Source organism: Streptomyces sp. NBC_00663, assembly GCF_036226885.1.
Lineage (GTDB): Bacteria > Actinomycetota > Actinomycetes > Streptomycetales > Streptomycetaceae > Streptomyces.
On sequence record NZ_CP109027.1, the window covers coordinates 8329030 to 8386240 of the forward strand.

The following is a 57211-nucleotide window of genomic DNA, read 5'->3' on the forward strand; positions in this document are numbered from 1 at the left end:
GCGTCGGACAGGCCTGCCGCGCGCAGCGCGCCCAGCGGATCGTCCGTGCCCATGTCGAAGGGGAAGTCGGAGCCGAGCAGGACGCGGTCGGCGCCCGCGGCGGCGACGAGGGCGCGCAGCACGGCCGGGTCGTGGACGAGGGAGTCGAAGTACAGCTGCCGCAGATAGCTGCTGGGTTCCCGGGCGCAGCCCCGGGCGTCGGGGCGGACCCGCCAGGCGTGGTCGGAGCGGCCGATGTGGGTGGGCAGATAGCCGCCGCCGTGCGCCGCGATCAGCCGTAGCCCCGGATGGCGGTCCAGGACACCGGAGAAGATCAGGTGGGAGAGCGCGGTGGCGTTCTCGGTGGGCTGGCCGACGGTGTTGGACAGGTACCACCGGTCGAGGCGCTCGTCGAGCGTGCAGCCGAAGGGGTGCAGGAAGACGAGGGCACCGGTCTGCTCGGCCCGGGACCAGAACGGCGCGTACGCCGGGTCCGACAGTTCGCGGCCGGGGGCGTGCGAGGAGATCTCGACGCCCCGGAGGCCCAGTTCCCGTGCGTGGTCGAGCAACTCGACGGCGAGATCCGGGTGTTGGAGCGGGACGAGTCCGAGGCCGTAGAGACGCTCGGGGGCCTTGGCGCAGTGTTCGGCGGTGCCGGTGTTCGCCAACCTGCCGATGGTCGCGGCCAGTTCGGGCTCGGCCCAGTAGTGGTAGTGCGAGGGGGAGGGGCTGACCAGCTGGATGTCCACGCCCTGTGCGTCCATCGCCGCCAGGCGCACGGCGGCGTCCGTCAGCCGCGGGATGCGGGCGCCGACCATGGGGCCGTTCACCGCGAGGGCCGCGGGGCCGTTGCGGCGGGCGTCCAGGGCGCGGGCCTCGGCGAGACCGGGACCGGGGTGGCCGGCGGCGGCCTCCTCGATCTCCGGGAGGACGAGGTGGGCGTGGACATCGATCGTCGGGGCCGGGGCCGGGGGCGGTGACGAAGCCGAGGCCGGGCGGGGAGCCCGAGCTGGGTTCGGAGTCGGCGGCGGAGGGGCGGGCGTGGTCACGGGAGGTCCTTGAGGGCCGTCATGGTGCGGTGCATCAGCCCGGGCACGTCCGCGTCGCGCACCCCGTCCAGCAGCCACTGGCCCAGCTGGACGGAGGCGTCGACGACCAGGCGTACCCGGGGCAGCCGCCGGGCGTGGTAGGCGGTGAGGAGCCGGTCGAGGGGCTCGGCGGCCCAGTCGTCCAGGCGGGTCAGCAGCTCGGCGAGGACCAGGGCGTCCTCCAGGGACATCGCGGCACCCTGGGCGAGCGTGGGCGGGCAGCAGTGCGCGGCGTCGCCGACCAGTACGACCCGGCCGCGGTGCCACGGCCCCTCCACCAAGTGCCGGTCGAACCAGGTGTAGTTGACGACCGTCGGATCGGTCAGCGCCTCGCGGATCTCGTCCCACGCGCCGCCGTACCCCTCGCTGAGCGCCCGCATCTCGTCGGCGAAGTCCGCCGGGTCGATCGAGGCCCGGTCGCGGGCGGGTTCGACGAGGTACGCGTAGACCGTGTCCTCGCTGGTCGGGCAGTACCCGGCGATGAAGCACCGGCCGGCATAGACCATCTCGGTGCGGCGAACCCCGGTGGGCCGGGGCGCCGGGGCGCGCCAGATGCCCATCCCGGTGGGCCGGGGCTCGTCGGTGACGCCGATCATCCGGCGGGTGGCGGAGCCGAGGCCGTCGGCGCCGACGACGAGGTCGTAGCGGCGGCGCGTGCCGTCCGAGAAGGTGACGTCCACGCCCTCGGCGTCCTGCTGGAAGGCGGTGGCCGTGGTGCCGAGGCGGATGTCGGCGCCCGAGGCGAGGGCCTCGTCGATCAGGAGTTGTTGCAGCCGGGGGCGCTGCATGCCGATGTGGGCGGGCAGGTCGTCGCCGCCGGTGCGCAGTTCCTCGTGGGCGGCCAGCACGGTTCCGTCGGGGGCGAGGAGGGCGACGCCCTCGGCCTTGTACCCCTCCTTGACGATGGTGTCGAGGACACCGACCTCGCGCAGTACCCGCAGGGCGTTGCCCTGAAGGGTGATGCCCGAGCCGGCGGCCGCCTTCCAGTCGGGGCTCGCCTCGACGAGGTCGACGCCGATCCCGGCCCGGCGCAGCAGTACCGTCAGGGCGTTTCCGGAGGTGCCTCCGCCGATGATGAGGACAGAGGGGGCGAGGCTGTCAGCCATGTCGGGGATACCTCCCGGGTGGGGCCGCGCGACTTCGGGCGGCGGGGTCAAATGGAGGGCGAGCGGAGCTACTTGATGGCGATCGGGTTCACGGGGGAGCCGACGGCGCCGGTGATGGGGAGCGGGGCGGCGGTGAGCCAGAACTCGTACACGCCGTCGTCGGCACAGTCCGCCGCGAGCGCGTCGAGATCCCACATCTCACCGACCAGCAGGCCCATGTTGGGGATGACGACCTGGTGCAGCGGCTGGAAGGCGTTCTCGAACTCGTTGGGCCGCACCTCGAACCCCCAGGTGTCGGTGGCGATCGCGGCGATCTCGGTGCGGTGCAGCCAGCCGGCGCTGGTGAAGGAGAGGCCGGGTGCGGGCCCGCCCGCGTAGTCGCCCCAGCCGTCGCGCCTGACGCGGGCGAGCTGTCCGGTCCGTACGAGAACGAGGTCACCGCGGCCGACGGTCACCCCGTGGGCCTCGGCGGTCGCGGTGAGATGCTCCTCCGTGACGGCGAAGGAGTCCGGCAACTCGCCCTCGGTGCCCCAGACGTGACCGACGTCCAGCAGGACGCCGCGCCCGGCGACGTACGGCGCCATGTGCTCGATGCCGGTGACGAGGTCGCCGTCGGAGGTGACGACCTTCTCGGCCGCCCGCCCGTTCCACGCCCTGCCGTGGTCGAAGATGTGCCCGAGCCCGTCCCACTGGGTCGAGCACTGCAACGGCATCGCGATCACGTCGTCGGCGCCGCCGATGCCGTGCGGGAAGCCCTGGTTGCCGAGGGCGGCGTCGGTGCCGGTGTCCAGCATGGTGTGGACGGGGTTGGTCCGGCGCCGCCAGCCCTTCTGCGGGCCGTTCATGTCGAAGCGCTGCGACAGCGAGAAGCTCACACCCCGGCGGACCAGGGCGGCCCCCTCACGCCGCTTGGCCTCGTCGAGGAAATTGAGGGTGCCGAGGACGTCGTCCGCACCCCAACGCCCCCAGTTCGAGAACTCCTTGGCGGCCTCGGCGATCGCGCCCTCGGGGTCGTGCCGGTTCACCCGGTCTCCTCGACACATCGGGTGCGCTGCGCACCGAGACCGGTGATCGAGCCCTCCATGACGTCGCCGTCGCGCAGCAACCGCCCCCAGTGGATGCCGTTTCCGGCCGGGCTGCCCGTCAACACCAGGTCGCCGGGCAGGAGTCGGGAGGTCTGCGAGATGTACGACACCAGCCGGGCGACGCCGAAGAGCATGTCCTTGGTGGACTCGTCCTGCATGGTGTCGCCGTTGAGCTTGAGGGTCACCCGCAGATCACCCGGGTCGGCGATCGACCTGGCCGGCACCAGCCAGGGGCCCAGCGGTGTGAATCCGGGCGCGTTCTTGCAGCGCAGCCAGTCCGTGCCGATGGCCTTCATGTCCCGGCGGAACACGGTCGCCCGGTCGGTGAGATCGTTGGCGATCGTATACCCGGCGACATACTCCAGTGCCTCCTCGACCGGCACCCGGTACGCGGGCCTGGCGATCACGGCCGCCAGCTCCAGCTCCCAGTCGGGCTGCTCGGCCCACTGCGGGAGGACGATGTCGTCGTAGGGCCCCGCGATCGTGCTCGGCAGGCCGATGAAGACGTACGGCAGGTCCTCGGCGGCCCGGCGGTCCATGATCGCGGCGATCTCCGCGCGGGCCTCCTCGACCGTGCGCGGGTCGTCGGGGGAGCGGTGGGCAACCTCCAGGTCGATCACGTGCTGCCGGTAGTTGGCGCCGGACTGGAAGATCTGCCGGGGCTCCAGCGGGGCGTGCACACGCAGACCCGCCAGCGGCAGCCGGTCGAGGGTGTCGGCGTCCGCGAGACGGTGCAGCAGGGGCAGGGCCTCCTCCCACCGCTCCACCACGGCACGCACGTCGGACGGCGCCCAGGCCAGGGCCCGGCTCAGGTCGAGCACCCGCTCCCGGGCCAGAAGGCCGGGGAAGGGAGCCCCGTCCGGAGCGGAGAACGTGCCGAGGGCGAAGGGGCCGGCAGGTTGCGCGAGCGTTGACATCAGATTTCCTCCTGCTGGGATGCGGTCTACTCTGACCTCGATCGGCCAATCACGGAAATCGATCCTGCGGATGAGCCGCATCCACGCCATGGATAGCCCTTCCATGGACCGCCCTGAACGTCCCAGGTGGTGCCCGGTGAACCTGTCCCGACTCGACCTCAACCTCGTCGTCGCCCTGCGCGCTCTGCTGGAGGAGCGCAACGTCACCCGGGCCGGCGAGCGGGTCGGGCTCAGCCAGCCCGCGATGAGCGCCGCGCTGTCCCGGCTGCGCCGGCATTTCGACGACGAACTGCTCGCCCGGACCGGGAACGCCTACGAGCTGACCCCGCTCGGCGTCGCCCTGCGCGACCGCAGCGCCAGCGCCTGTGACCTGCTGGAACGCCTCTTCTCCAGCCAGGCCGACTTCGACCCGGCGGCCGAGACCCGCGAGTTCACGCTGCTCGCCTCGGACTACGGCGCGGCCGTCTTCGGAGCCTCACTGGCCCGCGCGATGCACGAGGAGGCACCCGGCGTCCGGCTCACCTTCCAGCACCCGGCGCCCTCGGTGGTCGAGAACACGGCGGCCGTGCTCAGCACCGTCGACGGCCTGCTGATGCCGCACGGTGTCATCGACGGCTTCCCCGCGGTCGACCTCTACCAGGACCGCTGGCTGTGCCTGCTGGCCGACGACCACCCCGATGTCGGCCACGAGCTCACCCTCGACGACCTCGCCCGGCTGCCCTGGGCCGTGTACCAGCGCCCGTACGACGCCCCCGTGGCCCGCCAGCTCAGCATGCTCGGCATCAGCCCGCGGGTGGAGGTGTCCGTGCAGACCTTCCAGCTGCTCCCGCACATGGTCGAGGGCACCCGCAGGATCGCGATGATCCAGGAACGCCTGGCCCGCAGGGCGGTCCGCTCCGCGGCGGTACGCGTCCTGCCCTGTCCCTTCGAGGCGGTCCCGGTGGGCCAGGCGATGTGGTGGCACCCGGTGCACACGCAGGACGCGGCGCACATCTGGCTGCGACGGAAGGCGGAGGAGGTGGGGGAGACGCTGACAGCGACTCCCTAGGGGCGCGGGGAACTGCGCGACCAACCACGACGGCCCGCAGTCGGACGACGACCCATGAGACCCACACCGACACCGCCCGCGGCAACCCCCAACACCCCCACCGCCCCCGCCAGGCTCCCCACCACGGCCTCCCCGGCCAGCAGCACCAGCGGACAGACGAACTCCCCGCCGAAGAACGCGGCCAGCCACAGCCCCGTCCCGCGCCCCCGGTCCGCGAAGGCCAGCCGGGACATCGCACTGGTCAGCAGGGCCGGCAGCAGCATCCCGGTGCCGACGCAGTTGATCACCGCCCCGATCACCAGCAGCGCCGCGTTCCCGGCCACGGACATCACCCCGAAGCCGGCCGCGCACACCGCCAGCGCCACGGGCAGCAAGGGCTCGGGCGCACGCCTCAGCCGCGCGAAGACCACCGCCCCGCCCATCGTGGCAGCGCTGGCGACCGCGGTGGCCAGGCCGATCACCCCGGAGCTCTCGACGCCGAGATCGTCGAGCAGGTACGACATCTCGACCGGCACGGTGTAGAAGACCATCGCCCCGAAGAAGGTGAGCGCGCAGACGCCGCCCAACTGCCGCCAGGGAAAGGCGCGTCGGGGTTCGACGACCGCTGCCGATCCACTCGTCACCGGCGCCGGCAGCGCCGAGGCCATCAGCGGCGCCAGCACCAGGCTCACCGCGTACACCCAGAACGGCACCCGCCACCCCGCCGACCCGGCGGCCCCGCCGAGCACGAAGAAGACGGTGGCCGACGCGGAGGCGCACATGGTCTGAAGGGCGAGGTACCTCACGCGCCGCTGCCCGCTGTAGTAGTCGCCGATCAGCGTGGTGCAGCACGTCATGATCGCGGCTTCGGCGACCCCGACCAGCGCCCGGCTCGCGATGATCGCGCCGAGGGACTCCAGCCACAGCGGCGCCGTGCCGAACCCGGCGTACAGCACGGTCGCCACGATCAGCAGCCGTCTGCGGCCCAGCCGGTCCACGATCACCCCGGCGAACGGTGCGAGCAGCGCGAGCGCCAGCGCCGGGACGGTCAGCGCCAGCGGCACCAGCGCCTTGGCGCCGGGCACCGACGCGAAGTGGTCCTGCATCTTCGGCAGCACCGGGGCGATCAGCACCGCCCCCAGGATCGGCAGACAGCTGCCCGCCATGAGCAGCGTCACGCGCAGCAGATGGGCCGGGCCCGAGACGGTGACGGGCGACACGGCGGCGTCGTCCGTCACGGTGGGGGACGGGGGCACGGAACCGGGCATGGCGACTCCAGGGGAGGGGTGCGGGAGCGGGCATGCCGGGCGAGGCGCCGACGCGGCGCACGGCATGCGGGGGACGTCCGCACCTGCGCGGGCGGCGGTGGCCGGGCCGGACGGCGGGGTGCGGGTAGCGACGACTATGAGCGGCCTGGCCCGCCCACCGCCATCCCTCCCGCGATCCGAATCCCGTATCCACCGCATCCACCCCGTGAATGGGCTCGCGTTTGTGGAGGCACCTCAGAAGGTGCTGTACGAGGGTGCTCCCTCGTCCGCCAGCGTGGTGTACGGCAGCATGACCAGCGCGATGGCGCCGGACTGCGCCCGGGCGGGGCGCAACTGGACGCGGATGCCGTGCCGTTCCGCGAGACGGCCCACCACGAACAGCCCCATGCGCTGGGAGATCGCCGAGTCCACGGTCGGCGGGTCGGCGAGTTTGCGGTTGAGGTCGGCGAAGTCCTGCGGGGTGAGGCCGACCCCCTCGTCGTGGATCTCCACCATGGCGCGGCCGTCCGGGAGCTGGGCGGCGGTGACGCGTACCGCGCTGCGCGGGGAGGAGAACGTGGTCGCGTTCTCCAGCAGTTCGGCCAGCAGATGCACGAGGTCGCTGGCGGCACGCGCGTGGACCAGGGTCTCGGGGATGCCGGAGATCTGGATCCGTTCGTACTGCTCGACCTCGGACGCGGCGGCCCGCACCGTGTCGATCAGCGGCATCGGCTGGTCCCAGCGGTGCCGGGGCTCCTCCCCGGCGAGCACGAGCAGGTTCTCGCCGTTGCGGCGCATGCGCGTCGCCAGATGGTCCAGGCGGAACAGGTTCTCCAGCTGGTCGGGGTCGGCCTCGTGCTTCTCCAGGTCGGTCAGCAGATGCAGCTGGCCCTCCACCAGCGCCTCGGAGCGGCGCGAGAGGCTGGTGAAGATGGTGCTGATGTTGCCGCGCAACAGGGCCTGCTCGGCGGCGAGTTGGACCGCCTCGCGATGGACCTGGTCGAAGGCCCTGGCGACCTCGCCGATCTCGTCCCGGGTGGCGATGGGGATGGGGGTGACCCGCGTGTCCACCGGATGCGGGCGGGGCTGGGACAACTTGTCGACCAGCGCGGGCAGTTGCTTCTGGGCGATGTCCAGGGCGGCACCGCGCAGCCGGCGCATGCTGCCGGTCATCGAGCGCGCGACCCACGCGGCCAGCAGAAAGGCGAGCACGACCGCGGCGACGACGACCGAGGAGTTGACGACCGCGTCCCGTCGGGCGTCGTCGGAGATCCCCTCCGCCTTGGCGAGCGCGGTGTCCGTCAGCTGCACCTCGACGCTGCGGTAGGCGTCGAAGGCAAGCGTGGAGGCGGTGAAGTAGGACTCCGCGGTGATGCCGTCGGCCGCCAGCTGCTCGGCCGAGGCGCCCGACGAGATCTCGTCGATCATCTCCGCCAGCGGCGGCGGGGCGACGAACGTCTTTCCCGCGTCCGCCGCCTGCTGTGCCGCCGTGGCCGTGAGCGCCTTGCCTTTCGCCCGCGCGGCGGCCATGGCGTCGTCGAGCCGGTTCATGTCCTCGGTGGTGCCGGCGCCGGCGAACTCCTGGAGCGCGACCTGCTGGAGGTAGGCGTAGGAACGGAACGTGGCCAGCTGTACGGCCAGTTCACCGTCCGCCTGCTTCTCGCGGTCCTCGACCAGGACGCGCTGGCCGATCGCCCGGGTCAGCGACTCGGCGGCCTGGGTCAGCGAAATGGCGTAGAGCGTACGGCCGAAGCTGGCCTGGTTGCTGCTGCCGAAGCCCAGCTCGTTCGAGAGCTCCATCAGGGGATGCTGGACCAGGTGGTATTTCTCCTCCGTCTGGACGCCGGGCAGCTTGTCCGTGAAGGCGTCCTCACGCAACTCCGTCAGGGCCTTCTCGCCGGTGCGGACCGCCGCGACCCGCTGGAGCAGCCGGGCCGAGCGCGGCATGTTCGCCACCGCCGCGTCGAAGTCCTCGCGGTCCTGGTCGGTGATCGCCCGGGCCTTCGTGATCGCGGCGTCCGACCGCTTCCCCTGGAGCAGCGGGACCACCGACACGTCCCGTTCGTTGATGACGTCACTCGCGTACTTGTTGGCCGTCTGCACCAGTTGGGCGACCCGCACGGCGTCCTCGGCGTCCTGGAGCGTGTCCACCGAGCGCTTCACCCGGAAGGCCCCGAGGGACAGCGCGACCAGCACCGGTATGAGGAGGACGACGTACAGGCGTTTCGCCATGCGCCAGTTCTGCATGGATAACCGGGCCCGGCTTGCTGTTCTCACGTGCGTGAAGGCCTTTCGTGATGGGGTCAGGTGAACCGGCGCAGGATCCGGTCCTTGCCGCGGGTGAACGGCGGATACGCCAGCCGCAGGGTGTCCGGCAGCCGCGGCTTGTCGAGTACGGCCTTGAGATGGCTGAACGTGTCGATGGAGTGCGTCCCGTGGTAGCGGCCAAGACCGCTCTCCCCGACCCCACCGAACGGCAGCCCGGGTACGGCGAGATGGGCGTTGGGCACCCCGAACGCCAGGGCGCCGGAGGAGGTTTCCGCCGTCAGCCTGCGCTTGGACGCGGCGGAGGCGGTGAACGCGTAGAGCGCGAGCGGCTTTTCGCGCGCGGTGATGAACGAGATCGCCGCGGTGAGGTCGGGGACCCGGACGACGGGCAGGATCGGCCCGAAGATCTCCTCGCGCATCACGGGGGAGTCGAGGTCGACGTCGGCGAGGACGGTGGGCGCGAAGTAGAGCCGGGAGCGGTCGTGTGCACCGCCGACCACGACCCGGCCGCCGGCGGGCAGCGCGGCGAGCCGGTCGAAGTGCCGCTCGTTGACGATCCGGCCGTAGTCCTCGCTCGTGGCCGGGTCCGGGCCGTACATCTCCCGGATCGCGGCGCCCAGCGCCTCCTCCAGGCCGTCGGCCGTGTCGCCGACGGCCAGGACGTAGTCGGGCGCGACACATGTCTGCCCGGCGTTCATGAACTTGCCCCAGGCGATACGGCGGGCGACCGCGGTCGGATCGGTGCCCGGTTCGACCACGACGGGGCTCTTGCCGCCGAGTTCGAGGGTGACCGGGGTGAGATGCCGGGCGGCAGCGGCCATCACGATGCGTCCCACCGTGCCGTTGCCGGTGTAGAACACATGGTCGAACTGCTGCTCCAGCAAGGCTGTCGTCTCCGCCACGCCCCCTTCTACGACGGCGACGGCCTCCGGGTTCAGTACCCGGGGCAGCCACTGTGCGAGGGCGGCCGAGGTCGCCGGGGCCAGTTCGCTCGGTTTGACGACCGCGCAGTTGCCCGCGGCGAGCGCGCCGACCAGCGGGGCCAGGGCCAGTTGCAGCGGATAGTTCCACGGGCTGATGATCAGTACCGTGCCCAGTGGCTCGCGCACGGTGCGGGCCCGGGCCGGCGCCAGGGCGAGCGGTACGCCGACCCGGCGCGGGCGCAGCCACCGGTCCAGATGGCGCAGGGTGTGGTCGATCTCATTGACCAGGAACCCGATCTCGGTGGTGTACGCCTCCGTACGGCTCTTGCCGAGGTCGGCGCGGAGGGCCGCCGCGAACACCTCCTCATGCTCGGTCAACATCCGCCGCAGGGCGCGGAGTTGGGACTTGCGCCAGGCCAGGGGGCGGGTCAGGCCGGTGGCGAAGGCGGCGTTCAGACGGGAGACGGTGTCGGACGCCGTGGCGGGACGTGCCAGGTCTGTGGAGGAGGGCATGCGGGCGAGCATAAACGAAACGAAAGCTTTTCGTTTCTGTATTCGGTTTATTCTGTGGCCCATGAGTCCCGAGCGCTCCGCCACTTCCCCGAATCCCCCGGCCCTCCAGGCGTCGGCCGTGCTGCTCCGCGGCGCCCTCGACCGCCCCGAGCGGGAGCTGTTGCCCCCCGGCGGCCCCTGGAACCTCTCCCAGACGCTCCAGCACTGCGCCCAGACCGTCCGCTACTCCGTCGTCGGCTACCCGCGCCTCAAGCCCGCCCTGTTCCGGGCCACGGCGGGCGCGCTCGCCAAACGGCTCTTCCTGCGGCGCGGCGCGATGAAGCACCCGCTGGGCGCGGAGATCGACGGTGCCCCGCCGCTGGCGGCGGACCGGCCGGCGGCGGACGCCCTCGCCGACTTCGAGGACGCCGTCGCCCTGTTCACCGCCCACACCGGCGACCACGCCGCGCATCCCGCGTACGGCCGCTGCACCCACGAGGAGTTCGAGCGCCTGCACGCCTTCCACCTCGCCGAGCACCTCCCGGGGCTGACGCGTGACTGACGTCGTACCGCAGCGGGGGCGGCCCCGTGACGCCTCGCGGGACCGGGCCCTGCTGGAGGCCACGCTCGCCGTCCTGGCCGAGAGCGGCTACGGCGGGCTGACCACGGCCGCGGTGGCCGCCCGCGCCGGCGTCTCCACGGCCACCCTTTACCGCCGCTGGTCCTCCAAGGAGGACCTGGTGATCGCCGCCGTGGCCGCCTTCGCCGGGGACCTCGGGGCCCAGCCCGACACCGGCACGCTCGAAGGCGACCTGCGCGACCTGCTGCGGGACAAGGCCGTCGCGCTGACCGGCCGCAGCGGTCAGCTGATCCGCACCCTGATCGGTGAGGCCGCCCACAACGACGCCCTGGCCGAAGCGCTCACGGCGGCGCTGATGGCACCGGTGCGGGAGCGGGTGGACGTGCTCGTGGAGCGTGCCGTCGTACGGGGTGAGATCCCGCCGCTCGACGACCGCGAGCTGGCCGGTGACCTGGTGATCGGCCCGGTGGTGAGCCTGTTCACCCTCGCCCCGCAGCCGCCTCACGAGATCGCCGAGGCCACGGCGCTGGCGGCGGCGGACCGGCTGCTGCCGTTCGTGCTGCGCGCGGTCGGTGGGGGATCCGTGACGCACTGAGGGCGATGTCGAAGATCCGTGCCTGAGGGGTGCCGGATATCGGATTTCCGGCGATCGACGGCCGGTGGCTGGATGGGGGCGGCGGGCGGCACTCAAGGTGGGCGCCGTCAGTCGCTCCGCGCCCGGTAGCTCCGGCGCCCTCAGGAAGAGTCCCTCGTGAACGCCACGACCACGGCACACGCACCGCAGGAACGACGGGCCGCCACGCTCGTCATGGCCTGCGTCGGTGTGTTCGTCGCCTATCTGCCGGTGACCACCGTCTCCGTCAGCCTGCCCGCCATCCAGCGGGCCCTCGACGCCTCCACCGCCCAGCTCTCCTGGGTCTCCGACGCGTTCGTCCTGCCCATGGCCGCGCTCATCCTGACCGCCGGGGTCTTCGGTGACGCCCACGGCCGCAAGAAGGTCTACCAGGCGGGCCTCGCCCTCAGCGGCCTCGGCGCCCTGGTCGCGCTGTGCGCACAGAACATCGAACTCGTCTGGGCCGGACAGGCCCTGGCCGGCGTGGGCTCGGCCGCGCTGCTGCCCACCACCCTCGCCCTGATCAGCCACGCGGTCCCCGATCCGCGCGAGCGCGGCAGGTTCATCGGCCTGTGGGCCACCGCGCTCACCGCCGCCCTCGCCCTGGGCCCGCTCATCGCCGGCGTCGTCCTCGACCACTTCGGCTGGCGCTGGATCTACCTGCTGCCCGTGCCGGCCTCGCTCCTCGCCGCGGTCTGCGCGGCCAGGCTGCTGACCGACTCCCGCGCCCCGGGCTCGCGCCGACTGGACTGGCCGGGCCAGACCACCGCCGCACTGGCCATCACCGCCCTCGTCTACGGGATCATCGAGGGCGGCGCCACGTCCTTCACCGAACCCAAGGTGATGGTCGCCCTGTCGACCGCCGCGGTCGCAGCCGTCGCGTTCGTCCTGGTGGAACGCTCCAGCGCCGACCCCATGCTCGACCTCTCTTTGTTCCGCAGCCCGGCCTTCACCGCCACCACGCTGATCGCCATGATCAGTTTCCTCGGCCTGATCGGGTTCTTCTTCGCCCTCAGCCTCTACTTCGGCATGGTCCAGCATCTGTCCACGCTCGACGCGGCCTGGCGGCTGCTGACGGTCACGGTGGTCCCGCTCGCGCTCGGCGCCCCCGTAGGCCGCCTGGTCCACCGGGTCTCGTCGCGGCTGCTCATCCCCGGCGGCCTCCTCGTCACCTCCGTCGCTCTGCTCTCCCTCACCGGCATCGACGCGCACACGTCCTTCGGGTCACTGGCCTGGCGGCTGGCGCTGCTCGGCCTCGGACTGGCCTTCGTCATCACCCCGATGACCGCCACCGCGGTCAGCTCGGTGCCGTACCACCAGGCCGGCATGGCCGCCGCCGGCAACAACGCCTTCCGCCAGGTCGGCGGCGCGCTGGGCCCCGCGATCCTCGGCGCCCTGCTGTCGGCCAAGGCGGTCGACGCCCTCCCCGGCCACCTCACCGACGCGGGCCTCACCGGAGCGACCGTCCGGCAGGTCGCCGACGTCGCCGACCACGACGGCATAGGCGCCGTCGCCGGAATGAACCTCGGCGCGGACACGCCCCGCGTGCTGACCGCCCTCTCCGACGCCTTCCTCGACGGCCTCCAGCTCTGCCTCACCGTCGCCGCCGTCCTGACACTCCTGGCAGCCGTCGTAGGAACGCTGCTCCTACGACGCCCAGACCACCCGACACCCACCAAGCCGGCCGAGCACAGCCCGAAGACATCCGAGACCCCATCACCGGTGGGGTGACCTCCCAACGCGACCGGCGCCGCCGCGTTACGGGACGGCCCCGGAACACGGCCGGCATCGCCGGTTGACGGGACGGTCTCCAGAACGCGGTCGATGCCCCGTCGCCGACGGGACGGCACTCGTACGCGTCGGTGCCCTCGTGTGTGGGCCGTGTTCCGACCGCGGTCGGTGTCGTCGGCCCGCGGGACGGGCTCCGGGCGTGGCCGGGGCCTTGTCGCCGGTGGGACGGCACTCGTACGCGGCTGAGATCGCCGTGTTACGGAACGGCCGCCGGCCGCGGTCGGCCTCGCCGTCCGGCGGGACGGCACCCGAACGTGGGCGGCGTCGCCTCGCTTGGCGGGAGGGCAGTCGGCGTACCGGCCGTGCGCAGCGAGCGGGGCGTCGGTTCGGTGGTGGCGCGGCGTCCGTGGGGACGGGCACGGCGCGCCGCAGGGGCCCGGGATCGCGCAGGATGATCCCGGGCCCCGCGACCGGGCGGAAGCCCGCACCGCACCGCACCGGATCAGAAAGGCCGCCGTGGACGCTCAGCCCCTCGACGCACTCGACCTGAAGCTGATGCAGGCCCTGCAACTCGACGGGCGGGCGCCGTTCAGCCGGATCGGCGAGGTGCTCGGGGTGTCCGACCAGACCGTCGCCCGCCGCCTCCGGCGGCTGCGCGCCACCGCCGGGCTACGGGTGATCGGCATGCTCGACGAGAGCCGGCTCGGCCGCACCGGCTGGATCGTCCGGCTGCGCTGCACCCCCGACGCGGCCGAGCAACTCGCGGGCGCCCTGGCCCGCCGCCCCGACACGACCTACATCGACCTCGTCTCCGGCGGCACCGAGGTCCTGTGCGCGATGAAACCGCGCAGCCGGCAGGAACGCGACGAACTCCTCTTCGGCCGCCTCCACCGCACCCCGCGCGTCACCTCCGTCAGCGCCCACTGCCTGCTCCACCTGTTCTACGGCGGCCCGTTCGGCCTGCTCCACAAGGTCCGGGCGCTCACCGCGGACGAGGAGGCGGCGCTGTGGCCGCCGCGGCCGGAGGCGGCCGACTCCGCCGTACAACTCGACGCGGAGGACGAGGCGTTGGTGGCCGTGCTGCGCCGTGACGGACGCGCCGGCCTCAACGAACTCCAGGCCGCCACCGGCCAGTCGGAGTCCGTCGTCAAGCGCCGCGTGGAACGGCTGCGCGCCTCGGGCATCCTCTACTTCGACGTGCAGTACGACAGCGCCGCCCTCGGCCTCGGCACCGGCGCGATGCTCTGGCTGACCGTCGCGCCCTCCGCCCTCGCCGACGTCGGAGAGGCGCTCGCCGCACACCGTGAGGTCGGCTTCGCCGCCGCGACCACCGGCCAGGCCAACCTGGTCGCCTCCGTCGTCACCCGCGACGGCGGCGAGCTCTACCGCTACCTCAGCGAACGCATCGGCGCCCTGAAGGGCGTCCAGACCGTCGAGACGACCCTGACACTGCGCCGGGTCAAGGAGTTGACGTACGAACCGACGCGGTGACATGTGGCGCCGGTGAAAACCCTGTGGAGGCGGTGTCGGTGGTGCCGTTTATGCTGCACCGAACGATCAGGCGGGGCCAGGGGAGGGCGCGGCATGTTGGGCAGGCTGTTGGGCAGGGGCGCGGAGAGACCAGGGGCGGACTCGCACGTCCTGCCCGCCCCGCGTCGGCGCAAGGGCGGGGTGTACGCGCTGCGCGCGCTGGGTGACGCGCGGGTGCTCGCGCTCGTGGAGGCGGCCGAAGCGGGTGACTGGGCGGCGGTCAAGGCGGCCCTGGCCCCCTTCGACCTCGGCCGCGAGCAGTCGGTCCTGGGGCAACTGTCCGTGGTGGACGGCGTGGAGGAGTGGATCGTCCGGGCCGCCGACGAGGACAAGGACGACCAGGAGCTCCGGGCGACCGCCCTGCTGATCTCGGGTGCGCGCCACATCTCCTGGGGCTGGGACGCGCGCACGTCCGCCCGTGCCGTTGACGTCACCCGCGAGCAGTGGCAGACCTTCTACGAGCGGCTGCGCATCGCCGAGGAGCACCTCCTTGAGGCCGTCGAGCTGCGGCCCGACTGGGTCACTCCATGGCGCCAACTGATCACCTCCGGACGCGGCATGTCCCTCGACGACAACGTCCAGGAGGCCCGGCTCGCGGCGGGGCTGCGGCGTGATCCGCTGGACGTGGACATCCACCTGGAATGGGTGTCCCACCTCCAGCCCCGCTGGGGCGGAGAGCCGGGCCAGGCCCTGGAGTTCGCCCAGAAGGCCTTCGCCGCCGCACCCGACGGGCACCGGCTCGGCTGTGTCGTTGCCATGGCACGCATCGAGGAGTGGGTGGAGTCCGACAACCGGGACTGCCTCCAGCACCCGCGGATCCGGACCGAGTTGAGAGAGGCCGCGGAGCGCAGCATCCTGCACCACGCGTATGAACGCCGCCTGGGCTGGCAGGGCGACTACAACATCTTCGCCATGGCCCTGGCGCTGGCCGGCAGCAGCACGGCCTCCAATGTCTTCCGCGAGCTGGAGGGCGTGTACACCGAGTGGCCGTGGGTCTTCATGTCGGATCCGCAGAAGGCGTACACGCGCCTCCGCAAGGCCTTCTGAGCCCCTGGCTCCACTCTCACCGCCCACCTCCGCCGTTCCCTTCACCCCGGACTGCCCCATGCCCCTGCGTGACAACACCGCCGACCACGCCGCCACCGACCGCACCTTCCAGGTCGACCTGCGCGGCCTGGTGGACCTCCTCTCCCATCACCTCTACTCCAGCCCCCGCGTCTACCTGCGCGAACTCCTACAGAACGCGGTCGACGCGCTCACCGCACGGCACGCCGTCGAGCCCGGCGGCGACTTCGGTATCCGCCTGTACGCGGACGGCGCGACCGTACGCGTCGAGGACGACGGCGTCGGTCTCACCGAGGCCGACGTGCACACCTTCCTCGCCACGATCGGCCGCAGCAGCAAGCGCGCCGAGCAGGTCGCCGAGCAACGCGCCGACTTCATCGGCCAGTTCGGCATCGGCCTGCTCTCCTGCTTCCTGGTCGCCGACGAGATCCATGTCGTCAGCCGCTCCGCCCGCACCCCCGACGCCCCCGCCGTCGAATGGCGCGGACGCGGCGACGGCAGCTACACCGTCCGCACGCTGCCCGCCGCCGCCCGCCCCCGGCCGGGTACGACGGTCACGCTGACGCCGCGTGCCGACGCGGGCGAGTGGACCCGCCCGGCCCAGGTGCACGCACTGGCCCGCCACTTCGGCTCCCTGCTGCGGCACCCGGTGACCTTCGACGACGGCTCGGCGGGCGGAAGCGCACCGGTGAACCCCGAGCCCGCGCCCTGGTCGCACACCTACCCCACCCCGGGCGCCCGCTCCCGCGCGCTGGCCGCGTACGGCGAGGAGGTCTTCGGGTTCACGCCGCTGGACACCATCGAACTCGACCTGCCGGCCGTCGGGCTGAAGGGCATCGCCTGCGTGCTGCCCGAAGCGGTGCCCGCCGGACGTCGCCACGGCCACCGCGTGCACGTCAAGGGCATGCTGCTGTCCGAGCAGGCCGAGGAGATCCTGCCCGAGTGGGCGTTCTTCGTGCGCTGTGTCATCGACGCCGAGAGCCTGCGGCCCACCGCGTCCCGCGAGGCGCTCTACGAGGACGACACCCTCGCCGCCGTCCGCGACGCCCTCGCCGAGCGGCTGCGCGCCTGGATCGCCCGCGCCGCCGCCAGCGACCCCGAGCTCCTCAACCGCTTCCTCCAGGCCCACCACCTGGCCGTGAAGTCGCTCGCGGTGCACGACGACGAGATCCTGCGGATGCTGCTGCCCTGGCTGCCGTTCGAGACCACCGCCGGGCACTGCACCCTCGACGAGTTCGCCCGCACCCACCGCACCGTCCTCGTGACATCCAGCGTCGAGGAGTTCCGCCAGGTCGCGGCCATCGCCTCGGCCGCCGGACTCGGTGTCGTCAACGGCGGCTACACCTACGACCGCCAACTGGTCCACCGGCTGCCCGAGATCAGGCCCGAGGTCACCGTCGCCGACCTCGACCCGGCGACCCTCACCGCCCACCTCGACCCCGTCGACCGGGAGACGGAACTCGCCGCCGCGGCCTATCTGGCCCAGGCCCGCGACGCCCTCGCCGTCTTCGACTGCGACGTCGCCCTGCGCACCTTCCAGCCCGCCTCCGCCCCCGCCCTCCTCGTCGACAGCCGCGAGGCCCGGCACGAACGCACCCGCTCCCAGCTCGCCCGCGAGCAGGAGGGCGGCCTGTGGGGCGACATCCTCGGCGCCCTGCGCCAGGAGGCCCCCCGGGCCCAGCTGATCCTCAACCAGCTGAACCCGCTGGTGCGCACCGCCGTCACCATCGACGAGCCCGAACTGGCCCGCACCAGCGCGGAAGCCCTCTACGGACAGGCCGCGATGCTGTCCCGGCGCCCGCTCAGGCCCGCCGAGTCGAGCCTCATCAACCGCTCCTTCCTCGACCTCCTCGCCCACGCCCTCCGCAAGGACAGCTGACGATGACGACACCTCAGACCACCGACGAGCTGTACCAGGCGCTGAAGGAGAACGACCGGCGCCCCTACGGCCGTACCCGCACCGTCACCGCCGAGGAACTCGTCGACGCCGCCGAGCAGTTCGCGGAGCCCGTCCCGCTCATCGACGCCCTCCTCGAACTCCAGGAGGCGTACACCTACGGCTCCGAACCCCGGAAGTCCCCGGTCGTCTTCGCGCGCCTGCTCACCCTCTTCGACGAGCAGCCCGACGTCTTCGACGAGCGCCTGCGCCACCAGCTGTTCTGGCGGTTCAAGTGGGTCGCCCACGCCCTGCGCCAGCTGCCCGAGATACCGCTGGCCAGCCTGCGCCAGTGGCTGACGGAGATGCGCGACCGGTACGAGAAGGCCGGCCTCGGCCTCCAGCCGTACTACGGACAGGCCTACCAGCTCGCGGCCCACGTGGGTGAGGACACCGCCCTCGCCCACGACCTGTGGGCGGCCCGCACCCGCACCCGGCTCAGCGACTGCGAGGCCTGCGAGACCTGCCAGCGCGCCCGCCACCACCTGAGGGCGGGCGACGACGAGGCAGCCCTGCGCGCCTTCGAGCCGGTCCTCGCCGGGAAGGAGTCCTGCAAGGAGGAGCCCGCCCGCTCCGCCTCGTACGCGCTGCTGCCGCTGCTGCGCACCGGCGACCCCGACCGGGCCCGTGAACTGCACCTCACCGGCTACCGCGGCTGCCGCCGCAACCCCTCGATGTCCGAAGAGGTCGGCCGCCACCTGGAGTTCTGCGCCCTCACCGGCAACGAGGCCCGCGGCCTCGAACTGCTCGCCGAGAACCGGAACCTCTTCGACGAGGTCGACTCCCCGCTGGACCAGCTCGGCTTCCTCACCGGCGTGGAGGTCCTCCTCCAGCGCGTCGAGGCACTCGGCCACGGGGAACTGCCCGCCGCCGGATACACGGGCCGCACCTGGACGGTGGCCACGCTGCGCGCCGAGGTGCGCGACCGCGCCGACGACCTCGCCGCCCGCTTCGACGCCCGCAACGCCACCACGGCCCACACCGACCGCCGCAGGGCCCGCCTCGACCGGGCCCCGCTGCTGGAGAAGCTCGAACTGACCCTGCGTACGCGGGAGCTGGACGAAGTGGCCCAGGCCGCCCCGGTCGCGCCGCCCACCACCCACGCGGCGACGGTCGTTCCCGAGTCGCTGCCCGAACTCATCCTCCGGGCACGGGAGTTGGACGAGGTGGGACACCCGGACGCACAGGCCTGCTGGGCCCGGTTGCGCACCCTCGTCGCCGCCCGCGACTACGCCCACCCGGAGGACCCGGCCGTGGGTTCGCTCGTCCGCCTGCGCGCGGACCTGCTCTCCGACGACGCGAGCCGGGCGGGCGTCAAGGACCAGTTCGCCGACGCCGCCGCCCTCCACGAGGAGGCCGCGGGACTGTACGACGACGCCGGTGTGCCGGCCGACGCCGCGGTCTCCCGCGCCTGCGCGCTGCTGGCCACCGCCGAGATCCCCCCGGAGGGCGAGGACGCCGCCGAGGCGAGGACCGCCGCGCTGACCGACGCCCACGCCGCCATGGTCCGGCTGCACAAGGAGACACCCGATCTCGCCCCGTACCAGGAGGCACGTCTCCTGCGGCTGCGGGCCACCGCACTCGCCGTACGGTTGCAGACCTCGGGCAACGAGGAGCACATCGCGCCGGTCCTCGCCGAGGTGGACCTGTTGCACGCGTTCGCGACCCGGCACGACCTCGCCGGACAGATCTCCGGCGCGCGGCTGCTGCGGGTCAGCACCCACGCCCTCTCCGGTGACCTGCCCACCGCGGTCGCCGAGATCGACGCCGTCCTGGACCAGTTGCGCACGGACGGCCCCGCCTGGCATCTGCCGCGCACGCTCGGGCTGCGCGGACGGCTCCAACTCGGCCTCCACGACGCGCAGTCGGCGTACACGGACCTCACCGAAGGGCTCCGGCTGGCCGCCGACTGGCCGGCCGACGTCGTCGACACCACTCGGATCCTCGGCGACCTGGCCGAGGCCTGTATGCACCTGGGCCGCCCCGACGAGGCCCTGCGGCATCTGACGCGCTCGGCCGAGGTGGACCTGCGGCGCGGCAACCGGATCGACGCGTTCTGCACTTACAGCAACGCGGCCCAGCTCAGCCTCGACCTCGGCCGGGTGGAGGACTGTATCGCCCTGCTCGACTCGCTGCTGGCCGAACCGGACGTCGCCGCCGGTGAGCTGGACGACCGGCTCGCCGCCCAGCTGCGGCTGACCCGCGCCCGCGCGCTGCACACGGGCGAGGACCTGAAGGCCGCCACGGCCGAGTTCGTCGCCCTCGCGGCCGAGTCGGCGGGCTGGGCCGACGACCCGGGCAGCCACGCCATGATCGCCGCCGAGACGGCCGTACTCCTGGGCGAGTCCGGCGAGTTCGAGCGGGCCCGCGAGGCGGCCGACCAGGCGCTGGCCGCGCACGCCAAGGCTCCGCGCTTCGAGATGCTCAGCAACAGTCTGCGGGAACTCGCCCGGCTCCAGGCCCAGCAGCAGGGCCCCGACGGCCTGGCCGACGCCCGCGCCTTCCTCGCCGACGCCGGCCGGATCGCCGACGAGGCCCGCGCCGCCGGGTTCGAGGCCCACGGTCGCTCCCTGGACTCGGCGCTGGCCTACGAACACGGCCGGGTCAACGCCTACGTCGGCGAGTACGAGGACGCCCTGACCGCCCTGGACAAGGCCCTCGCCCTGCTCGGCGAGCCGGGACAGGGGGACGGCCACGCGGGGGAGTGGGCGGAGTGCGTCCGCCTCGCGGGCGCGGTGGAGGGCATCTACCTGGAACGCCCCGCCCCCGCCCTCACCCGCCTCGACGCGGCGATCACGCGCCTGACCGCCCTGGGCCACCCCGAGGAGACCGAGTCCCTGACCTCGCTGGCGGCCCGGCTCCGCGACGAGAGCTGACACGACGGTGCCGGGGCGCCGTCCTGCCCCGGCACCAGCCGCTCTCGGGACGCGCCGGCGCCCGGCAGGCAGCGGTCACCTGATGGTCGCCAGGTGACAGGCGGAATTTTGGTGTGCGGAGCCGACAGAACCGGGTAACGTCTCGGTCATGTTCTTCCAGACGCCGATTTACGAGTGAGAGCGTGATGGGCCCCCGCTGACGTCCTTCGACGTGGCCGCGCCCATCCCCCACCGATGAATCCGTAGATCACTTCACAACATTCCGGGAGAACCCGTGAGCAAGAACATCAACAACCCCGTGGGCATGGGCGGCGGCCAGCGCAAGAAGCTGTCCCGCGCCGAACGCCAGAACAACGGTCCGCACCGCAACCTCGACCGCCAGAGTGCCGCCGAGCAGAAGGCGGAGCTGGTGCGCAAGATGCGTGAGAAGGCAGGCACGACCGAGGGCGCCGGGCAGACGGGCGACGACACCGCACAGGGCTGACGCCCCGCTGCCGTACCGGGTATCGGGTACCGGTTGCCTGGAGTGCAACGGTCTCTCCAGGCAACCGGCTTCAGGTTCTAGAAGAACCCGAGTTTCTTCGGGCTGTACGAAACCAGCAGGTTCTTCGTCTGCTGGTAGTGCTCCAGCATCATCTTGTGCGTCTCGCGGCCGATCCCGGACTGCTTGTAGCCGCCGAAGGCGGCATGCGCCGGGTAGGCGTGGTAGCAGTTGGTCCAGACGCGGCCCGCCTGGATCGCACGGCCCGCGCGGTAGGCGGTGTTGATGTCCCGGGTCCACACGCCCGCCCCGAGGCCGTACAGCGTGTCGTTCGCGATCTTGATGGCGTCGTCGAAGTCGTCGAAGGACGCCACCGAGACGACCGGGCCGAAGATCTCCTCCTGGAAGATCCGCATCCGGTTGTCACCCTCGAAGATCGTCGGCTGGACGTAGTAGCCGCCCTTCAACTCGCCGTCGTAGTCGATACGTTGGCCGCCCGTGAGGACCTTCGCACCTTCCTGCCGGCCGATGTCGAGGTAGGAGAGGATCTTCTCCAGCTGGTCGTTGGACGCCTGTGCGCCGATCATCGTGTCGGTGTCGAGGGGATGGCCGGGCTTGATGAGCTCGGTGCGGGCGACCGCCGCCTCCAGGAACTCGGCGTAGGTGCCGCGCTGGACGAGCGCGCGGGACGGGCAGGTGCACACCTCACCCTGGTTGAGGGCGAACATGGTGAAGCCTTCGAGGGCCTTGTCGCGGAAGTCGTCGTCCTTGGCCCATACGTCGTCGAAGAAGATGTTGGGCGACTTGCCGCCCAGCTCCAGCGTGACCGGCTTGATGTTCTCCGAGGCGTACTGCATGATCAGCCGCCCCGTCGTGGTCTCACCGGTGAACGCCACCTTCGCCACCCGCGGACTGGACGCGAGCGGCTTGCCCGCCTCCACGCCGAAGCCGTTGACGATGTTGACCACGCCCGGCGGCAGCAGATCCGAGATCAGGCTCATCCAGTAGTGGATGGAGGCGGGGGTCTGCTCGGCCGGTTTGATGACGACCGCATTGCCCGCGGCGAGCGCCGGCGCCAGCTTCCAGACCGCCATCAGGATCGGGAAGTTCCACGGGATGATCTGCGCGACCACGCCCAGCGGCTCGTGGAAGTGGTACGCCACCGTGTCGTCGTCGACCTCGCCGAGCGAGCCCTCCTGCGCGCGGATCGCCCCCGCGAAGTAGCGGAAGTGGTCGATCGCGAGGGGGATGTCGGCCGCCAGCGTCTCGCGCACCGGCTTGCCGTTCTCCCAGCTCTCCGCGACCGCCAGCGGTTCGAGATACGCCTCCATGCGGTCGGCGATCTTCAGCAGGATGTCGGACCGCTCGGTCACCGACGTACGGCCCCAGGCCGGAGCGGCCGCGTGCGCCGCGTCGAGCGCCCGCTCCACGTCCTCCGCCGTACCGCGCGCGACCTCGGTGAAGGGCTGTCCGTTCACCGGCGACGGGTTCTCGAAGTACTGCCCGCGGACCGGCGGCACGTACTCGCCGCCGATGAAGTGGTCGTAGCGCGCCTGGTAGGAGACGATCGCGCCCTCGGAGCCGGGCGCCGCGTAACGGGTCATGCTGGTCTGCCTCCCTGCGAAGCGCTGCCCGCCGTTGGGCAGCTCTCGGCGCGAGGCTAGGGAAACGGACGTTGCAACTACGTTGCCACCGGCCGCCGCCAGCCGAGCTCCGACTCCAGGGCCGCGAGCCGGGCCCGCACTGCCGCCGTCGGCCGCGCCGCCGCCAGCGCCCGCCATACGTCGAAGTCGTCCTCGCCCCACGGCGTGTGCACCCAGTCCGCCAGCAGGTCGGGGTCGCGGCGGGCGATCAGCGCGGTACGGAGTCCGTCGGTGAGCCGCTGCCGCAGCCGCACCACCGCCGGGGCCTGCGAGGAGGGCAGCAGCGGACCGGTGTACGCCGACAGCGCCGCCGTCACCGCGCCGGTCTCCAGCCGCCGCTCCACCACGGCGACGTCCGACCCGACGGGCACCGTGAGCCGGTAAGGGCGCGAGGCCAGCAGCCCGGGCCCCAGCACCCGGCGCAGTCGCGCCAGCTCGGCCCGGAGCGTCACCGGTGTCACCGACTCGTCCTCGTACAGCGCGCACAACAGCTCGTCGCCGGTCAGCCCCTCTGGATGGCGGGACAGCAGCACGACAAGCTCGCTGTGCCGACGGCTGAGCCTGATCCTGCGCCCGTCGACCAGCATCTGTGCCTCGTCGCGGCCCAGCGCCGAGAGCTCGGGCAGGCCGGCGGCGGGCGTCTGGGGCGCGAGCAGCGCCAGCTGCGACTCCGCCGCCCGCGCCACCGCCTGCACGAACCCCAGGCTGTGCGGATGCGCGAGCCCGTCCCCACCGGTGATGTCCACGGCGCCGAGCACCCGGCCCGTACGCGGATCGTGCACCGGAGCCGCCGCGCAGGTCCACGGCTGCACCCGCCGGATGAAATGCTCGGCCGCGAACACCTGCACCGGCCGGTCCACGGCGACCGCCGTACCCGGCGCGTTCGTCCCGACCGCGGTCTCCGCCCAGCGCGCACCCGGCACGAAGTTCATCCCGTCCGCCCGCCGCCGGGTCGACGCATGCCCCTCGACCCACAGCAGCCGTCCGTGCGCGTCGCACACCGCCAGCAGATGCCGCCCGTCCGCCGCGAAGGTGCCCAGCAGTTCACGGAAGAGCGGCATCACCCGCGCCAGCGGATGTTCGGCCCGATACGCGCCGAGGTCGCCGTCCATGAGCTCCACGCTCGCCGTGCCGTCCGGACCGACCCCGGCCCGCGCGGACCGCCGCCACGAGTCCGCCACCACCGGACGCACCGGCCGCGGCACGGCGCCCCCCTCGGTGAACGTCTCGTGCGCCCGGCGCAGCATGCGCGCCTGCTCGGCGGGGTCGGCCCCCGGCTCCAGGGCCACCCACGGATCGGTCAACTCGGCCTCCCCGAAAGGCGATGCGGCTGATGCCATCGTCACTCCCGGTACGCGCCCGGACAACCTTTTCGACCGCAGTCACCCGAACGACGTCACCGCGCGGCCCGTTCGACCCGTCTCAGGTAGCCCGCCCAGTCCCAGTGCGGCCCCGGGTCGGTGTGGTCCGTGCCCGGCACCTCGTGGTGCCCGATGATGTGCGCCCGGTCGATCGGGATGCCGTGCCGAGCGCAGATGTCCGCCGTGAGCGACGCGGACTGCTCGTACAGGGCGTCGGTGAAGTACGCCGGCTGGTCCACCCACCCTTCGTGCTCGATGCCGATACTGCGTGTGTTGTAGTCCCAGTTGCCCGCGTGCCAGGCGACGTCGGCCTCACGGACGCACTGCGCGATGTTGCCGTCCCACGAGCGGACCACGTAGTGCGCGGAGACCTTCTTCGCGGGGCTCCGGAAGACGCCCAGGGTCTTGCGGTAACTGGTCTGCGTGACATGGATGATCACGAGGTCGAGCGGTCGGGGAGCGGCGCGGTCCGCCGGCGTGTAGTTGGCGCGGGTCGCGGGCTGCCATTCGGCGGTGGCGTGATCCACGGCGTGTGTCTCCGCGCCCGCCCGGGCGTCGGGGAGCAGCGCGTAGGGGACGGCCGCGAGGGCGGCGCCCTTGAGTACCCGACGCCGGCTGGGCAGGGGGCCTGCCCGGTCCAGGGGTCTTGCCCGTTCCATGGTCGAAGAGCCTTTCGGTGGTGCGGTGTTGATCGGGACGCGATTCAGGCGAGAAGGGTTGCGGCCGTCTCCCGCAGTCGTGCGTGCACCCCGCGGTGCGTCTCCCGCGCGGGTAGCCACTGCTTGCGGAGCTTGGCCACGCACGTGTAGTTGGTGTCGCACACGTTGGCCAGCGGAGACTCCACTGCCTGGGTGGCGAACTGGTACGCGTCCAGTTCGCTGAACCCGTAGTCGCGCACCAGCCACCGCACCAGGTCGAGCTGGGATATCCGGAACGCGTCCTCCAGCGGGCGCGCCGACCCCGTCGAGATGATGTGGGTGTCCGACTCGATGCGGGGCCAGGGTGTGGCGATCCCCTTCAACAGCTCCACGATCACCACCGTGTTCATGGCGCATTCGACGGCGACCCCGCAGGTCTCGCCCTCGCCCTGCCGGGCATGCCCGTCGCCGAGGCTCAGCAGCGCGCCCGGCACGTTCACCCCGAGGTAGCAGGTGACCCCGGCCCTCATCTCCGGTGTGTCCATGTTCCCGCCGTGCGCGTCGGGCACCAGCGCCGAGCGGACCTCCAGGTTGGCGGGGGCCACCCCCACGGTCCCGTGCATCGGGTCCATGGGCAGCTCGATCTCGAGATCGCTGTCGCGTGCCCGGAACAGCGCCGTGCGGCGCGTCCGGTCCAGCTGCCAGATCCACACCGTCTCGGGGAGCGGCGGCTGAAGGGTCGCGGTGGTGTGCGTCGAGGTGAGGGCGCCGAAGAGGGGCACGGTGGTGGACGCGGCCCAGTCCCTTGCCGGTTCGACCGACACGAAGTGCACGGCGACCGTGTCGCCCGGCTCGGCGCCCTCGATGTGGAAGGGGCCGGTCTGCGGATTCAGGAAGGGGAACTCGCACACCTCGGACACCAGGTCCTTCTCGGACCGCACCCGGCCGGCGAAACAGTCCTCCGTGTACAGGTCGAGGACCGTGCCGGGCGCGATCCGCGCCATGGGCGGCGCGCCCCCGAACGTCCAGGCGTACTGGCCCGGTTCGGGCCGGACCGTCAGGACGCGGGGATCGCTCATCGCCGCACCTCACGCAGACCGATGGCCTCGTGCCGCAGCTCCGTGACCGTTTCCCCCGACATACGCATACCCTCGTCCCCCGACCGCTGTCATGGTGGTTGTGCCTCGCGTGGATCACGGTACGGCGCGGGCGGGTCGGGCAGAAGGGTGCGGCGGGTTTCGGTGGACGGCGCCGGAACTGTGGATATCTCCCTCACCCCCAAGGGTGAAGTGGCCCTGGGATCAGGCCCGTTCGGCCACCGCGGCGGGGTCGTCCAGGACACCGCGGACCACCGAGTGCGCGGCACCCAGCAACGGCCCCTCGGGCCCGAAGCGCGACACGGACACCGGGCAGGCCGGGCCCGCGGTACGCCGGTCCAGCTCGGCTTCCAGCGAGGGCAGCAGCCAGGGCGCCAGCCCGGACAGCGCGCCGCCGAGCACGACGCTCTCGGGGTCCAGCAGGTTCACCGCCCCCGTCAGTGCCACGCCGAGCGCGGCCCCCGCCTCGCGCAGCGCACCGCGCACATGCTCGTCCCCGTCGGCGGCCCGGCCGGCGAGGAGCCCGACACGGTCCTCGCCCGGCTCAAGACCCGCGGCCCGCAGCACCGCCTCCTCACCGGCGTACTGCTCCAGGCATCCGCGACCGCCGCACGCACACGGCGGACCCTCCGGCTGCACCGGCACATGTCCCAGTTCGCCCGCGAAGCCGCGGGTCCCGCGCAGCAGCCCACCGGCGACGACGACCGCCGCGCCGATACCGATCTCCGCCGACACATGCAGAAAGTCGTGCGGTGTCTCGTCCCCGAGCCACAGTTCCGCGAGCGCCCCGAAGTTCGCCTCGTTGTCCACGGTCAACGGGTAGGCCGTGGGCAGGAGGGCGCCGAGGTCCGTGTCGTGCCAGTCCAGGTTCGGGGCGCGGACCACGGTACGGGCGTCACGGGCCACCAGGCCCGGCACGGCCACCGCCAGTCCCGCGGGCCACAGCCCCTCGCCCCGCGCCTCGGCGACGACCTGGTCGATCAGTTGCGTGAGCTCCTCGATCACAGGCCCGGGACGACGGCCGCGGTTCGCGCCGTGCCGCTCGGCCCGGGCGCGCACCCGGCCGCGCAGGTCCACCGCGCAGACCGCGAGGTGGTCGACGCCGACCTCGGCGCCGATCCCGGCCGGACCGTGCCCGCTGACGGCGAGGGCCGAACCGGGACGGCCCACCCGGCCCGGCCGCTCGGGCCCCAGCTCCTCCAGCAGGCCGGAGCGTATGAGCTCGTCGACGAGGGTCGACACGGCCGCCCGGGTCAGTCCGATCCGGGAGGCGACCGCGGCCCGGGACAGCGGACCCTCGGCGCTGACCGCGTGCATGACCCGGGCCAGGTTGCGACGGCGCATGCCCTGCTGGGTGTCGGGCAGCGCACGCCCCGGACCGGCCGGGTGGGTGTCGTGCAGCGGTGCGGTCATGCCTGCGTCAGTCCTTCAGTGCCTGTGTCCCGCAGTCCTCGGTCCTCGGTCATCGGCGCGGGTGCTCAGCGACCCCCGGTCGGCTGCTCCAGCAGGGGAGCCGCGTCGGAGAGTACCCCGGAGATCCTCGCCATCGTCGCCTCGTCCCGCTCCACGGCCTCCAGCACCGGACCGGCGGTCGTGTTCCACCGCCGGGCGACCGCGGCCGGGTCCTCGCCGGTCAGCAGGCCGGCCGCCTGCGCGGCGGCGCCCAGCGCGACCAGCTCCTTGGCCTCCGGGATCTGGACGGGACGCCCCGAGAGCCGACGTACGGTCTCCTGCCAGGCCCGGCCCCGGGCGCCGCCGCCGATCAGCAGCAGCGGGGCCGAACGGTCCGCGTCCTCGTCCAGGACCAGGTCGAGCGCGCCGAGGAGCGCGTGGACGGCACCGTCGTAGGCGGCCTGGAGCAGCTGGCCGCCGGTCGTGTCGTGACGCAGGCCGTGCAGCAGGCCCGAGGCGTTCGGCAGGTTCGGGGTGCGCTCGCCGTCCAGGTACGGCAGCAGCGTGACCCCGGAGGTGGGCTCCACGGCCTCGCGGTCCAGGCCGAGCAGGGCGGCGACGCGGTCGACGGCGAGGGTGCAGTTCAGGGTGCAGGCCAGCGGCAGCCAGTCGCCGTGCGCGTCGGCGAAGCCGGCCACCGTGCCGGTCGGGTCGGCGGGGCGGTGCTCGGACACCGCGTACACCGTGCCGGAGGTGCCGAGGCTCAGCACCGGGGTGCCGGGGCGCAGACCGAGACCCAGCGCCGCGGCGGCGTTGTCACCGGTGCCGGGGGCGACGAGGGTGCCCTTGGAGAACGGCAGGTCGTGGCTGTCACGCACGGTGCCCGCCACCTCGCCGGGGCGGACCACGCGCGGCAGGAGGGCCGGGTCGAGGCCCACGTGGGCGAGGATCTCGTCGTCGTACGACTCGGTCGCCGACGCCCACCAGCCCGTGCCGGAGACGTCACCGCGGTCCGTCGTGCCCTGCCCGGTGAGGCGCTCGGTGAGGTAGTCGTGGGGCAGGCGCACCGACTTCGTCGCGCGGATCGCGTCCGGCTCGTGCTCGGCCAGCCAGGCCCACTTCGTGACCGTGAAGGACGCGCCCGGCACGCTGCCGGTGCGCTCCGCCCAGGCCTTCGGGCCGCCCAGCTCCTCGATCAGCCGCGCGGCCTGCGGCGCCGAGCGGACGTCGTTCCACAGCAGGGCCGGGCGCACCGGTTCGCCCCGCTCGTCCAGCGTGACCAGGCCGTGCTGCTGGCCGCCGATCGACACCGCCGCGGCCTCGTGCGCGGCGTCGCCGCACTGGCGCAGGGCCTCGCCCAGGGCGTCCCACCACTGACGTGGGTCGCTCTCGCGGCCGGCGCCGGTCGACACGGTGTGCGGCGCCTGACCGCTCGCGACCACCCTGCCGGTCGACGCGTCGACGACCAGGGCCTTGGTGGACTGCGTGGACGTGTCCACGCCGACGACGAGCGGACCCTCGGCAGCTGACATCGGGTTTCTCCCTCATGTGCGGCGTGTCTCCCTCTGGAGACATCTTGTCTCTTCCCTGAGACGCGTGTGCATACTAATTTGTAAACCGCCATGACGAAATAGTCGTGGAGAGCAGTCGTCAGCGAGTAGGAGCCGCGGCATGAACTACCAGCCCACCCCCGAGGACAGGTTCACCTTCGGCCTGTGGACCGTCGGCTGGCAGGGAAGGGACCCGTTCGGCGACGCCACGCGACCGGCCCTCGACCCCGTCGAGACGGTGCAGCGCCTGGCCGAGCTCGGCGCCCATGGTGTGACCTTCCACGACGACGACCTGATCCCCTTCGGGTCCTCGGACAGCGAGCGCGAGGGTCACATCAAGCGCTTCCGGGAGGCCCTCGACGCCACCGGCATGAAGGTGCCGATGGCCACCACCAACCTCTTCACGCACCCCGTCTTCAAGGACGGCGGGTTCACCGCGAACGACCGTGACGTACGCCGTTACGCGCTGCGCAAGGTGATCCGCAACATCGACCTGGCGGTCGAGCTCGGTGCCGAGACCTACGTCGCCTGGGGCGGCCGTGAGGGTGCCGAGTCCGGCGCCGCCAAGGACGTACGCGTCGCCCTGGACCGCATGAAGGAGGCCTTCGACCTCCTCGGCGAGTACGTGACCGAGCAGGGTTACGACCTGAAGTTCGCCATCGAGCCCAAGCCGAACGAGCCCCGTGGCGACATCCTGCTTCCGACCGTCGGCCACGCGCTGGCCTTCATCGAGCGCCTGGAGCGCCCGGAGCTGTACGGCGTCAACCCCGAGGTCGGCCACGAGCAGATGGCCGGGCTGAACTTCCCGCACGGCATCGCGCAGGCGCTGTGGGCGGGCAAGCTCTTCCACATCGACCTCAACGGTCAGTCCGGCATCAAGTACGACCAGGACCTCCGCTTCGGCGCGGGCGACCTGCGTGCCGCCTTCTGGCTGGTCGACCTGCTGGAGAGCGCCGGTTACGCGGGTCCGAAGCACTTCGACTTCAAGCCGCCGCGCACCGAGGACTTCGACGGCGTGTGGGCGTCGGCCGCGGGCTGCATGCGCAACTACCTCATCCTGAAGGAGCGTGCGGCCGCCTTCCGTGCCGACCCGGAGGTCCAGGAGGCGCTGCGCGCCGCGCGTCTGGACGAGCTGGCGCAGCCCACGGCGGCGGACGGCCTGAAGGCGCTGCTCGCGGACCGTACGGCCTTCGAGGAGTTCGACGCGGAGGCGGCCGCCGCGCGCGGCATGGCCTTCGAGCAGCTCGACCAGCTCGCGATGGACCACCTGCTGGGCGCGCGCGGCTGACACGTGCGCGTGCGCACGTCGTGAACGCACGTGCGCGTGGGCCCGTCGCGTGTCTTGTACGGCGGGTTTTGTCAGGCACGCGCGCGTGCGGGGCGGCCGGCCTCCGTACGGAATGCTCCGGAATCATGCGGTCCATGGCATGAGTCCGTATCAACTTCCGTGCGGGGGTCGCGCCGTGCCCGCTTCGCGGCGACTCTGGACGGTATGGCCATGCCGCCCGTACCGCCTCAGCCGCCCGGGCCGCCGGGGCACACTCCGCCTCCCGGCGGCGGTTTCGGACCGCCTCCCGAGGGCTTCGGTCCCGGCTCCGGCTCAGCGGGGGGCCACGGGCCTCCTGGAGGGTACGGTCCGCCCCCTGGGGGGTACGGTCCACCTCCCGGAGGCAACGGACCGCCCTCCTACGGAGGTTGGGAGCCGCCTCTTCCGCCACCGGATCCGCCCGAAGGACCGGACGGGCGGCGCGGTCCGGGACGCAATCCGCTGTACCTCCTGCTCGCCGTCCTCGTGGTCGGCGCGGCGGTGGCCGCCGTCGTCCTCATGGGGGCCAGCGGCGACGACTCGCCCGACGACAAGCCCAGCGCGAGCGCGAGCAGTTCGCCCCGCCCTTCCCCGAGCCTGCCGAGCGAACTGCCGACCAAGCTCCCCAGCGAGGTGCCGACACGGTTGCCGTCCCAGTTCCCGACCGGGCTGCCGAGCGAGTTCCCGAGCGGCCTGGAGTCGCTCATCCCGTCCTTGACGGCCGGTGAACTGCCGTGACAGGTGCCGCGGGGCGGGCGACGGCTTCGGCGCCGAAACGGATGCCGAAACCGCTGGCTCACGCAGCCACTGACGTGATCAGACCCCGCGCGGGAGCCGCACGTAGGTCACCGTCGTCTCCACACCGCTGTCGACCAGTCGGCCCCGCGCGTCGAACGCGCCCGCGCCGTCGGTCATCCCGAAGTCGTTGTCGTTGATCAGGGCGAGCGTGTCGTGGTCCACGCGCGCGATGCCCTCGATCTTCCCGGGCACCCCCTCGACCGTCCCCAGGTCGACGACCAGCCGCTTGGCGAGCACGGGCACGCCCGCGGCGGCCGGGTCGTCGAGCTGCTCCAGCGACGGGGACGTCGTGTCGTCGTCCCAGGGGCCGCCGACCATGTTCGCGTCGCGCTCCAGACGGACGAGCTGGAGCCGCGCGGCCTTGTCGGTGCGCTCCTCGACCAGCAGCCGGTCGCCGCCCACCGCGACCACCGAGGAGATCTTCAGCTCGGAGGTGTCGTCCTCGCCCGGGTCGACGACCCCCACCGGGTCGAAGCGGTACGCGTACTCGGCCGTGACGGCCTTCTTCCTGGGCGAGAACCGCAGCAGCCGGGTCGTGCGCGACGCCTCGCCCGCGTCGGTGTCCGGGAGCGACAGCGGGCTCTGCACCGCCATCACGAGGTCACCGCCCGGGAGTTGGGCGAGTCCCTCGAAGCCCCGGTTGATCTTCCGGTGCAGCAGCACCGAGGGCAGCGCCTCGACCACCGGGTAGTCGGTGCCGGTGAGGTTCAGCCCCCGGGGCACGTACCGGGTCAGCACCCTCCCGCGCGCGGAGACGTGCACGAGCGAGGGGCCGTACTCGTCGACGAGCCAGAAACTCCCGTCCGCGGCGCGCACGATGCCCTCGGTGTCCAGCCCGTTCGGGTCGTACGCCAGGCGCGTCCCCGCGTCATAGGTGTACGGCGCCTCGTCGCGCCCCTCCTGGTTGGCCAGCCCGGTGACCGGCTTCCCGGAAGAGGTCGTGATCGCAAGGGCGTCCAGCACCTCGACGGTGCCCCCGGAAACCTTGATCCTCACGATCGCCGGGTCGAAGCCCGGCACGGGGAACGTGCGGCGCTTCTTGCCGTCGACCTTGATCTGGCCGTTGGGGCCGCGGTCGGTGACGGTCCAGAACTCGCCCTTGCGGCCCGCCGGGTAGAGGTCGCTGCCGATGCCGCCGAGGTCCACGCTTCGGTCGTCGCCGACCGTGCCGGGGAGCAGAGCGTTGCTGAACGTGCCCAGGGGGATGTCTCCGAGGGTCGCGGTGCGCGTCACGTGCGCCGCTTCGGGCGCGGCGCCCTCGGCGGGGGCGGCAGCCACGAGCGCGGCCAGTACGGCCAGGGGCACGCCCGCCGAGAGGGATCGGTGGACGCGGCGCCGGCCGGTGGCGTGCGGGGACATCGGGCCTCCTGGGAACAAGTGCGATGACAGCGGCCAGATTTGGGCCCCGCACGGAACGCCGTACGTCCGCCGGGTGAACGGAGCGTGACGGGGGCTCGTCGAGCTCGCGCGCAGCACCTCGACGGGCCCCGGCCCGTGGGTCAGCCGGTGGGGGCGGCCTCCTCCGCCGAGGCCAGGGCCGTCGCCGGGTCGTGGGCCGGCGCGCCGGCAGGCACCCAGCGTCCCCGCTCCTCCCGATACGGCCACCAGCGGCCGTCGCGCCCCAGACGCAGCTGGCTCCCGGTGCCGGGGACGGTCCAGCGATCGCCCCGCGCGGTCAGCGGCGGCCGTTCGTCGTCGTCCCATGCCGCGTCGAGCACGGCACGCGCGCGTGCGAGCTCCTCGCCCACCACAGCGCGCTCCTCCTCCAGCACGGACAACGCGGCCACCCCGCCGTACCGCCACGCGCGTACGGCCGCCGCGAGACCCTCCATGTCCCGTCCCGACCCTGCGGCCAGCCGCTCGGCCACGGCCGGGCCGGGGTCGCCCAGCGCAAGGCGGACCGCGTCCTGCCCGAGCGTCAACTCCTCGGGGCTGCCCTGTCCACGCCGCGCCTCCAGCAGCAGACGGTGCGCCTCCGCTGCGGTCCGGGCGGCCAGGAACTCCAGGGCGGCAGGGTCGACGCCGGGCGGGGGCGGTGTCTCGGTGTCCAGGGACGGCGGTGTGCCCGGCCCCTCGGGAAGCTCTGGCGGCTCCGGCAGCGGCGGCAGGATGCCCCCGGCCACGAAGGCCTCCGCCGCGTCCACACCCTCGCGAAGGTCGGACGCCTCGACCGGCGCGGGCGCGGCGGTGCGGGCCTGGAGGTCGTCCAGCAGGGCGCGTTCGGCGCGTCCCCGCATCAGGAGCAGGACGAACGGATCCTGGTCCAGCAGCCGCGCCACCTGGTAGCAGAGCGCCGTCGTGTGCCCGCAGTGGTCCCAGGCACCGCAGTCGCACCGCGGCTCCAGATCGCCCAGCCCCGGCAGGAGTTCGACGCCCGCTGCCGCCGCGTCCTCGACCAGGTGCGGGGGCATCTCGCGGTCCAGGAGCGCCGCGATGTGCCCGGCACGCTCCACGGCCGTCTCCAGGAAACGGTCCCACTGTTCGCCGGACAGCTCCTCCAGCAGCACGTCCGCCCGGTGCGGGGTGCGGTCGCGGTCCTGGACGACGGCCGTGATCCGCCCCGGCCGCACCGACACCGCGCCGACGGCCCCCGCGCGCGCGAGCCTGCGGCCGGTCTTCACCTGCTGCGAGTCGAGAGCGGTGTCCTCCAGCGCCTTCAACCAGGCCTGCCCCCACCAGGTCTGCGCGAAGCCGCGCCCCTGCGCGGGCGGGAACGCGGCGAAGGTCCGCTCCGTTGTCCCGTCGTACGGGTCCGTCTCGTCGTACGTGTTCATCGCGCGCCCCCTCGCAGTGCGACCAGGTCGGCCAGTTCCGCGTCCGTCAGTTCGGTGAGTGCCGCTTCTCCGGTGCCGAGCACCGCGTCGGCCAACTCCCGTTTGCGGCTGAGCATGTCGGCGATACGGTCCTCGATCGTGCCCTCGGCGATCAGCCGGTGCACCTGCACGGGCCGGTCCTGGCCGATGCGGTACGCCCGGTCGGTGGCCTGCGCCTCGACGGCGGGGTTCCACCAGCGGTCGTAATGCACGACGTGCTCGGCCCGGGTCAGGTTCAGCCCGGTGCCGGCCGCCTTCAACGACAGCAGGAAGACCGGCACTTCACCGTCCTGGAAGCGCCGCACCATCGCCTCGCGCGTGGCGATCGGTGTACCGCCGTGCAGGAACTGCGTGGACACGCCGCGCGCGGCCAGGTGCCGCTCGATGAGGCGGGCCATCTGCACGTACTGGGTGAAGACCAGCACGCCCGCCCCTTCGGCCAGGATCGTGTCGAGCAGCTCGTCGAGGAGCTCCAGCTTGCCGGAGCGTCCGGCGATCGTGGGCCGCTCCTCCTTGAGGAACTGCGCGGGGTGGTTGCAGATCTGCTTCAGGCCGGTGAGCAGCTTCACGATCAGTCCACGGCGCGCCATGGCGTCGGCGCCGGAGATCTCCGCGAGCGTCTCGCGCACCACCGCCTCGTACAGCCCCGCCTGTTCCGTGGTGAGCGAGACGGCACGGTCGGTCTCCGTCTTCGGCGGCAGCTCGGGGGCGATCCCCGGGTCGGACTTGCGGCGACGCAGCAGGAAGGGCCGTACGAGCCGGGAGAGCCGCTCGGCGGCTGCCGGGTCCTGGCCACCCTCGACGGGCTGTGCGTAGCGGCTGCGGAAGGTGCCGAGGCGCCCCAGCAGACCCGGGGTGGTCCAGTCGAGGATGGCCCACAGCTCGGACAGGTTGTTCTCCACCGGGGTGCCGGTGAGCGCCACACGCGCGCGTGCGTCGATGGAACGCAGTTGCCGTGCCGTCGCCGAGTACGGGTTCTTCACGTGCTGGGCCTCGTCCGCCACGACCATGCCCCAGGACACGTCGGCCAGCCGGCCCGCGTCGAGCCGCATCGTGCCGTAGGTGGTGAGGACGAACTCCCCGTCGGCCAGGGCGTCCAGGTCGCGGCGCGGCCCGTGGAAGCGGCGCACGGGCGTGCCGGGGGCGAACCTCTCGATCTCGCGCTGCCAGTTGCCCATCAGGGACGTCGGACACACCACGAGCGTGGGACCGGCGGCCGAGGGCTCCGTCTGCCGGTGCAGATGCAGGGCGATGAGGGTGACGGTCTTGCCGAGTCCCATGTCGTCGGCGAGACAGCAGCCCAGCCCCAGGGCGGTCATCCGGGCCAGCCAGTCGAGGCCGCGCCGCTGGTAGTCGCGCAGGGTCGCCGCGAGCGCCGCGGGCTGTCCGACGGGCTCCTGCGCCTCCGGGTCCGCGAGCCGCGCCCGCAGGCTCGCCAGCCACCCCGTGGGCTCTACGTCGACCCGGCGGCCGTCGACTTCCGTGGAACCGGTGAGAGCTGCGGCGAGCGCGTCGATCGGGGTGACCTTGCGGTCCTGCTGGGCGCGGGCCCGGTGTACTTCCCGGGGATCGACGAGGACCCACTGGTCGCGCAGTCGCACGACGGGGCGGTTGGCCTCGGCGAGCCGGTCCAGTTCCTCACGGGTGAGCCGCTGGTCGCCCAGCGCGAACGACCAGTTGAACGCCAGCAGCGCGTCGGCGGACAGGAACGACGGCGTGTCCGCGAGGGTCCTTCCGGGGCCGGACTCCTCGTCCGGTGGGCCGACCACCGCGCGGGCCGTCAGCTTGCGGGCCAGCGCTTTGGGCCAGTGCACCTCGACCCCGGCGGCGCCCAGTGCCCGGGCGCCGTCCGTGAGGAGGTCGGTGATCTCGTCGTCGGCGAGTTCGACGGCGTCCGGCACGCTCGCCGACAGCAGGGGCGTGAGCGGGGGCCAGGCGCGTGCCGCGCGGCGCAGCGCGAGCAGGGCGTCCATCCGCGCGCGCGGGCCGAACGCACGCTGGGCACCGGTCCACACCGCTGACGCGTCCGCGATCAGGCCCGGCTCGCTCACGCTGTGCACCTGCGGTACGGCGCGGAAGGCCAGGCCCTCCTGGTCCTGTGTCGCCGCCTCAAGACCGGGCACCTCGATCCGCAGCGACAGCCGTACACCGGCGTCATGCCCCGCGGCGACATCGGAGGCCCAGGCGCGGTACTCGGGCACGTGCTGCGGCTCGCGTGCCGCGTAGGCGGGGCCGCCCGTCACGAGCGAGGCGGCGGGGGAGCGGGGCAGGGCGTCGGCCACCGCGTCCAGGAAGGCGCGCAGCAGCCGCTCGGGATCGGGCAGGCGCAGGGAGCCGGCCTCGCCCGACGGCTCGCGGGCGCCCGCAGGCTCGCGGTCGGCCAGAGGCACGGCGTGCGCCTCGGGTGGCATCGCTGCGGCGAGTGCGCGCAGGCGCTCCACGTCCTCGGTGCGCAGCGGACCCGCCCGCCACGCGTCGTGATCGCTCTCGGACAGGCCCGGCAACAGCAGTCCGCGGGCCGCGAGTTGGAGGGCGTGCACGGCGGCCGTGCCCCAGAACACGGCTGCCCGGTGTCCGTCGGCCACGGCACGCGCACGCGTGAGGACGGGCAGCGCCGAGCGCATCGGCAACAGCACCGCCGGCACGGTCACCGCCTCGACCCCCTCCTCGCCGGGCACGACGACGGTCATGTCCGCCGCGGTCCCCGACGCGACGCCGGGAGGGGCGTCGACCTCGGGGTCCCAGAAGGCGACGCGACCGGTGCGGGCCGGGTCGCCGGGTACGAACACGGCACAGCAGCGGGCCAGTCGGGAGATCTCGGACGGTGTCGCCGCGGGGATCCTCGGCACAGGAATGCAACACTCCTCAAGTTTGACTACTCGGTGCGCGGTGGCCGACGGTACAGGACCGTCCGGGAGAACCCGGCATGACCAGTCTGTGAGCCGGGTCACTTCGACGCGAGGATGGGTATCTCCCGTCTCAGGGACGTGTAGGGGTCGCTCCTCAGGGACGTCTCAGGGTCGTGGTGCGGAACCGCGGGAAGCGCGGGCCCGTTTTCAGGACAGAGAGCGGCAGTGGCCGCGAAGGAGGCGACACATGTCGAAGAACGCGAAGATCGCCGTAGGCGGTGTGGCGGTCGGCATCATCCTGCTGTTCTGGCTGCCGTGGTGGGCCGCGCTCCTGATAGTCCTGGGAGTCCCGGCCGCCGCGTACCTCACGCTGGACCCCTCGCAGCGGCGCAGGCTGCGCCGTGTCACACGCAAGGAGCTCGGTCGCTGAGACCCGTGGGTCACCGGGCCACCGCGGCCTGGGACCCGTGGGCTACCGGGCCGCCTCGGTCCGGGACCGTGGGCTACCGGGCCGTCGAAGCCCGGTCGTCCAGGGCGCAGGAGTCGACCACGTCGCCGCTCGCGGGCCGGTCAATGACCCGGTCCGAGGGCGGCGGGGTGCCCCGCTCCACCCAGGTCACCAGTGCGTCGAAGGCTGTCCGGAAGCAGGGCAGGATCGGGCGCAGCCGGTCCGGATAGGTGTCGTACAGCCCGTCGACATGCGTGCCGCCCTGGACGGTGTAGTACCGGTGCAGGCGGCCCCGTCCACGCGTGTCGATCATGCGGGCGTAGACATCGGAATCCGCCGCCTTGGGCAGCAGCGCGTCCAGATCGCCGTGCAGCGTGATCAGCGGGCGCCCGATGCGGCCGGTCAGCGCGACCCGGGCCACTGCGCGACGGACCGCCGCGGGACGCGACGCGTAGTCGTAGGCCGCGTCCGTGGCGCAGGGCGCCAGGATCTGCTCCGTGGTCGTCCCGGCGGTCGGGCCAGGACACTCGGGGTCGTAGGCCGGGTCGAACTCGGCGCGGTAGATCTTCTGCGTGATGCCCCAGTAGGCCTTCTCGTGGTACGGCCACAGGAACTCGGAGCCATGCGTGAAGCCCGCCGCGTACATGTCCTCGTCCGTCGCCGCGCCGGTCGTCCGGGCCACGGCCGTGGGCAGCGAGGTGAGCAGGCCGGCGCCGTCCTCGGTCCACAGGGCACCTTCCCAGTCCACCCCGCCGTCGTACAGCTCCGGATGGTTCTCCAGCTGCCAGCGCGTCAGATAACCGCCGTTGGAGATCCCCGTCATGTACGTCCGCCGCGGCGACCGCCCGTAGCGCTGGGCGACGACGCGCTCGGCCGCGCGCGTGAGTTGGGTGGTGCGCGCGTTCCACTCGACGACCGCGTCGCCCGGGCGGGTGCCGTCGCGGTAGAAATCGGCACCGTTGTTGCCCTTGTCGGTCGCGGCGTACGCGTAGCCCTCGGCGAGCACCCGGTCGGAGATCGCCTTGTCCGTCGCGTACTGCCTGCGCGTCCCCGGGGCGCCCGTGACGACCAGCCCGCCGTTCCAGTGGTCCGGCAGCCGGATCACGAACTGGGCGTCGTGCTGCCAGCCGTGGGTGGCGTTGGAGTGCGAGGAGTCCGGGAAGTAGCCGTCGATCTGCATCCCGGGCACCCCGGACGGCGTCCGTGTCGCCCGGGCCGTGAGGCCCGCCTGGTCGGCCAGGTCGGTGTACGGAGTGCCGGCCAGGCCGGTCGTGGTCAGGTCCGCGAGGCAGGCGCTCTGTTGGAAGGCGGCACCCGGCACGCGGGTCCCCTCATGGCGCGCGCAGTCACCGGCCGCGACGTCCGTGTCCGCGGCGGGAGCCGGCAGGGCGAGGGCTGTCGTCAGAGCTGTCGTCACCAAGGTGGTGGCGATGAGGGGAACACCTCGGGACACACGCATGAGCGGCCTCCAGGACGGGGCGGGGAGTCGAGAGCTGCCCCATGGTGCGAGTGCGCCGCCGCGTCATCCATGGGTCGGGGCCACATGGAATGACGCCGCGGCATGGGTGCCCCGCGGTGAACCGCTTGTCCCGGTGAGTGCTGCCGCCCCCGCTCAGAGCGGCCGTACGGCCATCTTGTCGAGCGCCTCCAACAGCCCCGGCAGTTCCGGGCCGCGGCCGACCGGGAGGACCTCGCCGGGTTCGTCGTCCAGCAGGACGAAGGCGATGTCGTCGGTCCTGGCCACCAGCGACCAGCCGGGGCCGTCCGCGCGGAGCGTGCGGGCGTCCCCGGGCGCGAACGACGACCGGACCCGGCCCAGCGGCGGCGGTGTGTCCACGTATCCGCGGGCCTCCGCGAGCACGCGCCGGATGCCCTGATGCCCTCCACTGCTTTCGGCGTTCTCGACCGGCTCGGCGCCCTCCGCCGTCTCTTCGGCCTCCCCGGCTCCCTCGGTCTCCTCGGCGTCCTTGGCCGCCCCCGGCACCGGGAACTCGGCGTCGTTGATCTGCTCCCGCCACAGAGACCACTGCACGGCGATCTCGTCCGCGCCCAGGCGCCGCTGAGCCGGCCCCCACGTGGAGGCGTCCGGCGGCGTCAGCGGCGGTCGGTCGGCGACCTCCGGGCCGGGATCGTGCGGCGCGGGCACCCCCGGCGCCGCGACGGCCACGGCGAGCGGCCACCCCGGCAGGGCGGCGACGACCGTGTGCTCCTCGGGAGACAGGTCGTACTCCATGCCGCAGTCCCACGACGCGATGGCGACGGCGACCAGCGAGACGTCGTCGATGACGACCGTCCAACGGGAGCCGTCGCCGTCCTGGCCGAGCACCAGGCCGTATCCGTCGGCGAGCGGCGCGAGACCGAGCGCCGCACAGGCCTCCGGATAGTCGTCGCCCAGCACGCTCGGGAACTTCGCCGGCGTCAGCAGCACCGCCGTGAGCACATAGAGCGCATCGTCCGCGGCGGCGACGGCGTCCTCGTCCGTCCCTGCCATCCCAGCCTCCCCATCGGTTCGTCCAACGGCGCGCACCCTAGTGCGAGCGGAAGCAGCTTGTCACGACTCCCCTGCACCCCGGAGCTGCTGTTTTCCGGCCGGACGGGGCGAATCGACACGGTTTCCCCGTCCTTCAGGCCGCCGGCAGCCCCAGCAGGGCACGGGCCACAGCCTGCGGCGACTCGTCGCGCTCCCGCGCGAGCGCGATCACAGCCCGGCAGGCCAGCTCGCTCACCCCGAACGACAAGGCCTCCGGCGACACCCAGCCCGCGGCCTCGTCGATCTGCTCCTGGTCGTCCTCCGCACAGGCCGACACATAGACGGCCGCGGCCTCGAACAGATTGTGGCCGCGCCTGTCCCGGTCGCTGTCGCTCTCGGTGCGCACGGTTTTGACGAACCCGGCGAACGACTTGCGCATCCTGCCCCACATGCTGACCACCTTCCCCCTGCGTGGTTGCCGCCTCGACCGATCGTTCATCTTCCCCTGCTCAACGTAGAGTTGGAGCTTCGACGGCAGAAGGGGGACGCTGCGGTGAAGCGGTTCGAGCGGCTCGAGCGGATACGGCGGATGGACCCGCACGAGGACGCCTCGGAGATCTACCGGCTGATGACCGCCTACGAGTTCCCCTGGGACTTCACTCGATCCCTGGAACTGGCCCTCTATCGCACCTACGCCGTCCCGAGCATCGGACGGCTGCTCGCCGAGACGGCGGAGCTCACGGACCGGGCGCAGAAACGGTACGACGACACCTCGCTGCTCCTGGACGCCGTCGTCGAGCACGGCTTCGGCAGCGAAGAGGGCCGTACGGCGATCCGCCGCATCAACCAGATGCACCGCAGCTACGACATCACCAACGACGACATGCGTTACGTCCTGTGCACCTTCGTCGTGATGCCCAGACGGTGGATCGACACCTACGCATGGCGTCGACTGTCACGTCACGAGGTGGCCGCCTCGGTCGTCCACTACCGCGCCCTGGGGCGGCACATGGGCATCACGGACATCCCCGAGACCTACGAGGAGTTCGAGGCCTGCCTCGACGCCTACGAGGAGGCCCACTTCGGCTGGGACGAGGGCGCGAGGCGCGTCTCCGACGCCACGATCGACCTGATGGCGTCCTGGTACCCGCGCCCTCTGGCACCCCTGCTGAAGGCCTCGACGCGCGCCCTCCTCGACGAGTCGCTGCTGCGCGCCTTCCGCTACCCGGCGCCCGGCGCGGCGACCCGCACCCTTGTGCGGGGCGCGGTGCGACTGCGCGGCCGTGCGGTCCGGCTGCTCCCACCGCGCCGCGCACCGCACTTCGCCCGGCAGAACTGGGAGATCAAGGGCTACCCGGACGGCTACCGGCTGGCGGATCTCGGTACCCGCCCGACCCCGGGCGTACGCGGGTGCCCGGTACCGCACCGGGACGGATCAGCCGTCGAGTGAGTCCAGCGTCTCCCGCAGCCAGGTGAGTTCGGCGCGGGACGTGGCGCGCGCGATCGTCAGGATCCCGCGCCGGAACGGATCGTCCAACTCCTCGGCGCTCAGGGGCCGGTCGCCCTCGTAGAAGAAGCTCGCGGGCTCCTCCAGGAACGCCAGCCTGCGCCGCAGCACGGCCGCCTGCGCGGGCGCGTCCGCCAGGTGCCGGAGGAACGCGAGCAGCGTGAACCAGCGGTTCTCGTCGGTGATGTCGCGCTGCACCGGCTCGGCGAGCCGGCGGCGCAGATCGCGACGGCCGTCCTCGGTGAGCGTCAGCACATGGCGGGGTGCGGCGACGGAACCGGGCTCCGTCGCGCGCTCCAGCAGCCCGGCCTTCTCCAGGCGCTTGATCGCCGGGTAGAGCGTGCTCTCCGCCACCGGCTTCACGTGCCCGGTGAGCGCTGTGATGCGTTTGCGCAGCTCGTAGCCGTGCAGAGGGGCGTCGTACAGGAATCCGAGGATGGCGAGCTCCAGCATGCCCGCATTCTGCCGTACCCACGGTGTACATCGCTCGGTGTATACATCGCCCTCGCTATACCCCGCCTTCTCGATATTTTGTTTTCGCTATACCTCGTAACCGATGTATCCTCATCGTGACGTCACTGAGGGAGGACGCGATGGAGCAGGCCGAGTTCGACACCAAGGGAAGCTGTATCCGCTGGACGGAGGTGCCCGGCGAGGAACCCGCGCGCGTGTACGTGCACGGGCTGGGCTCGATCTCCTCCGTGTACCACGCCCATGTCGCCGCCCGGCCCGAACTCGCGGGCAGGCGCAGCCTGTTCGTGGACCTGCCCGGGCACGGCATCAGCGACCGGCCCGAGCACTTCGGCTACACGCTGGAGGAGCACGCCGACGCCCTGGCGGCGGCGCTGGACGCGGCGGAGCTCACCGGCGCCGAGGTGATCGGGCACAGCATGGGCGGCGCCGTCGCGATCGTGCTCGCCCACCGGCGACCCGAGCTGGTCTCCCGCCTGGTGCTCACGGAGGCCAACCTGGACGCCTTCCCGCCGCCCGCCGCGGGAAGCAGTGGCATCGCCTCCTACGAGGAGGATGCCTTCGTCGACGGCGGCCACGCGCGCGTGCTCGAAAGCGTCGGACCAATGTGGGCCGCGACCATGCGGCTGGCCGACCCGCGCGCCCTGCACCGCTCGGCGGCCGGGCTGCGGCGTGGATCGGACCCCGTGATGCGCACGATCGTGGAGGGGCTCTCCGTCGACCGCGTTTATATGCAAGGCGAGTTGAGCGGCGAACTCGAAGGCCGTGAGGCGCTGGAGGTCGCCGGGGTGCGGGTGGTGACCGTGCCCGGCGCCGGGCACAACGTCATGTTCGACAACCCCGACGCGTTCGTGGCGGCGGTCGCCGGGCGGCTGTGAGGGAGGTCAGCCCTCGCGCACGGCCAGCGCCAGGAACCGGGCGTCCTCGTCGGTGTACGACGTCAGGCGCCACCCCGAACCGGCCAGCAGGGGCCGGAGGTTGGGCTCCGCGCGCAGGTCGCCCGGAGTGATCTGCCGGCCCTGCCTGGCCGCGAGCGCCGCCCTGCCGATCGGGTGGAACAGCGCCAGGATGCCGCCCGGACGCACCACGCGCGCCAACTCCCGCAGATTCACCGCCGGATCAGGCAGGTGGGAGATCAACCCCGCCCCGAACACCGCGTCCAGGGACTCGGAGCGCACCGGCAGCGCGGCCACGTCGGCGAGCAGCAGCTGCGCGTCCCGGTCCCGTCCCGCCCGTACGGCGGCCTGGAGCATGGCCGGGGTGAGATCGGCGCCGAGGACCGCTCCCGAGGGCCCCACGGCCGCACGCAGGGGCGTCAGGGCACGTCCGGTGCCGCAGCCGGCGTCGAGCACGCGGTCGCCCTCGCGCAGCCCGAGCTCGGCGACCGCGGTCGCGTAGGCGGGGCCGTCGTCGGGGAACCGGGTGTCCCAGTCGGCGGCCCGCGCGCCGAAGAACTCCTGGACGTGTGTGTGGTCGTCGCTCATGTTCCGCATGATCTCTCACCGACAAGGGTGACGCTTCTGCGCGCATGTTCGAGCGGGACGCGATCGTTCAGGTACAGCGCTGCGTCATATTCCAACACCTTTCGAAATGCGCCCCCTTTGTGCTCCCGTGCCCCGACTAGCGTCCCGTGGCCATGGGACACCTGGACCACGCAGCCCTCGGCTGGCTGACCCCCGTGCTGTCGTACGTGATGGCCTGTATCGGCGCCGCACTCGGCCTGCGCTGCACCATGCGCGCGCTCGGCGCCACCGGACGCTCGCGCCGCAACTGGCTCATCACCGCCGCCTCGGCGCTCGGCACCGGCATCTGGACCATGCACTTCGTGGCCATGCTCGGCTTCAGCGTCAGCGGCACCGACATCCGCTACGACGTGCCGCTCACCATCGTGAGCCTGCTCGTCGCCATGATCGTCGTCTGTGCCGGTGTCTTCGCCGTCGGCTACAGCCGTGACCGGACCCGCGCGCTCCTCCTCGGCGGACTCACCACCGGACTCGGCGTCGCCAGCATGCACTACCTGGGCATGGCCGCCGTACGTCTGCACGGGCAGGTGCGCTACGACCCGATGCTCGTCGGACTCTCCGTGCTCATCGCCGTCGTGGCCGCGACAGCCGCGCTGTGGGCGGCGCTCAACATCAAGTCGCCCGTCGCCGTCACCATCGCCTCCCTGATCATGGGAGCCGCGGTGAGCAGCATGCACTACACCGGGATGTTCGCGGTGAGCGTCCGGGTCACGCCGTCCGGCGCCGCGCTGTCCGGGGCGACGGCGATGCAGTTCATCTTCCCGCTCGCCGTCGGCCTCGGGTCCTATCTGTTCCTGACCTCGGCCTTCGTCGCGCTGTCGCCCTCCACCGGCGAGCGCGAGGCAACCGCCTCGGCTCAGCAGGCGGTCGAGCGCGTCGCCCACTGAGGGCCCTCCGGGCAAGCCGAACCACTCTCCGAGGCAGGAGGCCATGCGAACTCCCCGTAGGACCCCCACGACCGGCTCCGAGTCACCATCCGCAGCCCCGGCCCGCGGCCGCCGCGCCCACGCCGGACAACCGGCCGACGAAGGCCAGGACGAGCCGCTGGGTGCCGCCCCCGACGACCCGCCCACGCGCGCGGAAGGCTGGCGGATACGCCCGCGCACCGTACGCGCCAAGATCGTCTGCCTGTTGATGGTGCCGGTCGTCTCCCTGCTGGCCCTGTGGGCGTACGCCACCGTCAGCACCGCCCAGGACGTCTCCCGGCTGAGGCAGTTGCAGCGCGTCGACTCCGAGATCCGCACGCCCGTGGCGGCGGCCGTCGCCGCCCTCCAGGCCGAGCGCGAGGCGGCGGTCGGCTATGCCACCGACCCGGCCGACAACCGCGCCGGCGACCTCAAGTCCCTCGCGGAACGCACCGACCAAGCCGTCGCCGAACTGCGGCTCGGCGAGGGCAACACCGTCGCCGAGAGCGAGGAACTGCCGGCCGGGGTGGCCCAGCGCCTTGAGGCCTTCGTCAGCGGCGCCGAGGATCTGCGCTCCCTGCGGACCGCGGTCCTCGACCGCCGGAGCGGCTGGGACGAGACCTACGGGCGGTACACGCGCACCATCACGAAGGCCTTCGCCGTCGGCGGCGCCCTCACCGGCATCCAGGACGCCCAACTCGGCTCCGACGCGCGCGTGCTGCTGGAGTTCTCCCGCGCGGGCGAGGCTTTGGCCCAGGAGGACGTGGTGCTCTCCAGCGCCCGGCTCGCCGGACGCCTGGACGGACAGCGGCTGCGACTGTTCACCGGGGCCGTCGACACCCGCCGCGCGCTCACCGAGTCCGCCGTCGCCGATCTGCGCGGCTCCGAACGCGCCGCCTGGCAGGCCCTCGCCGACGGTGGCGACTACGGCGCCGTCGCCGCCGTCGAGGACAGGGTCCTCGCGAGCCGGGCGGGCACCTCCGCGATCGCCTCGGCACCCGAGGCCATCTGGACCAAGGCACACACGCGCGTGCAGGGCGGGATGCGGACCATCGAGGCGGACGCCGGACGCGGGGTCGCGGACCGGGCCGACCCGTTCACCCGTGGTCTGCTCACCCCGGCGGGCGCCGCCGTGCTGTTCGGCCTCGCCGCCGTCGCCGCCTCCCTGGTCATCTCCGTCCGCATCGGACGAGGGCTCGTCGTCGAGCTGGTGAGCCTGCGCAACAGCGCCCTGGAGATCGCCCGGCGCAAACTCCCCGAGGCCATGCGGAAACTGCGCGCCGGGGAGGAGATCGACGTCCGGGCGGAGGCTCCGCCGGGGCCGCCCGCCGAGGACGAGACGGGGCAGGTCGCCGAGGCCCTCGGCACCGTGCACCGCGCCGCTCTGCGGGCCGCCGTGGAGCGTGCCGAACTCGCCAGTGGCATCTCCGGGGTGTTCGTCAACCTCGCCCGGCGCAGTCAGGTGCTGGTCCACCGTCAACTCAGCCTCCTGGACAGCATGGAACGCCGCTCCGAGGACCCCGGCGAGCTGAGCGACCTCTTCCGCCTCGACCACCTCACCACCCGTATGCGACGGCACGCGGAGAGCCTGATCATCCTCTCCGGGGCCGCACCCGGCCGCGCCTGGCGCATGCCCGTCTCCCTGACCAACGTGGTCCGCGCGGCCGTCTCGGAGGTCGAGGACTACGCGCGCGTGGAGGTACGACAGCTCCCCGAGGCATCCGTCGTGGGCGGTGCCGTCGCCGACCTCACCCACCTCCTCGCGGAGATCGTCGAGAACGCCGCACAGTTCTCACCCCCGCACACCCGCGTGCGTGTCACCGGCGAACCCGTCGGCAACGGCTACGCGATCGAGGTCGAGGACCGCGGACTCGGCATGGGCCAGGAGACCCTCGCCGAGGCCAACCGCCGCATCGAACAGTCCGAGGCGCTCGACCTCTTCGACAGCGACCGGCTCGGCTTGTTCGTGGTCAGCAGGCTCGCGGCCCGCCATGGCATCAAGGTGCACCTGCGTACCTCGCCCTACGGCGGTACCACCGCGGTCGTCCTGCTGCCCACCGCCCTGCTGCACAGCGGCGCGGAGGAACGTTCCCCTCGCAGGACCGCCGATCCTGAACGCGAGTACGCGCGTGTGCCCGCCGCCGTCCGCCTCCAGGAGTCCGTCCACGCGTCGGTCGACCGGCCCGCCCTGGTGGCGCCCGCGCCGACCGTGGCGGAGAACACCGCGACGGCCAGGGCGGAGAGCACCGCGACGGCGAGGGCGGAGGCGGCGAGCGACACCCCGCCCCCCGGAGTCGCCACCTTGCGTCTGCACCGCCCCCCGGAGGACACCCCCGCACCGGAGGCGGACACCTCGGACGACCTCCCGCGCCGGGTCCGGCAGGCAAACCTGGCTCCTCAGCTGCGTGCGCCGCGCACCGAGGAATCCGAGCCTCAGCCCGGCCCCCGGGGCGAGGACCGGCGCACCCCCGAGCTCGTACGGGACCGTATGGCGGCCTACCGCGACGGCTGGGCACGCGGCGGCGGCCGACGGCCCGGCCGCGGCGCCGCCCCGGAGCCCCGCGCGGCAAGAGACAGCAGCGAAGGAGACCCCGCATGATCCAGGACCCGGGCATGAGGGCCGCACAGCGGTCCGGCGAACTCGACTGGCTGCTGGACGACCTGGTGCTGCGCGTCAGCGAGGTACGGCACGCCGTGGTGCTGTCCAACGACGGTCTCGCCGTCGGCTCGTCGACCGACCTGCGCCGCGAGGACGCGGAACACCTCGCCGCGGTCGCCTCCGGCTTCCACAGCCTGGCCAAGGGCGCCGGGCGCCACTTCGGCGCGGGCGGGGTCCGGCAGACGATGGTCGAGATGGACGACGGCTTCCTGTTCGTGGCCGCCGCGGGCGACGGCTCCTGCCTCGCCCTCCTCACCGGCGTCACCGCCGACATCGGGCTCGTCGCCTACGAGATGGCCCGACTGGTCAAACGCGTGGGTGAGCACCTGTACACCGCGCCGCGGATGGCCGCGCGGCCACCGGCCGGATGAGACGAGAAGGCGGTCCGCTCATGACGGAGGACATGACGGGCGCCCCGCGCGAGCAGGGCAGCCAGTGGTACGACGGCGAGGCCGGGCCCCTCGTCCGCCCGTACGCCATGACGGGCGGACGGACCAAGCCCGGCCCCACCGGGGTGCGTTTCGACCTCATCGCCCTCGTCACCCTGGACACGGCGGCACCCACGCCCGGCGAGGACACCTCACTGGGGCCGGAGCATCGGGCACTGATCGAACTGTGCCGCGTCGAGACCCAGTCGGTCGCCGAACTCGCCGCGGGCGCGGATCTGCCCCTGGGCGTGGTGCGCGTGCTGCTCGGCGACCTCCTGGAACTCGGCTGTGTCATCGTCAGCCGTCCCGTGCCGCCCGCACAGCTTCCTGACGAACGGATTCTGCGCGAGGTCATCGAGGGACTGCGAGCTCTGTAGATGAAACTTCGAAAGCTCATGTGCACGACTCGGTCACATCGGTCAAATAGCGGTCCAACCCCCCGTAGGGGTACCGCAGTTGTCATCATGCTGACTTCACGCACCTGCACCGCCGACCGTTGCCGGCACTCCCGAGAGAAGTGATCGATGGTCTCCGAGCACTCCGATGCCCAGGGCGGCGAGCCGACCGCGCTGGCGTTGAAGATACTGGTCGCCGGTGGGTTCGGCGTGGGCAAGACCACCCTGGTGGGCGCGGTCAGCGAGATCAGGCCGCTGCGGACCGAGGAACTGCTCAGCGAGGCAGGCCAGTTGGTGGACGACACCGACGGCGTGGACCAGAAGGTCACGACGACGGTCGCCATGGACTTCGGCCGCATCACCATCCGCTCCGGTCTCTCCCTCTATCTCTTCGGCACCCCCGGGCAGGACCGTTTCTGGTTCCTGTGGGACGAGCTGTCGCAGGGGGCCCTCGGCGCCGTCGTCCTCGCGGACACCCGACGTCTTGAGGACTGCTTCCCCGCGGTCGACTACTTCGAGCACCGGCACATCCCGTTCGTGGTGGCCGTCAACTGCTTCTCGGGCGCCCGCACCTACGGCGCCCAGGACGTCTCGCGCGCCCTCGATCTGGACGGCGGGACTCCGGTGGTGCTGTGCGACGCCCGGGACCGGGACTCGGGGAAGGAGGTGCTGATCCGGCTCGTCGAGTACGCCGGGCGGATGCACACCGCCCGGCTCCTCGACTCGGTGGGCTGAACGCGGTCAAGTGACCGAAGGCCGCCGTTCCTTACCTGTGCCTTGCCCTGTCCTCCTTGCCCCCGGCACCGGTCGTCCGCAAGGGTGGCGAGAAGCTCCTCCGGCCAGGGGGAGACGGCACACGGGGAGACGGAAACATGGCGCAGAACCAGGGACTCGGCTGGCTGCTGGACGATCTGACCGAGCGCGTCGACCATGTCCGGCACGCGTTGGTGCTGTCCAACGACGGCCTGGTCGCGGGGGCCAGCACGGGTCTGCGGCGCGAGGACGCCGAGCACCTCGCCGCCGTCGCGTCCGGACTGCACAGCCTGGCCAAGGGTTCCGGCCGGCACTTCGGCGCGGGCAGAGTCCGTCAGACGATGGTCGAGTTCGACGACGCGGTGCTGTTCGTCACCGCCGCGGGCACCGGCAGCTGCCTGTGCGTGCTCAGCGGCGCGCAGGCCGACATCGGTCAGATCGCCTACGAGATGACCCTCCTCGTCAACCGGGTCGGCGAGCACCTCGGCGTGGATGTCCGCCAGCCCGAGCGGAGCCCGGCCGCAGACCTCTGACCTGCTGATTTACCGTTCCCCGTGGAGTTATCCACAGGCTCGCACCGAGATTCGCCGGACCGGCTACGGTTTTTGTCACGGCGAACGCACACAGCGTGAGCACCGACTCCACGGGGGAGTACGACCATGGCAGGCAGCACCCTCACCAGGCCCCAGCAGCTCTCGTTCACTCCGGGCCGCGCGGCCCGGGAACTGGGCCTCAAGCGGAACGAGTTCGACCTGGCGGTCCATCTCGGCCATATCCGGACCGTCCCCGACGAAGGCGGAGGGGGCCCAAGGGTCGCCCGCTCCGAGACCGACCGGGTGCGTGCCGCGGACGGCTTCCCCGAAGCGCTCCTGAAGCGCGTGCGGGTCGTCGGCACCACCGAGGGCGCGGAGGCCATGGACATCCCCGTCGGCCGCTTCACCCGGTTGGCGCGCCTGGGTGTGGTGACTCCGGTGCGCTTCTATCTCAACCGGTACCGCGCCGTCGTCTGGCTCTATCTCGCCGAGGAACTCGCCCAGTTCGCCGCCGACGAGCAGAACACCGCGCTCCTGCACGCCCGTCGCATGCCCGAAGGAATGCGGGGCCTGCTGGACGAGGGCGTGGACCTGCGTCCGCGCAACTGGCGTGCCCGGCACCGGGAGTTCCTGCTGCGGTCGGCCGACGGCCCGTGGGAGAGCGCCGGAGCCCTCGCCGCCTTCCTCGACCCCGTCGAGATCGCGGAGCTCGTCCGCGACCCGTACGAGCGCTCCTATCTGAACCGCTTCCGGCCGACGCCACCGCACCAGGGCGCACCGGGCACGCCCGCCGCGCACCTCACCGAGCGGATCATGACGGCCGACGACCCGGACGAGATCAGCCGGCTGCGGCGTGATCTCGCCCAAGCCCTGGAGGACGCCCGGACGGTCCGGCCCGCGCCACGCCCCGCGGGGGAACAGCGGCCGAGCGCGACACCGCCACCGCCCCCGCCCGACGAGCCCGCGCAGCACGAGGCACCCCGAGGGCTGCTGGGCTGGCTGCGCCGCAGAAGCGCGTGACCCGGGCGCGCGAACCGCAGGTGCACTCCCGGTCCTACAGCGCCCGGAACAGCCCTTCCTGGACGACGGACACCAGCAGGTGGCCCTCCACGTCGTAGATCCGCCCACGCGCCAGACCTCGCCCGCCGGTCGCGATCGGGGACTCCTGGTCGTACAGGAACCACTCGTCCGCGCGGAACGGCCGGTGGAACCACATGGCGTGATCCAACGAGGCGATGTCGAAGCTGCGCGGACCCCACAGGGGCTCGACCGGGATGCGTACGGCGTCCAGGAGCGTCATGTCGCTGGCGTACGTCAGCGCGCAGGTGTGCACGACCGGGTCGTCCCCGAGCGGCCCGACCGCGCGCATCCACACCGCGCTGCGCGGTTCGGCGTCCTTGACCTCCTCGGGCGTCCAGCGCAGCCGGTCCACATAGCGGATGTCGAAGGGCTGACGGCGCGCCATCCGTTCCAACTGCTCCGGCAGTGCCCCCAGATGCTCACGGATCTCCTCCGTGACCGTCGGCAGGGACTCGGGATCCGGGACCTTGCGCGCCGGCGGCAGCTGATGCTCGAACGACCCTTCCTCAGGCTTGTGAAAGGAGGCGGTGAGATTGAAGATCGTGCGGCCCTGCTGCACGGCGGTGACCCGGCGGGTGGTGAACGACCGGCCGTCCCGCACCCGTTCGACCTGGTACACGATCGGCACGCCCGGCCGCCCGGGACGCAGGAAGTACGCGTGCAGCGAGTGCACCGGCCGGTCGCCCTCGGTGGTGCGGGCGGCGGCGACCAGCGCCTGCCCCGCGACCTGCCCGCCGAAGACCCGCTGCAAGGACTCCTGCGGGCTGCGGCCACGGAAGATGTTGACCTCGATCTGCTCCAGGTCGAGCAGGTCGACCAGGCGCTCGGCCGGGTTCGTCGTCATGAGTGCGTTTCTCCTGTGCTCACAGCTGGCCGACGGCGGTGACCCGGACGACCGCGCGGCCCTCGGCGTCGGATGCCGTCAGGTCGACCTCCGCGCTGACGCCCCAGTCGTGGTCGTCGTTCGGGTCGTCGAAGATCTGCCGGACGCGCCACAGACGGTTCTCCGGTTCCTCCTCGATGATGAGCAGCTTGGGGCCGCGGGCGTCGGGGCCGGTGCCGAGGTCGTCGTACTCGTCCCAGTACTTGTCCATGGCCTCGCCCCACGCGTCGGCGTCCCAGCCGGCCTCGCCGTCCAACTCGCCGAGCTCCTCGACCTGGTCCAGGGCGGCGAGCTCGACCCGGCGGAACATGGCGTTGCGGACCAGGACCCGGAAGGCGCGCGCGTTGGTGGTGACCGGCTTGACCTCGTCGGCCCGCTCCTGGGCCTCCTCGGCGGTCATCACCTCCGGGTTGGCGAGCTGCTCCCACTCGTCGAGCAGACTGGAGTCGACCTGGCGGACCATCTCGCCGAGCCACTCGATCAGATCCTGGAGATCCTCCGACTTGAGGTCGTCCGGGATGTTGTGGTCGAGGGTCTTGTAGGCGCTCGCGAGGTAGCGCAGCACGATGCCCTCGGTCCGGGCGAGCTCGTAGAAGGACACCAACTCCGTGAAGGACATCGCCCGTTCGTACATGTCACGGATGACGGACTTCGGGGAGAGCGGATGGTCGCCGACCCAGGGGTGGCTCTTGCGGTAGGTGTCGTACGCGTGGAAGAGCAGCTCCTCCAGCGGCTTCGGGTACGAGATGTCCTGGAGACGCTCCATCCGCTCCTCGTACTCGATGCCGTCGGCCTTCATCGCGGCGACGGCCTCGCCCTTCGCCTTGTTCAACTGGGCGACGAGGATCTGCCGCGGGTCGTCCAGCGTCGACTCGACGACGGAGACCATGTCCAGGGCGTAGGACGGCGATTCGGGGTCGAGGAGCTCGAACGCGGCGAGCGCGAAGGTGGACAGCGGCTGGTTCAGCGCGAAGTCCTGCTGGAGGTCCACGGTGAGCCGGACGATACGACCGCTGGCGTCCGGCTCGTCCAGCTTCTCGACGATGCCGCCGTCCAGCAGCGAGCGGTAGATGGCGATCGCCCGCCGGATGTGCTTGAGCTGCTGCTTGCGCGGCTCGTGGTTGTCCTCCAACAGATGCCGCATCGCGTCGAAGGCGTTGCCGGGGCGGGCGATCACCGACAGCAGCATCGTGTGCGTGACCCGGAAGCGGGACGTCAGCGGCTCGGGGTCGGAGGCGATGAGCTTGTCGAAGGTGTTCTCCGTCCAGGCGACGAAGCCCTCCGGCGCCTTCTTGCGGACCACCTTGCGGCGCTTCTTCGGGTCGTCGCCGGCCTTGGCGAGCGCCTTCTCGTTCTCGACGACGTGCTCGGGCGCCTGGGCGACGACGAAGCCCGCCGTGTCGAAGCCGGCCCGCCCGGCGCGGCCGGCGATCTGGTGGAACTCGCGGTTGCGCAGGGTGCGGACACGGTTGCCGTCGTACTTGGTGAGGGCCGTGAACAGCACGGTGCGGATGGGGACGTTGACGCCCACGCCGAGCGTGTCGGTGCCGCAGATGACCTTCAGCAGACCGGCCTGCGCGAGCTTCTCCACCAGACGCCGGTACTTGGGCAGCATGCCGGCGTGATGGACCCCGATGCCGTGCCGTACGTAACGGGAGAGGTTGCGGCCGAACTTGGTGGTGAAGCGGAAGTTGCCGATGAGGTCGGCGATCTGCTCCTTCTCCTCCTTCGAGCACATGTTGATGCTCATCAGCGCCTGCGCCCGCTCCACGGCCTGCGCCTGTGTGAAGTGCACGATGTAGACCGGCGCCTGCTTGGTCTGGAGGAGCTCGGTGAGCGTCTCGGTGAGCGGAGTGAACTTGTACTCGTAGGAGAGCGGTACCGGACGGGTCGCCGAGCGGACCACCGCCGTCGGACGGCCGGTGCGCCGGGTGAGGTCCTCTTCGAACATCGAGACGTCGCCGAGCGTGGCCGACATCAGGATGAACTGCGCCTGCGGCAGCTCCAGGATCGGGATCTGCCAGGCCCAGCCCCGGTCGCCCTCCGCGTAGAAGTGGAACTCGTCCATCACCACCTGGCCGACGTCCGCCTGCTTGCCGTCGCGCAGCGCGATCGACGCGAGCACCTCGGCGGTGCAGCAGATGACGGGGGCGTCGGCGTTGACGGAGGCGTCGCCGGTGAGCATGCCGACGTTCTCGGTGCCGAAGATCTTGCACAGCTCGAAGAACTTCTCCGAGACCAGCGCCTTGATCGGAGCCGTGTAGAAGGTGACCTCGTCACGGGCGAGCGCGGCGAAGTGCGCGGCCGCCGCGATCATGCTCTTGCCGGAGCCGGTGGGCGTCGACACGATCACGTTCGCCCCGGAGACCACCTCGATCAGCGCCTCCTCCTGATGGGGGTAGAGCGTGAGCCCGCGCTCCCCGGCCCACGACTCGAAGGCTTCGTAGAGGGCGTCGGGGTCTGCGGTCTGCGGCAGCTGATCGATGAGGGTCACCCACCCATCTTGCCTGCCGTTGCCCACTACAGGGGAATCGGATGCGGGTACGAAGATCACGAGCAGTACGCTGTGTCGCCGACGAGGCGTCAGGGCATCCGGTCAACTGCGCAGCGGTACACGAGGAATGGGGCGGGTAACGGCGATGATGGGGCCAGCACACTCACTGTCGGGGGCCGCGGCCTGGCTCGGGGTCGGAGCGGCGGCCGCCGCGGCGGGGCACGCGATGCCCTGGCCGGTCCTGCTGGCCGGGGCGCTGATCTGCGCGGGAGCCGCGCTCGCTCCCGATCTCGACCACAAGGCGGCCACCATCTCGCGGGCCTTCGGGCCCATCTCGCGCGGGCTGTGCGAGATCGTCGACAAGCTCTCCTACGCCGTCTACAAGGCCACCAAGAAGCAGGGCGATCCGCGTCGCTCCGGCGGGCACCGCACGCTGACCCACACCTGGCTGTGGGCCGTCCTGATCGGCGCGGGCGCCTCGGTCGCGGCGATCACCGGTGGCCGCTGGGCCGTCCTCGCGATCCTCTTCGTGCACATGGTGCTCGCCATCGAGGGCCTGCTGTGGCGGGCGACCCGCGGCTCCAGCGCCGACGTCCTGGTCTGGCTGCTGGCCGCGACCAGCGCGTGGATCATCGCCGGGGTCCTGGACAAGCCGGGCAACGGCTCGGGCTGGCTGTTCACGGACCCGGGGCAGGAGTACCTGTGGCTGGGGCTGCCGATCGTGCTCGGCGCGCTGGTCCACGACATCGGGGACGCCCTGACGGTGTCGGGCTGCCCGATCCTGTGGCCGATCCCGGTGGGCCGCAAGCGCTGGTACCCGATCGGGCCGCCCAAGGCCATGCGGTTCCGGGCCGGCAGCTGGGTCGAGCTGAAGGTGCTGATGCCGGCGTTCATGCTGCTCGGCGGGGTGGGCTGCGCGGCGGCGCTGAACTTCATCTGAGGGCGGGGCCGCGTCGGCGGCCCCGGTGCTCAGCCCTCGGTGCCCGGCTCGGCTCCGCCTCCGTAGCGCCGCCCGAAGCGGGCGACCCGGCCCTCCGTGTCCACCGTCCGGGCCTTGCCGGTGTAGAAGGGGTGGCTCTCCGAGGAGATCTCGACGTCGACCACGGGGTAGGTCTCGCCGTCGTCCCAGTCGATGGTCTGGTCGCTCGTGGCGGTCGACCGGGTCAGGAAGGCGTACCCGGCGGTCCGGTCACGGAAGACGACCGAGCGGTAGTCGGGGTGCTTGTCCTGCTGCATCTGCGCTCCTCGGGGTCAGCCGGACAGGGCGTCCTCGTCGACGATGTGCATCGCGGCCTCCTCGGCGGAGGCGGCGGCGCCGTCGATGCCCACGTCCGTGGCGATCAGGGCGCTCTCCTCGTCCTCGTGGGCACCTTCGTCGGGTGCGACGAGACGGCCGGAGCGACGGGCGCCGACCTCGTTGTCCAGGAGTTCGCCGTCGGTGCCGTCACAGTCGCCGATGCCGTCGCCGTCGGGGGCGAGGACATCCGGCGTCTCCTCGGCGAGCCGTTGCTCCAGGCTCTCGCCCTGCCGCCGCTCGGCGGCCGTCACGCCGGTGTGCTCCACCGCCCATGGTCGGTCCGGAGGGGACCAGCCCCGGTCGAGAGGGTCATCGACACCGTCGTCCTCCAGAGTGTCCTCCACGTCGAGCAGCCCGGAGTCCTCCTGGATCTCGGATCCGTCGGGCTGGTAGACGTCGTCTCCCCATCCGTCGGCGCTGTTCACGGGTACCTCCAGGTGGTGGGGACGGGCCCGGTCTCGCGGCGGCTGGTGATGCGTCGCCGCCGCGCGGTGCCGCTATCCAGCCTTCCACCCCTTTTCGGGACTGCGCAACGGCACGGGCGCACGCAACGGCGTCCGACCCCGGCGCGGCGAGGTGAGGGTCCCGTCCGCCGTCAGCTCTCCAGCCCCGCCGACGACCACACCTGCCCCCCGTCCGTCACCAGCTCCACCCGGTCCACGGAGTCGGCAGCGCCGTAGGCGATCCAGGTGGCCCGGCCGGAGGACGGCAGCCGCCAGTGGCCCGCGTCGCGGGTGGTGCCGTCCTTGAGGAGGAGCCGGCAGGTGTAGTGCGTGCCGGGGTGGCCGTCCGTGATCTGCATGACGAGAACGGGCTCGGTGCCGTAGCGGCTGGGCTCGACGGTGCCGACGGTCGCACCCGAACCGGTGACCAGCGGCGCCCCGCGATCGCTCACGGCCACCTGGGAGGCAGGCGGCGACCCGTGATCGACGAGCACGGCACCGGCAGCGCCCAGGCAGATCCCGGCCGCGGCGGCAGCGGCGACCAGCAGCGGCATCCGGTACGACCGCCGCCGCCCCGCGCGCTGCCCCGTGTGCCGCGCCGGCGCGGGCAGCTCCAGCCGGTCGAGGACCCGCGCGTCGAACCCGGCCGGAGGAGCCACGGAGGGCGCGGCGGGCAGCACGGAGTCGACGGCCGCCGAGAGGTCGTCGTACGTGGAGCGGCAGGCCGGGCAGGCGGTGAGGTGGCGCAGCAGCTCGGCCGGTTCCCCCGGGAGGGTGCCGAGCGCCAGGGCGAGCAGTTCGTCCTCGTCGGGGTGGGCGTCAGGACCGGGCTTACGTGCCATCACGGCCTCCCTCCTTCAGCGCCTCGCGCAGCCTGCGCAGGCCGGTGCGGATGCGGGTCTTGGCGGTGCCGAGCGGGATGTCCTCGTGCCGGCCCACCTCCGCCGCCGTACAGCCGCCGATCACGGCGAGGGCGACCGCGCGCGCCTGTTCCACCGGCAGGGAGCGCAGACGGGCGAGGGCACGCTCGCTCTCCAGGGCGACCAGGGCGAGCCGCTCCGTGCCGTCGGGCTCCTCCGCGTCGGCCCGCAAGGTGACGTCGATGAGGCGTTCGAGGGTCTCGGCGAGCACCGGCGTGGGCCGGCGGGCGCGGACGGCGTCGATGGCGGCGTTGCGCGTGATGGTCAGCAGCCAGGTGAGGACCGAGGCGCGTCGGGGGTCGTAGCTGCCGGCCGCCCGCCAGGCCCGTACGAACACCTCCTGGCTCACGTCCTCGGCGAGGCCCGGTTCGCGGGTCACCGACAGGGCGAGGCCGTACACGGCGTTCTGGAAGCGGCGGACGAAGGCGGTCGCGGCCTGCTCGTCGCCCAGCGCGAAGCCGGCGACGAGCGAGGCGTCGTCGACCCGGTCCGCGCGGGGGAACAGTTCCACGCTTCTGTATACGTCCGATCCGGGCGGAGGGATTGCGCGGCAATCCGTTCGCCGACGGCAGCCGTACAACCTCCGTAGGAAGGGACGGAGAGGATCATGAGCCAAAACATGAGCCGAGGCATGAGCCGAAAGACGGGCCTGAACAGGATCACCCTGACCGGGATCGCACTCGTGGCGGCACTGGGGCTGGCCGGCTGTGGCAGCGGCGGCGGCTCCGACCACGGCAGTTCCGGTACGCCCGCCGCAACGGACACGTCCACCGTGAAGGTGAGCGACTCGCCGCTCGGCGACATCCTCGTCGACGGCGGTGGCCGCACGCTCTACCTGTTCACCGCGGACGGCAACAACACCAACTCCATGAAGTGCGACACCGCGTGCCTCAAGCTGTGGCCGCCCATGGAGGGCAAGCCGAAGGCCGGCTCCGGAGCCGACGCGGGCCTCATCGGGACGACGAAGGGCAGCGAGCCGCAGGCGACGTACGCGGGGCACCCGCTCTACTACTACGCCAAGGACAAGGCGCCGGGCGACAGCAAGGGGCAGGGCATCGACGGGATCTGGTACGTGCTGAACGCGAAGGGCACGGCGGTGAAGCAGGCCGCTCCCTCGACGGACAGCGACGGCGACAGCGGCTACGGGTACTGAAAAGCGGCTACGGGTACGGAAAGCGGCTACGGATACTGAACAGGAGCCGCCGTACCCGTAGGACGACGGCTCCCGTGAGGCCCCTGAAGGTCGAGGTCCGCTCAGCCGTGCCAGGACCTCCACAGTGCCGCGTACGCCCCGTCCGCCGCGACCAGCTCGTCATGGCTGCCCAGCTCGCTGATCCGGCCGTCCTCGACGACGGCGATCACGTCCGCGTCGTGGGCGGTGTGCAGCCGGTGGGCGATGGCCACGACGGTGCGGCCGTCGAGGACGCGGGCCAGGGACCGCTCCAGATGACGGGCCGCGCGCGGGTCGAGCAGGGACGTCGCCTCGTCCAGGACCAGCGTGTGCGGGTCGGCCAGCACCAGGCGGGCCAGCGCGATCTGCTGGGCCTGCGCCGGGGTGAGCGCGACGCTGCCCGAGCCGACCTCGGTGTCGAGGCCGTCGTCGAGCACCCG

General features: G+C 72.3%; 51 protein-coding genes (2 of these 51 running past the window's edge). 23 read left to right on the forward strand and 28 right to left on the reverse strand.

Annotation, left to right across the window (positions count from 1 at the left end; translation table 11 throughout):
• The 4 genes from OG866_RS37870 to OG866_RS37885 all read right to left on the reverse strand — a co-directional run.
• Window positions 1-932 carry the 5' portion of an amidohydrolase family protein gene (locus OG866_RS37870; protein WP_329344483.1) on the reverse strand. The gene continues 55 nt to the left of window position 1, outside the view, so the window shows 932 of its 987 coding nt (coding positions 1-932); the start codon lies at window positions 930-932; its stop codon lies beyond the left edge, outside the window.
• A 92-nt stretch (window positions 933-1024) separates the two neighbouring features.
• Window positions 1025-2173: an FAD-dependent oxidoreductase gene (locus OG866_RS37875; protein WP_329341834.1), complete on the reverse strand. Its 1149-nt coding sequence runs from the start codon at window positions 2171-2173 to the stop codon at window positions 1025-1027.
• Between the two features lie 68 nt (window positions 2174-2241).
• Window positions 2242-3198 carry a cyclase family protein gene (locus OG866_RS37880; protein WP_329341836.1) on the reverse strand — a complete coding sequence of 319 codons (957 nt, stop codon included), beginning with the start codon at window positions 3196-3198 and terminating at the stop codon, window positions 2242-2244.
• Window positions 3195-4175, reverse strand: coding sequence for a fumarylacetoacetate hydrolase family protein (locus tag OG866_RS37885; RefSeq protein WP_329341838.1), 981 nt, complete (start codon window positions 4173-4175; stop codon window positions 3195-3197). The genes OG866_RS37880 and OG866_RS37885 overlap by 4 nt, the downstream gene beginning before the upstream one ends.
• Before the next feature lie 136 nt (window positions 4176-4311).
• On the opposite strand from OG866_RS37885, the gene OG866_RS37890 reads away from it, so the two are divergent.
• The gene (locus tag OG866_RS37890) at window positions 4312-5223 is read left to right on the forward strand and encodes a LysR family transcriptional regulator (protein ID WP_329341839.1); all 912 of its coding nucleotides are present in this window, start codon (window positions 4312-4314) and stop codon (window positions 5221-5223) included.
• Here OG866_RS37890 and OG866_RS37895 read toward each other — a convergent pair.
• From OG866_RS37895 to OG866_RS37905, 3 genes are all read right to left on the reverse strand, one after another.
• The gene (locus tag OG866_RS37895) at window positions 5220-6470 is read right to left on the reverse strand and encodes an MFS transporter (RefSeq protein ID WP_329341840.1); all 1251 of its coding nucleotides are present in this window, start codon (window positions 6468-6470) and stop codon (window positions 5220-5222) included. The two genes, OG866_RS37890 and OG866_RS37895, sit on opposite strands and share 4 nt — an antisense overlap.
• Window positions 6471-6704: 234 nt before the next feature.
• Entirely contained in the window at window positions 6705-8681 is a 1977-nt protein-coding gene (locus OG866_RS37900) for a sensor histidine kinase (RefSeq protein WP_329341841.1), read from the reverse strand.
• A 71-nt stretch (window positions 8682-8752) separates the two neighbouring features.
• Window positions 8753-10153, reverse strand: a complete 1401-nt coding sequence (locus tag OG866_RS37905) for an aldehyde dehydrogenase family protein (RefSeq protein ID WP_329341842.1) — start codon at window positions 10151-10153, stop codon at window positions 8753-8755.
• A 61-nt stretch (window positions 10154-10214) separates the two neighbouring features.
• On the opposite strand from OG866_RS37905, the gene OG866_RS37910 reads away from it, so the two are divergent.
• The 8 genes from OG866_RS37910 (at window position 10215) to OG866_RS37945 (ending at window position 20947) form a co-directional block, all read left to right on the forward strand.
• On the forward strand, window positions 10215-10694 hold the full coding sequence (locus tag OG866_RS37910) for a DUF1569 domain-containing protein (RefSeq protein ID WP_329341844.1): 480 nt from the start codon (window positions 10215-10217) through the stop codon (window positions 10692-10694).
• Window positions 10687-11307: a TetR/AcrR family transcriptional regulator gene (locus OG866_RS37915; protein WP_329341845.1), complete on the forward strand. Its 621-nt coding sequence runs from the start codon at window positions 10687-10689 to the stop codon at window positions 11305-11307. Before OG866_RS37910 ends, OG866_RS37915 begins: the two co-directional genes overlap by 8 nt.
• Before the next feature lie 213 nt (window positions 11308-11520).
• Window positions 11521-13056 carry an MFS transporter gene (locus OG866_RS37920; RefSeq protein WP_329344485.1) on the forward strand — a complete coding sequence of 512 codons (1536 nt, stop codon included), beginning with the start codon at window positions 11521-11523 and terminating at the stop codon, window positions 13054-13056.
• A 516-nt stretch (window positions 13057-13572) separates the two neighbouring features.
• Window positions 13573-14547 carry an Lrp/AsnC family transcriptional regulator gene (locus OG866_RS37925; RefSeq protein WP_329341846.1) on the forward strand — a complete coding sequence of 325 codons (975 nt, stop codon included), beginning with the start codon at window positions 13573-13575 and terminating at the stop codon, window positions 14545-14547.
• Between the two features lie 93 nt (window positions 14548-14640).
• Complete coding sequence (locus OG866_RS37930; protein WP_329341848.1) at window positions 14641-15633, forward strand: hypothetical protein; 993 nt, start codon at window positions 14641-14643, stop codon at window positions 15631-15633.
• A 58-nt stretch (window positions 15634-15691) separates the two neighbouring features.
• Entirely contained in the window at window positions 15692-17530 is a 1839-nt protein-coding gene (locus tag OG866_RS37935; RefSeq protein ID WP_329341849.1) for an HSP90 family protein, read from the forward strand.
• Between the two features lie 2 nt (window positions 17531-17532).
• Window positions 17533-20463 carry a hypothetical protein gene (locus OG866_RS37940; protein WP_329341850.1) on the forward strand — a complete coding sequence of 977 codons (2931 nt, stop codon included), beginning with the start codon at window positions 17533-17535 and terminating at the stop codon, window positions 20461-20463.
• A gap of 274 nt (window positions 20464-20737) precedes the next feature.
• On the forward strand, window positions 20738-20947 hold the full coding sequence (locus OG866_RS37945) for a DUF6243 family protein (protein WP_329341852.1): 210 nt from the start codon (window positions 20738-20740) through the stop codon (window positions 20945-20947).
• Between the two features lie 77 nt (window positions 20948-21024).
• Here the strand turns inward: OG866_RS37945 and adh are convergent, their stop codons facing one another.
• The 6 genes from adh to xylB form a co-directional block, all read right to left on the reverse strand.
• Window positions 21025-22548 carry an aldehyde dehydrogenase gene (gene adh, locus OG866_RS37950; protein WP_329341854.1) on the reverse strand — a complete coding sequence of 508 codons (1524 nt, stop codon included), beginning with the start codon at window positions 22546-22548 and terminating at the stop codon, window positions 21025-21027.
• Window positions 22549-22625: 77 nt separating this feature from the next.
• Window positions 22626-23891, reverse strand: a complete 1266-nt coding sequence (locus OG866_RS37955) for a GAF domain-containing protein (RefSeq protein WP_443063673.1) — start codon at window positions 23889-23891, stop codon at window positions 22626-22628.
• Between the two features lie 92 nt (window positions 23892-23983).
• The gene (locus OG866_RS37960; protein ID WP_329341857.1) at window positions 23984-24607 is read right to left on the reverse strand and encodes an N-acetylmuramoyl-L-alanine amidase; all 624 of its coding nucleotides are present in this window, start codon (window positions 24605-24607) and stop codon (window positions 23984-23986) included.
• Between the two features lie 44 nt (window positions 24608-24651).
• The gene (locus tag OG866_RS37965; RefSeq protein WP_329341858.1) at window positions 24652-25665 is read right to left on the reverse strand and encodes an acetamidase/formamidase family protein; all 1014 of its coding nucleotides are present in this window, start codon (window positions 25663-25665) and stop codon (window positions 24652-24654) included.
• 222 nt (window positions 25666-25887) lie between these two features.
• Entirely contained in the window at window positions 25888-27096 is a 1209-nt protein-coding gene (locus tag OG866_RS37970; protein ID WP_329341859.1) for an ROK family transcriptional regulator, read from the reverse strand.
• 65 nt (window positions 27097-27161) lie between these two features.
• A complete protein-coding gene (gene xylB / locus OG866_RS37975; RefSeq protein ID WP_329341861.1) occupies window positions 27162-28607 on the reverse strand; it encodes a xylulokinase in 1446 nt (481 codons plus the stop codon).
• 139 nt (window positions 28608-28746) lie between these two features.
• Between xylB and xylA the strand changes: the two genes are divergently transcribed.
• Together xylA and OG866_RS37985 are read left to right on the forward strand one after the other, a co-directional pair.
• Window positions 28747-29913: a xylose isomerase gene (gene xylA, locus OG866_RS37980; protein ID WP_329341863.1), complete on the forward strand. Its 1167-nt coding sequence runs from the start codon at window positions 28747-28749 to the stop codon at window positions 29911-29913.
• A 519-nt stretch (window positions 29914-30432) separates the two neighbouring features.
• A complete protein-coding gene (locus tag OG866_RS37985) occupies window positions 30433-30669 on the forward strand; it encodes a hypothetical protein (RefSeq protein WP_329341864.1) in 237 nt (78 codons plus the stop codon).
• Window positions 30670-30747: 78 nt separating this feature from the next.
• Here the strand turns inward: OG866_RS37985 and OG866_RS37990 are convergent, their stop codons facing one another.
• The 3 genes from OG866_RS37990 to OG866_RS38000 form a co-directional block, all read right to left on the reverse strand.
• Complete coding sequence (locus OG866_RS37990) at window positions 30748-32088, reverse strand: esterase-like activity of phytase family protein (protein ID WP_329341866.1); 1341 nt, start codon at window positions 32086-32088, stop codon at window positions 30748-30750.
• A gap of 140 nt (window positions 32089-32228) precedes the next feature.
• A complete protein-coding gene (locus OG866_RS37995) occupies window positions 32229-33503 on the reverse strand; it encodes an SWF or SNF family helicase (RefSeq protein ID WP_329341867.1) in 1275 nt (424 codons plus the stop codon).
• Entirely contained in the window at window positions 33500-36391 is a 2892-nt protein-coding gene (locus OG866_RS38000) for a DEAD/DEAH box helicase (protein WP_329341868.1), read from the reverse strand. Before OG866_RS38000 ends, OG866_RS37995 begins: the two co-directional genes overlap by 4 nt.
• A 247-nt stretch (window positions 36392-36638) precedes the next feature.
• On the opposite strand from OG866_RS38000, the gene OG866_RS38005 reads away from it, so the two are divergent.
• Window positions 36639-36821 (forward strand): hypothetical protein, encoded by a 183-nt coding sequence (locus OG866_RS38005; protein WP_329341869.1) that lies wholly within the window; start codon window positions 36639-36641, stop codon window positions 36819-36821.
• Between the two features lie 73 nt (window positions 36822-36894).
• Here OG866_RS38005 and OG866_RS38010 read toward each other — a convergent pair whose 3' ends face one another.
• The 3 genes from OG866_RS38010 to OG866_RS38020 form a co-directional block, all read right to left on the reverse strand.
• Window positions 36895-38298, reverse strand: coding sequence for a tannase/feruloyl esterase family alpha/beta hydrolase (locus OG866_RS38010; RefSeq protein WP_329341870.1), 1404 nt, complete (start codon window positions 38296-38298; stop codon window positions 36895-36897).
• A gap of 153 nt (window positions 38299-38451) precedes the next feature.
• Window positions 38452-39330 (reverse strand): hypothetical protein, encoded by an 879-nt coding sequence (locus OG866_RS38015; RefSeq protein WP_329341871.1) that lies wholly within the window; start codon window positions 39328-39330, stop codon window positions 38452-38454.
• Window positions 39331-39463: 133 nt separating this feature from the next.
• Window positions 39464-39760 carry a hypothetical protein gene (locus OG866_RS38020; protein ID WP_329341872.1) on the reverse strand — a complete coding sequence of 99 codons (297 nt, stop codon included), beginning with the start codon at window positions 39758-39760 and terminating at the stop codon, window positions 39464-39466.
• Window positions 39761-39862: 102 nt separating this feature from the next.
• Here OG866_RS38020 and OG866_RS38025 point away from each other — a divergent pair, with 102 nt between their 5' ends.
• Window positions 39863-40759: an oxygenase MpaB family protein gene (locus tag OG866_RS38025; protein WP_329341873.1), complete on the forward strand. Its 897-nt coding sequence runs from the start codon at window positions 39863-39865 to the stop codon at window positions 40757-40759.
• On the opposite strand, the gene OG866_RS38030 is transcribed toward OG866_RS38025, so the two are convergent.
• The gene (locus OG866_RS38030; RefSeq protein WP_329341874.1) at window positions 40745-41269 is read right to left on the reverse strand and encodes a PadR family transcriptional regulator; all 525 of its coding nucleotides are present in this window, start codon (window positions 41267-41269) and stop codon (window positions 40745-40747) included. The two genes, OG866_RS38025 and OG866_RS38030, sit on opposite strands and share 15 nt — an antisense overlap.
• Window positions 41270-41409: 140 nt before the next feature.
• Between OG866_RS38030 and OG866_RS38035 the strand changes: the two genes are divergently transcribed.
• Window positions 41410-42165 (forward strand): alpha/beta fold hydrolase, encoded by a 756-nt coding sequence (locus tag OG866_RS38035; RefSeq protein WP_329344487.1) that lies wholly within the window; start codon window positions 41410-41412, stop codon window positions 42163-42165.
• Window positions 42166-42171: 6 nt separating this feature from the next.
• On the opposite strand, the gene OG866_RS38040 is transcribed toward OG866_RS38035, so the two are convergent.
• The gene (locus OG866_RS38040) at window positions 42172-42771 is read right to left on the reverse strand and encodes a class I SAM-dependent methyltransferase (protein ID WP_329341875.1); all 600 of its coding nucleotides are present in this window, start codon (window positions 42769-42771) and stop codon (window positions 42172-42174) included.
• A gap of 152 nt (window positions 42772-42923) precedes the next feature.
• Here OG866_RS38040 and OG866_RS38045 point away from each other — a divergent pair, with 152 nt between their 5' ends.
• The 7 genes from OG866_RS38045 to OG866_RS38075 all read left to right on the forward strand — a co-directional run bounded on the left by OG866_RS38045 (window position 42924) and on the right by OG866_RS38075 (window position 49503).
• A complete protein-coding gene (locus OG866_RS38045; protein WP_329341876.1) occupies window positions 42924-43697 on the forward strand; it encodes an MHYT domain-containing protein in 774 nt (257 codons plus the stop codon).
• Between the two features lie 43 nt (window positions 43698-43740).
• A complete protein-coding gene (locus OG866_RS38050; protein ID WP_329341878.1) occupies window positions 43741-46314 on the forward strand; it encodes a sensor histidine kinase in 2574 nt (857 codons plus the stop codon).
• On the forward strand, window positions 46311-46745 hold the full coding sequence (locus OG866_RS38055; protein WP_329341879.1) for a roadblock/LC7 domain-containing protein: 435 nt from the start codon (window positions 46311-46313) through the stop codon (window positions 46743-46745). Before OG866_RS38050 ends, OG866_RS38055 begins: the two co-directional genes overlap by 4 nt.
• Window positions 46746-46765: 20 nt before the next feature.
• Window positions 46766-47179 (forward strand): DUF742 domain-containing protein, encoded by a 414-nt coding sequence (locus OG866_RS38060; RefSeq protein WP_329341881.1) that lies wholly within the window; start codon window positions 46766-46768, stop codon window positions 47177-47179.
• Window positions 47180-47326: 147 nt separating this feature from the next.
• The gene (locus OG866_RS38065; RefSeq protein ID WP_329341883.1) at window positions 47327-47932 is read left to right on the forward strand and encodes a GTP-binding protein; all 606 of its coding nucleotides are present in this window, start codon (window positions 47327-47329) and stop codon (window positions 47930-47932) included.
• A 137-nt stretch (window positions 47933-48069) separates the two neighbouring features.
• Window positions 48070-48483 (forward strand): roadblock/LC7 domain-containing protein, encoded by a 414-nt coding sequence (locus OG866_RS38070; RefSeq protein WP_059198422.1) that lies wholly within the window; start codon window positions 48070-48072, stop codon window positions 48481-48483.
• A gap of 126 nt (window positions 48484-48609) precedes the next feature.
• The gene (locus OG866_RS38075; RefSeq protein WP_329341885.1) at window positions 48610-49503 is read left to right on the forward strand and encodes a DUF6397 family protein; all 894 of its coding nucleotides are present in this window, start codon (window positions 48610-48612) and stop codon (window positions 49501-49503) included.
• 34 nt (window positions 49504-49537) lie between these two features.
• On the opposite strand, the gene OG866_RS38080 is transcribed toward OG866_RS38075, so the two are convergent.
• Window positions 49538-50407, reverse strand: a complete 870-nt coding sequence (locus OG866_RS38080) for an acyl-CoA thioesterase (protein WP_329341886.1) — start codon at window positions 50405-50407, stop codon at window positions 49538-49540.
• A 19-nt stretch (window positions 50408-50426) separates the two neighbouring features.
• Complete coding sequence (locus tag OG866_RS38085; protein WP_329341888.1) at window positions 50427-52940, reverse strand: DEAD/DEAH box helicase; 2514 nt, start codon at window positions 52938-52940, stop codon at window positions 50427-50429.
• A gap of 145 nt (window positions 52941-53085) precedes the next feature.
• Between OG866_RS38085 and OG866_RS38090 the strand changes: the two genes are divergently transcribed.
• Window positions 53086-53880, forward strand: coding sequence for a metal-dependent hydrolase (locus OG866_RS38090; protein ID WP_329341890.1), 795 nt, complete (start codon window positions 53086-53088; stop codon window positions 53878-53880).
• Between the two features lie 29 nt (window positions 53881-53909).
• Here OG866_RS38090 and OG866_RS38095 read toward each other — a convergent pair whose 3' ends face one another.
• The 4 genes from OG866_RS38095 to OG866_RS38110 all read right to left on the reverse strand — a co-directional run bounded on the left by OG866_RS38095 (window position 53910) and on the right by OG866_RS38110 (window position 56111).
• Entirely contained in the window at window positions 53910-54176 is a 267-nt protein-coding gene (locus tag OG866_RS38095; protein WP_329341892.1) for a type B 50S ribosomal protein L31, read from the reverse strand.
• Window positions 54177-54191: 15 nt separating this feature from the next.
• On the reverse strand, window positions 54192-54662 hold the full coding sequence (locus OG866_RS38100; protein WP_329341894.1) for a DUF5709 domain-containing protein: 471 nt from the start codon (window positions 54660-54662) through the stop codon (window positions 54192-54194).
• Window positions 54663-54832: 170 nt separating this feature from the next.
• Complete coding sequence (locus OG866_RS38105) at window positions 54833-55522, reverse strand: hypothetical protein (RefSeq protein ID WP_329341896.1); 690 nt, start codon at window positions 55520-55522, stop codon at window positions 54833-54835.
• Window positions 55512-56111, reverse strand: a complete 600-nt coding sequence (locus OG866_RS38110) for an RNA polymerase sigma factor (RefSeq protein ID WP_329341897.1) — start codon at window positions 56109-56111, stop codon at window positions 55512-55514. The genes OG866_RS38105 and OG866_RS38110 overlap by 11 nt, the downstream gene beginning before the upstream one ends.
• Before the next feature lie 120 nt (window positions 56112-56231).
• On the opposite strand from OG866_RS38110, the gene OG866_RS38115 reads away from it, so the two are divergent.
• Window positions 56232-56753 (forward strand): COG4315 family predicted lipoprotein, encoded by a 522-nt coding sequence (locus tag OG866_RS38115; RefSeq protein ID WP_329341899.1) that lies wholly within the window; start codon window positions 56232-56234, stop codon window positions 56751-56753.
• A 101-nt stretch (window positions 56754-56854) separates the two neighbouring features.
• On the opposite strand, the gene OG866_RS38120 is transcribed toward OG866_RS38115, so the two are convergent.
• Window positions 56855-57211 carry the final stretch of an ABC transporter ATP-binding protein gene (locus tag OG866_RS38120; protein WP_329341901.1) on the reverse strand. 1425 nt of this gene lie beyond the right edge of the window, so only the last 357 of its 1782 coding nucleotides appear in the window; its start codon lies beyond the right edge, outside the window; the stop codon is at window positions 56855-56857.

Bases quoted from the DNA above. Each gene is read 5' to 3' on its own strand.
- OG866_RS37875 (WP_329341834.1), bottom strand. From the start codon at position 2,173: ATGGCTGACAGCCTCGCCCCCTCTGTCCTCATCATCGGCGGAGGCACC.
- OG866_RS37885 (WP_329341838.1), bottom strand. From the start codon at position 4,175: ATGTCAACGCTCGCGCAACCTGCCGGCCCCTTCGCCCTCGGCACGTTC.
- OG866_RS37895 (WP_329341840.1), bottom strand. From the start codon at position 6,470: ATGCCCGGTTCCGTGCCCCCGTCCCCCACCGTGACGGACGACGCCGCC.
- OG866_RS37900 (WP_329341841.1), bottom strand. From the start codon at position 8,681: ATGGCGAAACGCCTGTACGTCGTCCTCCTCATACCGGTGCTGGTCGCG.
- OG866_RS37905 (WP_329341842.1), bottom strand. From the start codon at position 10,153: ATGCCCTCCTCCACAGACCTGGCACGTCCCGCCACGGCGTCCGACACC.
- OG866_RS37910 (WP_329341844.1), top strand. From the start codon at position 10,215: ATGAGTCCCGAGCGCTCCGCCACTTCCCCGAATCCCCCGGCCCTCCAG.
- OG866_RS37920 (WP_329344485.1), top strand. From the start codon at position 11,521: ATGGCCTGCGTCGGTGTGTTCGTCGCCTATCTGCCGGTGACCACCGTC.
- OG866_RS37930 (WP_329341848.1), top strand. From the start codon at position 14,641: ATGTTGGGCAGGCTGTTGGGCAGGGGCGCGGAGAGACCAGGGGCGGAC.
- OG866_RS37935 (WP_329341849.1), top strand. From the start codon at position 15,692: ATGCCCCTGCGTGACAACACCGCCGACCACGCCGCCACCGACCGCACC.
- OG866_RS37940 (WP_329341850.1), top strand. From the start codon at position 17,533: ATGACGACACCTCAGACCACCGACGAGCTGTACCAGGCGCTGAAGGAG.
- adh (WP_329341854.1), bottom strand. From the start codon at position 22,548: ATGACCCGTTACGCGGCGCCCGGCTCCGAGGGCGCGATCGTCTCCTAC.
- OG866_RS37960 (WP_329341857.1), bottom strand. From the start codon at position 24,607: ATGGAACGGGCAAGACCCCTGGACCGGGCAGGCCCCCTGCCCAGCCGG.
- OG866_RS37965 (WP_329341858.1), bottom strand. From the start codon at position 25,665: ATGAGCGATCCCCGCGTCCTGACGGTCCGGCCCGAACCGGGCCAGTAC.
- OG866_RS37970 (WP_329341859.1), bottom strand. From the start codon at position 27,096: ATGACCGCACCGCTGCACGACACCCACCCGGCCGGTCCGGGGCGTGCG.
- xylB (WP_329341861.1), bottom strand. From the start codon at position 28,607: ATGTCAGCTGCCGAGGGTCCGCTCGTCGTCGGCGTGGACACGTCCACG.
- xylA (WP_329341863.1), top strand. From the start codon at position 28,747: ATGAACTACCAGCCCACCCCCGAGGACAGGTTCACCTTCGGCCTGTGG.
- OG866_RS37990 (WP_329341866.1), bottom strand. From the start codon at position 32,088: ATGTCCCCGCACGCCACCGGCCGGCGCCGCGTCCACCGATCCCTCTCG.
- OG866_RS37995 (WP_329341867.1), bottom strand. From the start codon at position 33,503: ATGAACACGTACGACGAGACGGACCCGTACGACGGGACAACGGAGCGG.
- OG866_RS38005 (WP_329341869.1), top strand. From the start codon at position 36,639: ATGTCGAAGAACGCGAAGATCGCCGTAGGCGGTGTGGCGGTCGGCATC.
- OG866_RS38010 (WP_329341870.1), bottom strand. From the start codon at position 38,298: ATGCGTGTGTCCCGAGGTGTTCCCCTCATCGCCACCACCTTGGTGACG.
- OG866_RS38015 (WP_329341871.1), bottom strand. From the start codon at position 39,330: ATGGCAGGGACGGACGAGGACGCCGTCGCCGCCGCGGACGATGCGCTC.
- OG866_RS38020 (WP_329341872.1), bottom strand. From the start codon at position 39,760: ATGTGGGGCAGGATGCGCAAGTCGTTCGCCGGGTTCGTCAAAACCGTG.
- OG866_RS38030 (WP_329341874.1), bottom strand. From the start codon at position 41,269: ATGCTGGAGCTCGCCATCCTCGGATTCCTGTACGACGCCCCTCTGCAC.
- OG866_RS38035 (WP_329344487.1), top strand. From the start codon at position 41,410: ATGGAGCAGGCCGAGTTCGACACCAAGGGAAGCTGTATCCGCTGGACG.
- OG866_RS38040 (WP_329341875.1), bottom strand. From the start codon at position 42,771: ATGAGCGACGACCACACACACGTCCAGGAGTTCTTCGGCGCGCGGGCC.
- OG866_RS38045 (WP_329341876.1), top strand. From the start codon at position 42,924: ATGGGACACCTGGACCACGCAGCCCTCGGCTGGCTGACCCCCGTGCTG.
- OG866_RS38050 (WP_329341878.1), top strand. From the start codon at position 43,741: ATGCGAACTCCCCGTAGGACCCCCACGACCGGCTCCGAGTCACCATCC.
- OG866_RS38055 (WP_329341879.1), top strand. From the start codon at position 46,311: ATGATCCAGGACCCGGGCATGAGGGCCGCACAGCGGTCCGGCGAACTC.
- OG866_RS38060 (WP_329341881.1), top strand. From the start codon at position 46,766: ATGACGGAGGACATGACGGGCGCCCCGCGCGAGCAGGGCAGCCAGTGG.
- OG866_RS38065 (WP_329341883.1), top strand. From the start codon at position 47,327: ATGGTCTCCGAGCACTCCGATGCCCAGGGCGGCGAGCCGACCGCGCTG.
- OG866_RS38070 (WP_059198422.1), top strand. From the start codon at position 48,070: ATGGCGCAGAACCAGGGACTCGGCTGGCTGCTGGACGATCTGACCGAG.
- OG866_RS38075 (WP_329341885.1), top strand. From the start codon at position 48,610: ATGGCAGGCAGCACCCTCACCAGGCCCCAGCAGCTCTCGTTCACTCCG.
- OG866_RS38080 (WP_329341886.1), bottom strand. From the start codon at position 50,407: ATGACGACGAACCCGGCCGAGCGCCTGGTCGACCTGCTCGACCTGGAG.
- OG866_RS38090 (WP_329341890.1), top strand. From the start codon at position 53,086: ATGATGGGGCCAGCACACTCACTGTCGGGGGCCGCGGCCTGGCTCGGG.
- OG866_RS38095 (WP_329341892.1), bottom strand. From the start codon at position 54,176: ATGCAGCAGGACAAGCACCCCGACTACCGCTCGGTCGTCTTCCGTGAC.
- OG866_RS38105 (WP_329341896.1), bottom strand. From the start codon at position 55,522: ATGGCACGTAAGCCCGGTCCTGACGCCCACCCCGACGAGGACGAACTG.
- OG866_RS38115 (WP_329341899.1), top strand. From the start codon at position 56,232: ATGAGCCGAAAGACGGGCCTGAACAGGATCACCCTGACCGGGATCGCA.